This window comes from Sulfolobus sp. A20, assembly GCF_001719125.1.
Classification (GTDB): Archaea; Thermoproteota; Thermoprotei_A; order Sulfolobales; family Sulfolobaceae; genus Saccharolobus.
Genome location: NZ_CP017006.1, coordinates 802,906 through 860,576, shown reverse-complemented (window position 1 = coordinate 860,576; position 57,671 = coordinate 802,906). Strand labels below are relative to the sequence as shown.

At 34.5% G+C, this 57,671-nt stretch carries 58 protein-coding genes, 7 tRNA genes, 1 other RNA gene and 3 pseudogenes (2 of these 69 only partly in view); 46 read left to right on the top strand and 23 right to left on the bottom strand.

Translation table 11 applies throughout. From position 1 onward, the window contains the following. The 4 genes from BFU36_RS04745 to rnpB form a co-directional block, all read left to right on the top strand. Window positions 1-117: the 3' portion of a transcription elongation factor gene (locus BFU36_RS04745; protein WP_069282499.1), read on the top strand. 204 nt of this gene lie to the left of the window's left edge; only the last 117 of its 321 coding nucleotides appear in the window; the start codon falls outside the window, past its left edge; its stop codon occupies window positions 115-117. Further along, window positions 71-817, top strand: a complete 747-nt coding sequence (locus BFU36_RS04740; protein WP_069282498.1) for a geranylgeranylglyceryl/heptaprenylglyceryl phosphate synthase — start codon at window positions 71-73, stop codon at window positions 815-817. The genes BFU36_RS04745 and BFU36_RS04740 overlap by 47 nt, the downstream gene beginning before the upstream one ends. 15 nt (window positions 818-832) lie before the next feature. Next, window positions 833-1,000, top strand: coding sequence for a preprotein translocase subunit Sec61beta (locus tag BFU36_RS04735; RefSeq protein WP_069282497.1), 168 nt, complete (start codon window positions 833-835; stop codon window positions 998-1,000). Between the two features lie 26 nt (window positions 1,001-1,026). After that, an RNA gene (gene rnpB / locus BFU36_RS04730) (RNase P RNA component) lies at window positions 1,027-1,329 on the top strand. Here the strand turns inward: rnpB and BFU36_RS04725 are convergent. Next, window positions 1,321-1,815 carry a DUF367 family protein gene (locus BFU36_RS04725; RefSeq protein ID WP_231961237.1) on the bottom strand — a complete coding sequence of 165 codons (495 nt, stop codon included), beginning with the start codon at window positions 1,813-1,815 and terminating at the stop codon, window positions 1,321-1,323. The two genes, rnpB and BFU36_RS04725, sit on opposite strands and share 9 nt — an antisense overlap. A gap of 68 nt (window positions 1,816-1,883) precedes the next feature. Here BFU36_RS04725 and BFU36_RS04720 point away from each other — a divergent pair, with 68 nt between their 5' ends. The 3 genes and pseudogenes from BFU36_RS04720 to BFU36_RS14480 form a co-directional block, all read left to right on the top strand. After that, window positions 1,884-2,135: an Lrp/AsnC ligand binding domain-containing protein gene (locus BFU36_RS04720; protein ID WP_069282495.1), complete on the top strand. Its 252-nt coding sequence runs from the start codon at window positions 1,884-1,886 to the stop codon at window positions 2,133-2,135. Next, window positions 2,132-3,457 (top strand): tRNA(Ile)(2)-agmatinylcytidine synthase, encoded by a 1,326-nt coding sequence (locus BFU36_RS04715; RefSeq protein ID WP_069282494.1) that lies wholly within the window; start codon window positions 2,132-2,134, stop codon window positions 3,455-3,457. Before BFU36_RS04720 ends, BFU36_RS04715 begins: the two co-directional genes overlap by 4 nt. Before the next feature lie 213 nt (window positions 3,458-3,670). Continuing rightward, window positions 3,671-3,742, top strand: a pseudogene (locus tag BFU36_RS14480) (integrase); the annotation flags it as partial. Between the two features lie 28 nt (window positions 3,743-3,770). Here the strand turns inward: BFU36_RS14480 and BFU36_RS04710 are convergent. Next, window positions 3,771-3,844: transfer RNA gene (locus BFU36_RS04710), tRNA-Ala, on the bottom strand. 471 nt (window positions 3,845-4,315) lie between these two features. Between BFU36_RS04710 and BFU36_RS04705 the strand changes: the two genes are divergently transcribed. Together BFU36_RS04705 and BFU36_RS04700 are read left to right on the top strand one after the other, a co-directional pair. Continuing rightward, window positions 4,316-5,506 (top strand): Cdc6/Cdc18 family protein, encoded by a 1,191-nt coding sequence (locus BFU36_RS04705; RefSeq protein ID WP_069282493.1) that lies wholly within the window; start codon window positions 4,316-4,318, stop codon window positions 5,504-5,506. Beyond that, window positions 5,484-6,029 carry a DUF99 family protein gene (locus tag BFU36_RS04700; protein WP_069284593.1) on the top strand — a complete coding sequence of 182 codons (546 nt, stop codon included), beginning with the start codon at window positions 5,484-5,486 and terminating at the stop codon, window positions 6,027-6,029. Before BFU36_RS04705 ends, BFU36_RS04700 begins: the two co-directional genes overlap by 23 nt. Window positions 6,030-6,032: 3 nt before the next feature. On the opposite strand, the gene BFU36_RS04695 is transcribed toward BFU36_RS04700, so the two are convergent. The 3 genes from BFU36_RS04695 to cyaB are packed head-to-tail and all read right to left on the bottom strand — an operon-like array spanning window position 6,033 to window position 7,871. Further along, entirely contained in the window at window positions 6,033-6,554 is a 522-nt protein-coding gene (locus tag BFU36_RS04695) for a nicotinamide-nucleotide adenylyltransferase (RefSeq protein ID WP_069282492.1), read from the bottom strand. Then, complete coding sequence (locus BFU36_RS04690) at window positions 6,509-7,345, bottom strand: S-adenosyl-l-methionine hydroxide adenosyltransferase family protein (protein WP_069282491.1); 837 nt, start codon at window positions 7,343-7,345, stop codon at window positions 6,509-6,511. Before BFU36_RS04690 ends, BFU36_RS04695 begins: the two co-directional genes overlap by 46 nt. Beyond that, window positions 7,326-7,871, bottom strand: coding sequence for a class IV adenylate cyclase (gene cyaB / locus BFU36_RS04685; protein ID WP_069282490.1), 546 nt, complete (start codon window positions 7,869-7,871; stop codon window positions 7,326-7,328). The genes BFU36_RS04690 and cyaB overlap by 20 nt, the downstream gene beginning before the upstream one ends. Window positions 7,872-7,880: 9 nt before the next feature. Here cyaB and BFU36_RS04680 point away from each other — a divergent pair, with 9 nt between their 5' ends. Genes BFU36_RS04680 through BFU36_RS04655 form a run of 6 tightly spaced genes read left to right on the top strand, consistent with a single transcriptional unit; the run spans window position 7,881 to window position 13,098 of the window. Further along, window positions 7,881-8,897 carry an RsmB/NOP family class I SAM-dependent RNA methyltransferase gene (locus BFU36_RS04680; protein ID WP_069282489.1) on the top strand — a complete coding sequence of 339 codons (1,017 nt, stop codon included), beginning with the start codon at window positions 7,881-7,883 and terminating at the stop codon, window positions 8,895-8,897. Further along, window positions 8,876-9,418 carry a hypothetical protein gene (locus BFU36_RS04675; RefSeq protein WP_069282488.1) on the top strand — a complete coding sequence of 181 codons (543 nt, stop codon included), beginning with the start codon at window positions 8,876-8,878 and terminating at the stop codon, window positions 9,416-9,418. The genes BFU36_RS04680 and BFU36_RS04675 overlap by 22 nt, the downstream gene beginning before the upstream one ends. Before the next feature lie 59 nt (window positions 9,419-9,477). After that, on the top strand, window positions 9,478-10,452 hold the full coding sequence (gene radA / locus BFU36_RS04670) for a DNA repair and recombination protein RadA (RefSeq protein WP_069284592.1): 975 nt from the start codon (window positions 9,478-9,480) through the stop codon (window positions 10,450-10,452). A gap of 41 nt (window positions 10,453-10,493) precedes the next feature. Beyond that, a complete protein-coding gene (locus BFU36_RS04665) occupies window positions 10,494-11,012 on the top strand; it encodes an HIT domain-containing protein (protein ID WP_069282487.1) in 519 nt (172 codons plus the stop codon). 19 nt (window positions 11,013-11,031) lie between these two features. After that, the gene (ilvA, locus tag BFU36_RS04660; RefSeq protein ID WP_069282486.1) at window positions 11,032-12,249 is read left to right on the top strand and encodes a threonine ammonia-lyase; all 1,218 of its coding nucleotides are present in this window, start codon (window positions 11,032-11,034) and stop codon (window positions 12,247-12,249) included. A 27-nt stretch (window positions 12,250-12,276) separates the two neighbouring features. Next, window positions 12,277-13,098 (top strand): prephenate dehydratase, encoded by an 822-nt coding sequence (locus BFU36_RS04655; RefSeq protein ID WP_069282485.1) that lies wholly within the window; start codon window positions 12,277-12,279, stop codon window positions 13,096-13,098. Here BFU36_RS04655 and BFU36_RS04650 read toward each other — a convergent pair. From BFU36_RS04650 to BFU36_RS04630, 5 genes are all read right to left on the bottom strand, one after another. Next, window positions 13,075-14,049 carry an Lrp/AsnC family transcriptional regulator gene (locus BFU36_RS04650; protein ID WP_069282484.1) on the bottom strand — a complete coding sequence of 325 codons (975 nt, stop codon included), beginning with the start codon at window positions 14,047-14,049 and terminating at the stop codon, window positions 13,075-13,077. The genes BFU36_RS04655 and BFU36_RS04650 overlap by 24 nt on opposite strands. Window positions 14,050-14,082: 33 nt before the next feature. Further along, window positions 14,083-15,495, bottom strand: coding sequence for an NAD(P)/FAD-dependent oxidoreductase (locus tag BFU36_RS04645; protein ID WP_069282483.1), 1,413 nt, complete (start codon window positions 15,493-15,495; stop codon window positions 14,083-14,085). After that, a complete protein-coding gene (locus BFU36_RS04640) occupies window positions 15,492-16,499 on the bottom strand; it encodes an adenylosuccinate synthetase (protein WP_069282482.1) in 1,008 nt (335 codons plus the stop codon). The genes BFU36_RS04645 and BFU36_RS04640 overlap by 4 nt, the downstream gene beginning before the upstream one ends. 127 nt (window positions 16,500-16,626) lie before the next feature. After that, entirely contained in the window at window positions 16,627-17,670 is a 1,044-nt protein-coding gene (locus tag BFU36_RS04635) for a formate--phosphoribosylaminoimidazolecarboxamide ligase family protein (RefSeq protein ID WP_069282481.1), read from the bottom strand. Next, window positions 17,671-18,684, bottom strand: a complete 1,014-nt coding sequence (locus BFU36_RS04630) for a formate--phosphoribosylaminoimidazolecarboxamide ligase (protein ID WP_069282480.1) — start codon at window positions 18,682-18,684, stop codon at window positions 17,671-17,673. A 56-nt stretch (window positions 18,685-18,740) separates the two neighbouring features. Here BFU36_RS04630 and purB point away from each other — a divergent pair, with 56 nt between their 5' ends. From purB to tes, 4 genes are all read left to right on the top strand, one after another. Then, complete coding sequence (gene purB / locus BFU36_RS04625) at window positions 18,741-20,099, top strand: adenylosuccinate lyase (protein WP_069282479.1); 1,359 nt, start codon at window positions 18,741-18,743, stop codon at window positions 20,097-20,099. A 340-nt stretch (window positions 20,100-20,439) separates the two neighbouring features. After that, a tRNA-Thr gene (locus tag BFU36_RS04620) sits at window positions 20,440-20,525 on the top strand. 31 nt (window positions 20,526-20,556) lie between these two features. Continuing rightward, complete coding sequence (locus BFU36_RS04615) at window positions 20,557-21,498, top strand: AIR synthase related protein (protein ID WP_069282478.1); 942 nt, start codon at window positions 20,557-20,559, stop codon at window positions 21,496-21,498. A gap of 61 nt (window positions 21,499-21,559) precedes the next feature. Beyond that, complete coding sequence (tes, locus tag BFU36_RS04610) at window positions 21,560-23,305, top strand: tetraether lipid synthase Tes (RefSeq protein WP_069284591.1); 1,746 nt, start codon at window positions 21,560-21,562, stop codon at window positions 23,303-23,305. Window positions 23,306-23,538: 233 nt separating this feature from the next. Here tes and BFU36_RS04600 read toward each other — a convergent pair whose 3' ends face one another. The 5 genes from BFU36_RS04600 to BFU36_RS04580 are packed head-to-tail and all read right to left on the bottom strand — an operon-like array spanning window position 23,539 to window position 27,166. Continuing rightward, window positions 23,539-24,072 carry an MBL fold metallo-hydrolase gene (locus tag BFU36_RS04600; RefSeq protein ID WP_069282477.1) on the bottom strand — a complete coding sequence of 178 codons (534 nt, stop codon included), beginning with the start codon at window positions 24,070-24,072 and terminating at the stop codon, window positions 23,539-23,541. Then, window positions 24,069-24,800 (bottom strand): phosphoribosyltransferase family protein, encoded by a 732-nt coding sequence (locus BFU36_RS04595; RefSeq protein WP_069282476.1) that lies wholly within the window; start codon window positions 24,798-24,800, stop codon window positions 24,069-24,071. Before BFU36_RS04595 ends, BFU36_RS04600 begins: the two co-directional genes overlap by 4 nt. A gap of 18 nt (window positions 24,801-24,818) precedes the next feature. Further along, window positions 24,819-26,252 (bottom strand): Asp-tRNA(Asn)/Glu-tRNA(Gln) amidotransferase subunit GatB, encoded by a 1,434-nt coding sequence (gatB, locus tag BFU36_RS04590; RefSeq protein ID WP_409349237.1) that lies wholly within the window; start codon window positions 26,250-26,252, stop codon window positions 24,819-24,821. Window positions 26,253-26,254: 2 nt separating this feature from the next. After that, window positions 26,255-26,905 carry a uracil phosphoribosyltransferase gene (gene upp, locus BFU36_RS04585; protein WP_069282475.1) on the bottom strand — a complete coding sequence of 217 codons (651 nt, stop codon included), beginning with the start codon at window positions 26,903-26,905 and terminating at the stop codon, window positions 26,255-26,257. Window positions 26,906-26,914: 9 nt separating this feature from the next. Then, entirely contained in the window at window positions 26,915-27,166 is a 252-nt protein-coding gene (locus tag BFU36_RS04580) for a 30S ribosomal protein S28e (protein ID WP_069282474.1), read from the bottom strand. A gap of 71 nt (window positions 27,167-27,237) precedes the next feature. On the opposite strand from BFU36_RS04580, the gene BFU36_RS13530 reads away from it, so the two are divergent. Then, complete coding sequence (locus BFU36_RS13530) at window positions 27,238-27,423, top strand: 50S ribosomal protein L24e (protein WP_083216436.1); 186 nt, start codon at window positions 27,238-27,240, stop codon at window positions 27,421-27,423. A gap of 2 nt (window positions 27,424-27,425) precedes the next feature. Next, the gene (gene ndk / locus BFU36_RS04575) at window positions 27,426-27,842 is read left to right on the top strand and encodes a nucleoside-diphosphate kinase (protein WP_069284588.1); all 417 of its coding nucleotides are present in this window, start codon (window positions 27,426-27,428) and stop codon (window positions 27,840-27,842) included. On the opposite strand, the gene infB is transcribed toward ndk, so the two are convergent. Then, window positions 27,831-29,627, bottom strand: coding sequence for a translation initiation factor IF-2 (gene infB, locus BFU36_RS04570; RefSeq protein WP_069282473.1), 1,797 nt, complete (start codon window positions 29,625-29,627; stop codon window positions 27,831-27,833). The genes ndk and infB overlap by 12 nt on opposite strands. A gap of 219 nt (window positions 29,628-29,846) precedes the next feature. On the opposite strand from infB, the gene BFU36_RS04565 reads away from it, so the two are divergent. The 7 genes from BFU36_RS04565 to BFU36_RS04535 are packed head-to-tail and all read left to right on the top strand — an operon-like array spanning window position 29,847 to window position 38,535. Next, window positions 29,847-30,104, top strand: a complete 258-nt coding sequence (locus BFU36_RS04565; RefSeq protein ID WP_069282472.1) for a DNA-directed RNA polymerase subunit H — start codon at window positions 29,847-29,849, stop codon at window positions 30,102-30,104. Between the two features lie 19 nt (window positions 30,105-30,123). Continuing rightward, window positions 30,124-33,510: a DNA-directed RNA polymerase subunit B gene (locus tag BFU36_RS04560; protein ID WP_069284587.1), complete on the top strand. Its 3,387-nt coding sequence runs from the start codon at window positions 30,124-30,126 to the stop codon at window positions 33,508-33,510. Next, window positions 33,503-36,145 (top strand): DNA-directed RNA polymerase subunit A', encoded by a 2,643-nt coding sequence (gene rpoA1, locus BFU36_RS04555; protein ID WP_069282471.1) that lies wholly within the window; start codon window positions 33,503-33,505, stop codon window positions 36,143-36,145. The genes BFU36_RS04560 and rpoA1 overlap by 8 nt, the downstream gene beginning before the upstream one ends. Then, window positions 36,142-37,320, top strand: a complete 1,179-nt coding sequence (gene rpoA2 / locus BFU36_RS04550; RefSeq protein ID WP_069282470.1) for a DNA-directed RNA polymerase subunit A'' — start codon at window positions 36,142-36,144, stop codon at window positions 37,318-37,320. The genes rpoA1 and rpoA2 overlap by 4 nt, the downstream gene beginning before the upstream one ends. A gap of 6 nt (window positions 37,321-37,326) precedes the next feature. Continuing rightward, on the top strand, window positions 37,327-37,644 hold the full coding sequence (locus tag BFU36_RS04545; RefSeq protein WP_069282469.1) for a 50S ribosomal protein L30e: 318 nt from the start codon (window positions 37,327-37,329) through the stop codon (window positions 37,642-37,644). 4 nt (window positions 37,645-37,648) lie between these two features. Continuing rightward, window positions 37,649-38,080, top strand: coding sequence for a NusA-like transcription termination signal-binding factor (locus tag BFU36_RS04540; RefSeq protein ID WP_069282468.1), 432 nt, complete (start codon window positions 37,649-37,651; stop codon window positions 38,078-38,080). Window positions 38,081-38,091: 11 nt separating this feature from the next. Next, the gene (locus BFU36_RS04535) at window positions 38,092-38,535 is read left to right on the top strand and encodes a 30S ribosomal protein S12 (RefSeq protein WP_069282467.1); all 444 of its coding nucleotides are present in this window, start codon (window positions 38,092-38,094) and stop codon (window positions 38,533-38,535) included. Window position 38,536: 1 nt separating this feature from the next. On the opposite strand, the gene BFU36_RS04530 is transcribed toward BFU36_RS04535, so the two are convergent. Then, complete coding sequence (locus BFU36_RS04530) at window positions 38,537-39,010, bottom strand: bifunctional nuclease family protein (protein ID WP_069282466.1); 474 nt, start codon at window positions 39,008-39,010, stop codon at window positions 38,537-38,539. 78 nt (window positions 39,011-39,088) lie between these two features. Here BFU36_RS04530 and BFU36_RS04525 point away from each other — a divergent pair, with 78 nt between their 5' ends. From BFU36_RS04525 to BFU36_RS04510, 4 genes are all read left to right on the top strand, one after another. Next, window positions 39,089-39,670 (top strand): 30S ribosomal protein S7, encoded by a 582-nt coding sequence (locus BFU36_RS04525; protein ID WP_069282465.1) that lies wholly within the window; start codon window positions 39,089-39,091, stop codon window positions 39,668-39,670. Window positions 39,671-39,716: 46 nt separating this feature from the next. Next, complete coding sequence (gene tuf, locus BFU36_RS04520; RefSeq protein WP_069282464.1) at window positions 39,717-41,024, top strand: translation elongation factor EF-1 subunit alpha; 1,308 nt, start codon at window positions 39,717-39,719, stop codon at window positions 41,022-41,024. Between the two features lie 30 nt (window positions 41,025-41,054). Beyond that, a complete protein-coding gene (rpsJ, locus tag BFU36_RS04515) occupies window positions 41,055-41,363 on the top strand; it encodes a 30S ribosomal protein S10 (protein WP_069282463.1) in 309 nt (102 codons plus the stop codon). 38 nt (window positions 41,364-41,401) lie between these two features. Further along, a tRNA-Ser gene (locus tag BFU36_RS04510) sits at window positions 41,402-41,485 on the top strand. Here the strand turns inward: BFU36_RS04510 and BFU36_RS14195 are convergent. Beyond that, window positions 41,471-41,602 (bottom strand): annotated as a pseudogene (locus tag BFU36_RS14195) (putative integrase); the annotation flags it as partial. The gene BFU36_RS04510 and the pseudogene BFU36_RS14195 sit on opposite strands and share 15 nt — an antisense overlap. A 453-nt stretch (window positions 41,603-42,055) precedes the next feature. On the opposite strand from BFU36_RS14195, the gene BFU36_RS04505 reads away from it, so the two are divergent. Genes BFU36_RS04505 through BFU36_RS04490 form a run of 4 tightly spaced genes read left to right on the top strand, consistent with a single transcriptional unit; the run spans window position 42,056 to window position 45,116 of the window. Continuing rightward, window positions 42,056-42,952, top strand: coding sequence for a DUF1464 family protein (locus tag BFU36_RS04505; RefSeq protein ID WP_069282462.1), 897 nt, complete (start codon window positions 42,056-42,058; stop codon window positions 42,950-42,952). Continuing rightward, on the top strand, window positions 42,916-43,812 hold the full coding sequence (locus BFU36_RS04500; protein ID WP_069282461.1) for a nucleotidyltransferase domain-containing protein: 897 nt from the start codon (window positions 42,916-42,918) through the stop codon (window positions 43,810-43,812). Before BFU36_RS04505 ends, BFU36_RS04500 begins: the two co-directional genes overlap by 37 nt. Continuing rightward, the gene (locus tag BFU36_RS04495; protein WP_069282460.1) at window positions 43,781-44,671 is read left to right on the top strand and encodes a triphosphoribosyl-dephospho-CoA synthase; all 891 of its coding nucleotides are present in this window, start codon (window positions 43,781-43,783) and stop codon (window positions 44,669-44,671) included. The genes BFU36_RS04500 and BFU36_RS04495 overlap by 32 nt, the downstream gene beginning before the upstream one ends. Further along, a complete protein-coding gene (locus BFU36_RS04490; protein WP_069282459.1) occupies window positions 44,616-45,116 on the top strand; it encodes a hypothetical protein in 501 nt (166 codons plus the stop codon). The genes BFU36_RS04495 and BFU36_RS04490 overlap by 56 nt, the downstream gene beginning before the upstream one ends. On the opposite strand, the gene rimI is transcribed toward BFU36_RS04490, so the two are convergent. Beyond that, a complete protein-coding gene (rimI, locus tag BFU36_RS04485; protein WP_069282458.1) occupies window positions 45,103-45,606 on the bottom strand; it encodes a ribosomal protein S18-alanine N-acetyltransferase in 504 nt (167 codons plus the stop codon). The two genes, BFU36_RS04490 and rimI, sit on opposite strands and share 14 nt — an antisense overlap. 44 nt (window positions 45,607-45,650) lie before the next feature. Between rimI and coaBC the strand changes: the two genes are divergently transcribed. From coaBC to BFU36_RS14475, 5 genes and pseudogenes are all read left to right on the top strand, one after another. Continuing rightward, window positions 45,651-46,883 (top strand): bifunctional phosphopantothenoylcysteine decarboxylase/phosphopantothenate--cysteine ligase CoaBC, encoded by a 1,233-nt coding sequence (gene coaBC, locus BFU36_RS04480; protein ID WP_409349236.1) that lies wholly within the window; start codon window positions 45,651-45,653, stop codon window positions 46,881-46,883. Between the two features lie 317 nt (window positions 46,884-47,200). Continuing rightward, window positions 47,201-47,297: transfer RNA gene (locus tag BFU36_RS04475), tRNA-Met, on the top strand. Window positions 47,298-47,373: 76 nt separating this feature from the next. Further along, window positions 47,374-47,446 (top strand) — tRNA-Asp (locus BFU36_RS04470). A 1,374-nt stretch (window positions 47,447-48,820) separates the two neighbouring features. Beyond that, window positions 48,821-49,072: a hypothetical protein gene (locus BFU36_RS04465; RefSeq protein ID WP_069282456.1), complete on the top strand. Its 252-nt coding sequence runs from the start codon at window positions 48,821-48,823 to the stop codon at window positions 49,070-49,072. A gap of 269 nt (window positions 49,073-49,341) precedes the next feature. Further along, window positions 49,342-49,512, top strand: a pseudogene (locus BFU36_RS14475) (putative integrase); the annotation flags it as partial. 31 nt (window positions 49,513-49,543) lie between these two features. On the opposite strand, the gene BFU36_RS04455 reads toward BFU36_RS14475, so the two are convergent. Both BFU36_RS04455 and BFU36_RS14185 read right to left on the bottom strand, forming a co-directional pair. Next, window positions 49,544-49,640 (bottom strand) — tRNA-Glu (locus tag BFU36_RS04455). A gap of 145 nt (window positions 49,641-49,785) precedes the next feature. Beyond that, entirely contained in the window at window positions 49,786-50,061 is a 276-nt protein-coding gene (locus tag BFU36_RS14185; protein ID WP_069282455.1) for a hypothetical protein, read from the bottom strand. A 1,122-nt stretch (window positions 50,062-51,183) separates the two neighbouring features. Between BFU36_RS14185 and BFU36_RS04445 the strand changes: the two genes are divergently transcribed. From BFU36_RS04445 to BFU36_RS04425, 5 genes are all read left to right on the top strand, one after another. Then, window positions 51,184-51,257, top strand: a tRNA-His gene (locus BFU36_RS04445). A 120-nt stretch (window positions 51,258-51,377) separates the two neighbouring features. Then, a complete protein-coding gene (locus BFU36_RS04440) occupies window positions 51,378-52,142 on the top strand; it encodes a hypothetical protein (protein WP_231961236.1) in 765 nt (254 codons plus the stop codon). Between the two features lie 46 nt (window positions 52,143-52,188). Continuing rightward, on the top strand, window positions 52,189-53,436 hold the full coding sequence (locus tag BFU36_RS04435; protein ID WP_069282454.1) for a phosphoglycerate kinase: 1,248 nt from the start codon (window positions 52,189-52,191) through the stop codon (window positions 53,434-53,436). Beyond that, complete coding sequence (locus BFU36_RS04430) at window positions 53,417-54,442, top strand: phosphorylating glyceraldehyde-3-phosphate dehydrogenase (protein WP_069282453.1); 1,026 nt, start codon at window positions 53,417-53,419, stop codon at window positions 54,440-54,442. Before BFU36_RS04435 ends, BFU36_RS04430 begins: the two co-directional genes overlap by 20 nt. Beyond that, the gene (locus BFU36_RS04425; protein ID WP_069282452.1) at window positions 54,439-54,849 is read left to right on the top strand and encodes a universal stress protein; all 411 of its coding nucleotides are present in this window, start codon (window positions 54,439-54,441) and stop codon (window positions 54,847-54,849) included. The genes BFU36_RS04430 and BFU36_RS04425 overlap by 4 nt, the downstream gene beginning before the upstream one ends. Here BFU36_RS04425 and glyA read toward each other — a convergent pair. Further along, window positions 54,842-56,143 carry a serine hydroxymethyltransferase gene (glyA, locus tag BFU36_RS04420; protein ID WP_069282451.1) on the bottom strand — a complete coding sequence of 434 codons (1,302 nt, stop codon included), beginning with the start codon at window positions 56,141-56,143 and terminating at the stop codon, window positions 54,842-54,844. The genes BFU36_RS04425 and glyA overlap by 8 nt on opposite strands. 645 nt (window positions 56,144-56,788) lie before the next feature. Continuing rightward, a protein-coding gene (gene hmgA / locus BFU36_RS04415; RefSeq protein WP_069282450.1) for a hydroxymethylglutaryl-CoA reductase (NADPH) crosses the window boundary here: on the bottom strand, window positions 56,789-57,671 show its 3' portion. Its footprint extends 350 nt past the window's final position; only the last 883 of its 1,233 coding nucleotides appear in the window; its start codon lies off the right edge, out of view; the stop codon is at window positions 56,789-56,791.

The window sequence follows — 57,671 nt, the reverse complement described above, 5'->3', positions numbered from 1 at the left end:
TTCATAGATTTATATCTAGAAGGAAAGCTAGAAATAAAAGAGAGCGATAAAGAAAATACCGAAGAAGAAAATGAAATTGAAGGGGAAAGTGAAGAAATACATTTTGGAAAAAATTAACGATAAGAAAAAGCTACATTTTTCACTATTAGATCCCTATAAGATCGGATCTAAAAGTGAATTAGAGAAAATCGCAAAAAGTCTATATGACGCTGGGACTGATGCGTTTCTTGTAGGAGGAACTCTGGGAGTTTCTAAGGACAAATTAGATTTTGTACTATCAATCTTAGAGGACTACGAAATACCAAAAATTATATTTCCAAGTAATATAAATTTGATTTCAGAAAAGGCTGATGCAATTTTATTTCTCTCTCTTTTAAACTCAGACGATATATACTACGTTATAGGAGCACATATAGTAGCTGCACCTATCATAAAAATGCTCCAAATAGAGCCAATACCTACTGGATATATAATTGTTGGACATGGTGGAACCGCAGCCCATGTAGGAAGAGCAAGAATTATACCATATGATAATTACGAGTTAGCCCTAGCTTATACATTGGCTGCTGAATATCTCGGAATGAACCTAGTTTATCTTGAAGCTGGTTCGGGAGCTCCATCTCCAGTTAATCCGGAAATGATATCCTTCATAAAGAGATTTTCCGAGATTCCAATTATAGTTGGAGGTGGAATAAAAAATGCTGAGACAGCACAGAAAATGGCAAGAGAGGGTGCAGATATAATAGTTACTGGGAATATAATTGAGAGCAATCTTGATAAAGCAATAGAAATAATAAAGGGTTTAAAGAATATCTAATTTAGGGAATACAATATGCCGAGTAGCAAGAAGAAAAAAGAAACGGTCCCATTAATGTCGATGGCAGGATTAATAAGATATTATGAAGAAGAGAATGAAAAAATAAAGGTAGACCCCAAGGTAGTTATTATTGCAAGTATAGCAATCACGGTCGCTGTAATAGTGCTTTCGAAAATATTTTAAATCTAAATTTAGAATCTTATCATGGAGGCCCCTAGCGGGGGTCACGGATAGGATCTGAGGAAACTCCGGCCTCCAACCCCCGTAGGAACCCCTAGACGGGGTGAGGAGAGATTCCTCGGCTCCTACACAGAAACGTAAGCTTTAAATCTCGATTAATGTCCAGACCTGCTACTAGGCAACTAGTAGCAGTATGGGAAAAATGAGAGATTTAAAGCTTGAAACGGTAGACCTCCTAGGAGTAAGTTGGGAGGGGATGAGCTGGGGGTCAACTCTCCCTTGGACGCTAAGACAAATCCCCCTATTACAGAAGCCGGGTTATGCTAGGGGCCTCTCATAATATTATCAATTACAATTTTCTCAATTTCTATTATTTCGCTTTTACTCTTTTTAGAATATATATCTAATAAATGTTTGTTTAAATCATAAAACGTTTTACCCCATTTATATAGGGATAGTAGTTTCAAGCCTAAGTCAAACTCGCCTATAATAAATAAACTAGCCGCAATTGCCTCTAATGAAGAAAGCTTAAAAGGCTTGGCATAATTTATCGGATTTCCAGCTAGTAAAAATGGTAGTCTTCTACTCAACTTAGTATTAAATTTCATAAAAAACGATTTATTCGACTTGTTCCAAGAACTATCTATCACTGTTATTCCTTTCTCTTCAATAATTTTTTTGTCCTCAATTGATAACACAACGTCTGAAACTGGATTTAATATTATACCGATAGGACTTCTAGTTGGTTTAGCTATTCCTTTCTTTATCATCTTCTTAGCAGTACATTTCTTAGGATCATCTTGTTCAAATTCAATCACAAAAATTCGCATTAATTGTCGCAAAATTCTTATATCTTGTCAAAATAAAAACTTGTGGGTTAAAAGTATTGGCTAGTGCGATAGTCCTCATAAATACGGATGCAGGAGGAGAAGAGGAAGTTTTCGAAAAACTAAAAAGTATGGAAGAAGTAGTGGAGGCTTATGTAGTTTATGGTGTGTATGATATAGTTATAAAAGTAGAAACTGATAACATGGATAAATTAAAGAATTTTATAAGCAATTCTGTTAGGAAAATTCCGAAAGTTAGATCAACCTTAACAATGATCATAATGGAGGGAAAGAGTGTAGTAAAGAAATGAAGTTTTTAGTAGGAATAGATGATCACGACTCGTATAAATTAGGTTGTACAACACATTTTTCCACTATTTTAATTTCGCATTTATTTTATGATCATAACATAAAAATTCTTGAACTACCATATTTAGTGAGACTAAATCCTAACATACCTTGGAAGACTAGAGGAAATGCAGCCATAAGGTTAGAAGTTGAGTTCAACGGGAATAAAAAGGAACTGTTAGAACTTATTTCATATTATTCAGAGAAATATACTAAGCACATATCCTTAGCTAATCAATATGGAAGGAGACCTGGAATAGCCATAATCGAATATGATAACTATGAAAAACATAAGGGATTAATACATAATTTTTACGTTAAGGCTGTAACGGATGTAGTTCCATTAGAATATGCAATAATTTTTTCAAAAAAAATTAAAGCTGAAATACAAGGAAATAGAGGAATAATAGGTAGTATAGCTTCTATCGGCGTATATGGAAATTATACTTATGAACTAATAACCTACAGGAAGAAGGATAATTGGTTCACTAAAAGAAAAATTGATAAGGAAAGTATAAGGAAAGTAGATGAAGCCTTTTTCCCCAAGGTATTTGCTAACTATGACTATGTCAAGAGAAAACCCCTCATAATTTCACACGGATATGATCCAATCCTTTACGGCATAAGAGGAATAATGATAGAACCTCTATTTGAGGCGACTAACATGATTGGGGTTGATGAAGACATTGACTTTATGATGCTATTCAAAACTAACCAAGGCACTGATTTCCACTTTATAAGAACAGGAGATCATTACTATCAGGGGGTAAGAAAGCTAATCAAAATAGATAACATATCAGTTCTAGAAGGCGGAGATGTAGTGATTACGGGTAGTAATGGAGATGTGCTCATTGCATTTAAAGAAACCGGGGAGTTAAATGAAGCAACAAAACAATTGACCAAGGGAGATGTTATAATTGCTTATGGATCTATTAAGCCATCTGTAAAATTTGGAAAAGTAATAGAGTTAGAAAAAATTGAGATAATTCAATTAATTGATATAATATACGAAAATCCTAAATGTCCTAAATGTAACCACTCAATGGAATCTTTAGGTAAAAATAAGGGATATAGATGCAGGAAATGTAAATATGAACTCAATGATATTTCAAAGGTCATAAAAAGAATAGATAGAAACATAAGTTTAGGTATTTATCAGTCACGATATTATAGGCATTTAACTAGACCGATTTTCCTAGAGATCAAAAACGACAGTGAAAAAGTTGAAAAAATCTATCTTCCGCTTCTTCTAAATAATTTAAAGAATGCTAGGATACTCGACTAATAAAATTTTTTAAATTATAGACTTTCCAGGACATAACTATTTCGTCATTTTTTCATTAGCTAGAATATTATATACATATAATGCACGTCTATAAACCAATTATGAAGTTAAGAAATAAAGTATGATATACTTAAATAATATATGGGTTATAGGACTTTCTCAGCTGGGCAATACAAGATTCGTTAAAGAGGCAATAGGTATTATGTCTATAAAATAGAGAAAGACCAAGACGATAAGATAAAGAAACATTACATTGGTCCTTTAGATAAGATAGTAGAATTTTATATTAGCAGTGGGGGTGTGTTCCCCACAGTGGACCGGCCGGGATTTGAACCCGGGACCTCTCGGTTGCAAGCCGAGCACTCTTCCAGGCTGAGCTACCGGCCCACTATTACTCATTTTAGCAGAATTTTAAAAGAGTTATGGTTGTAAAGAGGTTTAAGATAAACGTATCTCATCCATTGAATTATGCCTTCATAACGCTACTATATTTCGTCATGATATTATTGAGGTAGAAACATTAGACCATATCAACAAATAAATCAAAGTTTAACAAACGGTGTTACTATGTACCTTTTTCCTAATCTCATATCGCCTTAATAGCACTTGGACCCCACCATTTCTTGTGGAGAAGAAGCTGACAAAAACTTAAAACATACAAATGATAAAAAATCTTAAATTATACAAACTACTCATTTTTTCGTTCGGTAAGACGAACTTAGTTTTTCCAACTGTATCCAGTTGAAATTATGGGGTGGATATTTTCATAGAGGACTCCAGTGGAAACAGAGGGGTTTTTTACTCCCCAGTAAAATGAGAGTTTCCTTAAAAGGTATTAGATAAGAATGATATAAGTTGATGAGTGATATAATCGATGAGGTCATTTCGACACTTAAAGTGTCTAACATCTTTAAGAATAGAGAGTACCTTACGCCAGATTACATTCCAGAGGAACTTCCACATAGGGAGGATCAAGTAAGAAAGATTGCTTCAATTTTAGCACCAGTGTATAGGGGTGAAAAACCAAATAATATTTTCATATATGGTTTGACTGGTACAGGTAAGACAGCTGTAACTAAATTTGTGTTGTCGAATTTTCATAAAAAAATTCCGGATAGATTTAAATATATATACATAAATGCCAGGCAGAGTGATACTCCATATAGAATCTTAGCTGATCTCTTAGAAGCTATGGGAGTTAGAGTCCCTTTTACCGGTCTCTCTATAGCCGAGTTATATAGAAGGTTAAATAGGATCTTAAGTGAGGAGAACATTCCTATTATTATTGTTCTTGATGAGATAGATGCTTTTGTGAAGAAGTATAATGATGATATATTATACAGATTAAGTCGTATAAATAGTGAAATTAAAAAGGGAAAGGTTTCCTTAATTGGTATTACCAACGACGTGAAGTTTATGGAATCGTTAGATCCAAGAGTTAAGAGTAGTCTAGGTGAAGAGGAATTAGTTTTTCCTCCATATAACGCAGAGGAATTAGAAGATATATTGCGAAGAAGGGCTAAACTAGCTTTTAAAGAAGGTTCAATTTCGGATAATGTAATAAAGTTATGTGCAGCATTGGCTGCAAGGGATCACGGAGATGCACGTAGAGCATTGGATCTTTTAAGAGTTGCTGGTGAAATAGCTGAAAGGAACAGAGATCATGAAGTCAAGGAGGATTATGTATACTTAGCTCAATCTGAAATAGAGAGAGACAGAGTTCATGATATAATTTTGACATTGCCATTTCACTCTAAATTAGTTTTGGCTTCAGTTGCACTTAAGGAATCTGAGCCTTTGTTAACTACTGGTTCAGTTTATGAGACTTATTTAGAATTGTCCAAAGAATTGGGTGTAGAAGCGATAACGCAAAGGAGAGTAAGCGATATCTTAAATGAGTTAGATATGGTAGGTATTCTTAACGTTAAGGTAGTTAATAGAGGTAGGTATGGGAAAACTAAGGAAATAAAATTAGCTGTAGATAAAAGTATAGTAATTAAGACATTAAGTGAGAGTGATAACAGATTTGCAGATCTCTGGCGTAGATGATGGCTATTTTCCTCTGAGGTATAAAGGGAAGAGAGGAAAAGCTCCTTTAGTAGTTGTTACTTATGATGGTAGTAACTTAATAGATCTCGATCTAGGTTTTATAACAGTTGATGGGGATGATGGGACTTCTGTTTTATCTAGACTTAGAAAAGGGCAAGTTATTATTTTAGACGGTATTATATTTGGTGGTTTTAATTACATAAGACCCAATCATTTTAATAATATTATTGTTTTTTATTCATCTAAACCTAATGTTAAGGAAATAGAAACAGCATTAATTAAGCATTTTGGTAATGATAAAGAAAGAATAGATACCATATTAGGTGTTTTAAATAACCTTAAAGAAATACCTACAAAAAGAGGCAGTGTTTTCATTTATACTTCACTTAATCTCAATGAAGCCAGATCAATAATAGAGAAATATCAAATATACTCAAAAAAACCTGAAGTATTGAAGAGTTCTCACATTATAGCTAGTAGTGTTGGAAAATTTTTAGAGAAAAATAATATCTTTCCCCCATAAAAACTATTTATCTGTACCTACAATTTCTCTTAATCTTTCGTCCCCTTTAATCTTCAGTATATAAGTATAAACTGACTTAGGTACTAATTCAGACCAACTATTCACGTTTTGTATTATAAGCCTTCTTATGTACGTTGAGTTATATTTTTCCCTATTAAATGAGGGAGGAATTTCAATTCGATAGCCTGCCTCTTTAAAGATTCTAACTACTAATGGATTTCTAGCGAATACTATCTCAAACTTAGGAGTATAAACACTAACATGATGGGCCCATACACTATTCATAAGAATATCAGGTACTGGTATTATAAATATTCTAGACAAGTCTACACCATATTCTCTTAAAGAATCTCGTATCATTTCTATCCTTTCTCCAGCAGTAAATGGATTAGCTAATGTGTGACTTTCTTGTGAGCTACCCACTAATATTATTAGTTCATCTACTTTTTCTAATCCCCATTTAACTACACTTAAGTGTCCTAAATGGAATGGCTGGAATCTACCTGGGTATAGGCCTCTAAGCAGATTTCATCACCTTCTTTCACTTGCATTTTATCTATGGCACTTCCTTTATTAATGCCTATCTCAGTGAAGAAGTACCCATTAGAATAAATTAATAATTCTCCTTCTTCTCCATAACCAAACGACTTGACTAACTTAGGAGTGTATTGTTTCCCTTTCACGTAAGTAAGTATTTTCTGGCCTTGATTAGCGTGTTGTAGTAGTAACTCACCGGGTATACTAGTTGCAATATTTCCAAAGTGATCTATATACAGTATAGTTCCGCAAATTTTGTTATCTCGTATTTGATAGCTAAAATCCATTCTTTGTATTTGATCAGATTTAATTTCGTTTCCAAATATTTCAATACTTATGTTTGTTGAAATGAATGCTGCAACGGGCGAGAAGATATCTCTGCCGTGAAATGTATTTGATATTTTAGAAGTCAGATAAAGTTTCTTGTTAGTAATATGAATGATTTTAGTTATTCCATCATTAATCGCAGCTGGATACATGACCCCGTTATCGGGTCCTACGAAAATATAGTTCTTTGTTTTAATAATAATAGGTTTTCTTTCAGTTCCAACTCCAGGATCTACTACTACTAAAAATATTGTATTTTTCGGAAAATAATTGTAAGAAGTGTATAGAAGATATGCTCCAGAAAAAATGCTGAAACTTTTTACGTTGCCAGATATATATATGATCTCGACTTCTGGATTTATCTTTTTTATTACTCCTTCCATTACTCCGTTATAATTATCTCCTACTCCGAAATCGGTTAAAATTGCTATTCTAGGTCTTATTACTTTCATGCTTATCAATTAACAATTCTAAGTAAGATTTTGTAGTTGGTTTTCCTTTTATGTTATATTTTCTGATAAATTCGGATATATAGTTCTGTATTTTGCTCTCATCTAAAGCCTCGTTTTTCGCCTCTATTTCCACAAATTCGCCTAATTCTTCTACATAATCTAAAGATACTATGAACGACCCATCCGAATAGTTATATCTAATTTTCTTTACAGTCATAACTGGATATAAGCCCAATTTGTTTAAGAATTCTACTATATTATTAATACTATCTAACCTAACTGTTATTTCTTCACGCGCTTTTATGCTCGAAGATATTTTAGGTCCCTTATAAGTTAACTCGATTTTATCATTAATTTTTCTTAGTCTGACTGCTTCATCAGTAATTTTAAAGTTTCTATATATAAAGTTAAAATAGATATCTTCTTGTGTTTCTATACCTAAGAAGCTATAATCTTTAGATAGATGCTTCATTAACTGATTAAGAGGAGGGAATTCAATCGCAATTTTAATTTCCTTCTCGATCATTATTATCTGATGAAGAATCGTGAAATGGAATATTTAAAGCAATATGAGAGAGTATTTATCATAAATCCTTCTGAGGAGGCTAGGAGACTAGCCGATAGATTTGATTTTCTCCCTTATATGGTCGAAAGATATTTGAAAATGTTTAGAGATAAGGTAGAAGTAGAAGATTATTTGTATAATTGCAATTTCCCATTAATTAAAAGTATAAGATGCAATACATTGAGAGTGGATTGTAATTATTTAGAGGAAAGAATGAAGAACAAAGGCTTTGTAATGGAAAAAATATCTTGGTTAAACCATGGCTATAAGTTACTAAAGGCACCATTAAAACCCTCTCTAGGATCTACTATGGAGTATCTATTAGGTTTTTATCATATTCAAGGTTTAGCATCAATGGTTCCGGCATATGTTTTAAATCCTAATGAGAGCGACATTGTTTTAGATATGGCAGCCGCACCAGGTGGTAAAACTACTCAACTGTCACAACTAATGAATAATAAGGGGTTAATAGTTGCTGTAGAAAAAAGAAGGGATAGAGTAAAATCATTGATAAGCAATATAAATAGACTTGGGGCAGAAAATGTATTAATAGTCAGGACGGATGTAAGGAATTTAGTAAAAATGAAGACAAGATTTAGCAAAATTTTATTAGACGCTCCTTGTAGCGGAGAGGGTTTAATACAAAAGGATCCAGTCAGGAAGTTTAAAACTAAAGTTGATGATCTGAAGGAGTTTGCCCTTCTACAGCTAGGCTTAATTAATACTGCTTATGATTTACTTGGTGAAAAGGGAAGACTGGTGTACTCTACTTGTAGTGTGGCCCCTGAAGAAGATGAATTAATAGTTAATTTCGCAGTTGATCAGTTAGGATTAAAGGTAGTTAAAATTACTAACTTTCCAGCTTCTAACGGCTACATAGAATATGGTAATGTTAAGTTCAATGAGAGCTTAAAACATTGTCTGAGGTTTTTCCCTCATATACATGGAACAGAGGGATTTTTTGTATGTCTGCTGGAAAAAGAGTAAAAACTAGTTTCGATATTTTAAATTACGAGGATATTAGACAGATATTATTTCAGATATTTGATAAGTATAATTGTTTGAATCATTTGGATGATTTTGTTGTTAATAAAACTTTTTTTGTATTAAAGGAAAAGTTTAATCAAGTATTTATGATTAGAGATGATATTAAAAAAGTATCGAATTTCATAAATGATTTATCAAATTTAGGTTTCTTCCCATATTCTATAGGTGTTCCTATAGTCATTTATCGTGATAAGTCTAAGGTAAGTCCAACGATAGCTTTTGGGAAATATCTAGTTAATATATGTTCAAATAAAATAATAATAAATGATGAACGAATATTATATAAGATAACTTATGGGAAAAGTGTGATAATTGACAGAAGATTTCCCTATAGATATGCTATAATTTCTGATAATTTAGACAATTTTATAGCATATTCTAAGGTAGTCAGACTAAGTAATGGAAAGAGTGAGGTAATACCAACAAAAGATATAGGATGGTATTTAAGGAAGGGTGGATAAATATAAAAAATAGAGTACAGATTTATTGTTTTAGCTCAAGAATATTATTAGGTGGTATAATGGCAAACGAAGTACAGCAGAAAAAACCAATAAAAAGTATAGAAGAGCTACCTGGAATAAGCCAAACTATAATTAATAAGCTTACGGAGGCAGGATACTCTTCACTCGAAGCCTTAGCTGTGGCATCACCTCAAGATCTAAGTGTTGCTGCTGGCATACCGTTATCCACTGCTCAGAGGATTATTAAGGAAGCAAGGGATGCTTTAGATATCAGATTTAAAACAGCCTTAGAGGTCAAGAAAGAAAGAATGACGGTAAGGAAGATTACAACTGGAAGTCAAGCTTTAGATAGTCTATTGGGTGGTGGCATTGAGACTAGAACTATGACGGAGTTCTTTGGTGAATTTGGCTCTGGAAAAACTCAGTTATGTCATCAATTAAGTGTTAATGTGCAACTTCCACCAGAGAAAGGTGGTCTTTCTGGTAAGGCAGTATATATAGATACTGAAGGAACATTTAGATGGGAGAGAATAGAAAATATGGCTAAGGCTTTAGGTTTAGATATAGATTCTGTTATGAACAATATATATTACATAAGGGCAATAAATACAGATCATCAAATCGCAATAGTTGATGATTTACAAGAGCTTGTAACCAAAGAGCCATCAATAAAGCTTATTATAGTTGATTCTGTTACATCTCATTTTAGGGCAGAATACCCTGGTAGAGAAAACTTAGCAGTAAGGCAGCAAAAGATGAACAAACATCTTCATCAGCTAGTTAGGCTGGCAGAAGTATATGATATTGCAGTAGTTATTACTAACCAAGTAATGGCTAGGCCAGATATGTTCTATGGTGATCCTACTGTAGCAGTCGGAGGCCATACGTTATATCATGTGCCAGGTATAAGAGTACAATTAAAGAAGAGTAGAGGAAACAGAAGAATAGCTAGAGTAGTTGATGCACCTCATTTACCAGAAGGAGAAGTTGTATTTGCATTAACTGAAGAAGGAATTAGGGATGCTGAAGAGTAAGAAGATAAGGTTTTATCCTTAAATAATATATACATATTCATATGGACGTCTTATGGGCACCTTGGAGGTCGAAATACGTATCCGAAGCCAGCAAGGGTAGCAAGGAAGATTGTTTGTTTTGTAGGGTTAATAAAGAGAATAAAGATGAAAGAAATTATGTAGTATATAGAGGAAAGTATGCATTCGTTATGCTAAATGCTTTTCCATATAACACTGCACATGTCATGATAGCACCGTACAGGCATATCTCTACAATAGAGCTAATGGTTTCAGAAGAAGCTTTAGATATGTTCGATTTGGCGAATATTGTGATTAAAGCCATAAGAAACGCCTATAATCCGGATGGTTTTAACATAGGTTTTAACATCGGTCGAGTGGCTGGTGCTGGAATAGAGTCACATTTACATATGCATATAGTCCCTAGATGGAATGGTGATTCTAATTTTATGCCAATAATTTCTAATACCAAGGTTATCCCAGAATCATTAGATGATACATTTAAAAAGATAAGTAGTAGTATTAAAGAGATTATGAAGAAGTCCTCGAGCACTGAATCGTGATGAGGGCAGGGTTTTTCAGATGAAGAGTTTAGAATATATTGATAAAATAAAAGGCGCTAAAGAGAAGATATCCGGTTATGTTCATGAGACACCACTTGATTATTCAACAACTTTCTCCAAGATTGTTAATGCTAAAGTTTATCTTAAGCTGGAAAATTTACAAAAAACGGGATCATTTAAGGTTAGAGGAGCATTTAATAAGTTATTATCTTTAAAAGATGAGGAAAGGAAGAGAGGGGTTATAGCGGTTTCAGCTGGCAATCATGCTCAAGGGGTTGCATATGCTGCATCTACTTTAGATATAAAGTCAGTTATCATCATGCCAGAAACTGCGCCAATATCTAAATACAGAGCTACTAAATCCTATGGATCAGAGGTTATCCTTTATGGTAAATATTTGCATGAATGTATGAAGAAAGCAGAAGAATTGATAAGCAGTTCTAAGATGGTTTTTATACATCCATACGATGATTTAGATATTATAGCAGGTCAAGGTACAATAGGTATAGAACTATATGAACTAAATCCTGATATTGTAGTAATTCCAATAGGTGGAGGAGGCTTAATTTCTGGGATAAGCATTGCATTAAAATCGAGATTTCCAAATATTAAAATAATAGGCGTTCAATCATCGTCATCACCATCGGCTAAAGTTTCTAAGGAGCTTGGTAGATTGTCTGAGATAGAGCCCAGTTATTCTATTGCGGATGGGATAGTCGTAAAGTCTCCTTCAGAGCTTACATTTGGGATAATTGATGAATTAGTTGATGATATAGTTTTAGTTGATGACGAAGAAATCGCTGAGGCTATAGTTTTTCTATTAGAGAGAAGTAAAACAGTAGCAGAAGGTGCTGGGGCAGCTTCATTAGCATCATTGATTTCTGGTAAGGTTAAGATAAATGGATTAGATAAAAAAGTGGTTTCATTAATAAGCGGTGGTAATATCGATTTATCATTGCTATCGACTATCACTGAAAAATTCTTATATAAAGAAAAAAGGGTGGTAAAAGTAAGAGTTATTGTACCAGATAAGCCGGGGTATCTGAATAAGGTATTATCACATGTGGTAAAAATTAGAGGAAATATTATAGATATAGTTCATGATAGGCATAGTAGCGACGTTATGCCAGGATATACCAAAATTTATATTACGTTTGAGCTTCAGTCATCGGAATCGCTTAGTATATTTATACATGATTTGATAAATGATGGTATTGATGTAAAAATAGTAGAATAATTTATTTAATGGTCGAGGAGAATAATATTGGTAGATCCAAATGGAATTTATTATTTAGGTCCATTAGGCAGTTTTTCACATGAGGCAGCGAGTGTAGTTGCCAATCTAATAAAAGCAGAGTTAATAAGTGAGCAATCAGTTTCATACATCTTTAAAAAAATTAGCCAAAGTAATGACAAAATAGGCGTAGTCCCAATAGAAAATAGTTTAGAAGGTCCAGTAAATGAAACATTAGATAACTTATTTAATTATGATAATATCTACGTGATAGGTGAATTAGAGAAAAAAATAAAATTAGTGTTAGCCTCTAAAGCGGAAAATTTAGATAAAATTAAAAAGATATACTCTCATCCTCATGCCTTTAATGAAGTCAAGGATAAGTTAGAAGCATTAGGATTTAAAGATTATATACCAGTTGAGAGTACTTCTAAAGCCGCTTTACTTGCATCTAATGACTCTAATTCTGCCTCAATTTGTTCACCTTTTGCTGCTAATTTATACAATTTAAACGTGCTTGCAGATTCACTAAGTTCTGATAATAACTATACTAGGTTTATAGTGATATCGAAGGAGATGAGAATAAGTGGTAATAAATCCATGATACTATTTACAGTTTCTCATAAGCCTGGAGCTCTTTATAGGGTTCTTCAAGTATTTTATGAGTATAATATAAATATAACGATGATATACTCTAGACCTCTAAAATCTATCCCATGGCAATATTACTTCTACTTAGAGTATGAAGGATCGCTTGGTGATAGTCAGTTTTTAAATAAGCTAAAAGAAGTAACTGAACTAATTAAAATAAAGGGGTCTTACAATAAGCTAAATAACTATACCAGGCTTTAAATTCTCTAAGCTAAACAATATCATATAACTCTTCGAATTAGTTTCCTTAACTATTTCTTTTGCTACATTTTTAATAATATTCTTGTTAGTAGCATGTATCATACTATAACACAGAAATCTCCAGTTCTCTTTATCTGATTCTCTTAGAACAACATGTGTAGCTTCCCTAACGTTTAAAGCAACTTTTTTGCAAGCATCTTCTGGATTGTCATTATCAAGTAAAACCATACCGTTTTCTATTATTCCTACCTTTTCCCCATTTAATGTAGCTCCATAATCTTTAATTACATTTTTCTCATATAATTCTTTAATTAAGTCAACTATCTCATCTTCTCCCATGTTATATTTTTCTCCTATTTCTTTGAAAGGTCTGTTAGTAAGCTTAAGGGGATATGAAAGATCCTTCAATAGCTCCTTATTTACTCCTAGTTCATCAGCTGTTGGCACGTTTTCAATTAAAGTTCTCATGCTATTCTCACTCCAAGAAACACCTCTTATTATATCGTATTTTACACTTAATTTTAATGTTTTTTTAGAATATAATATTACATAATCATCAGAATTAACTTTACTTAATAAATCTTTAATTTTCTCGTTAAGTGTAGATCTATTTTCAGCCTTTAACACAAACCATATATTATACCTAGGATGATTTCTCACAAAGTTATGCGTAAGTTCCCTAATACTTAACGCAATTTTTCTAAACTTCTCTACGTTTTCTAACGGTACATTAGCTCCAATTAATGCTCCATCCATCCCCTTAGCTCTAAAACTAACATACATTCCTACCCTTTTTATTATTCCATTTTCAACCATAATCTTGACTCTTTCCAGTAGCTCCTCTTCGCTGATCGAAAATTTATCAGCTATAGTCTTAAATGGCTGAGAGTCAAACGGAAAATTATATTGAAGTTCCATTAAAATTAGTTTATCAGTATGGCTGAGATTCATTTTAATCAATATATTTAGGGTAACTAAAATATATTAATCTAATCCTAGTTTTATTGATACCCCTCTAGCTGCTAATATTCCAGTAGCTGCTGCCACATTAATTCCCCTTGATAACCCTGCACCATCACCAGCTACGAATAAGTTATCTACGACAGTTTCCATGTTACTGTCGACAACAGCTTTTACACTATAGTACTTTATTTCAGGAGCATACAGAAGAGTATTTGAGGAGTAAATACCCGGGGCTATATTATCTAATCTCTCTAAGCCATCTATCAAATTATCTACAACTCTGTATGGCAATCCCATACTTATATCACCCGGTGTAACGTCCCTTAAAGTTGGTTTTACTGTAGACCTATTTATTCTATCCCAAGTACTTCTTCTTCCTTTCTCGAAATCTGATAATCTTTGCAATATAGGCCTTCCTCCGCCTAACCTCGTCATTAACCTAGCTATACTCTTCCCGTATTCTATAGTATCTTCTAATGGATCTGATAACTTAATTGTAGTTAGGAATGCAAAATTCGTATTACTACTCTTTTTATCGACGTAGGTCTCACCATTGACTCCTATAGTTCCATCATCATAAACCTCCTTCATTATATACCCTCTAGGATTTACGCAGAATGTTCTAACTTTATCATCATACTTCTTGGAGTAAAGTATAACCTTAGGATCCCAAACAGCCTCGGTTAGTTCGTCAAATACAAATGCTTCAACTTCTACTCTTACTCCTATATCCAATGGTCCGGGTACGGTATCTACTCCTAGCTTCTTTGCCTGCTCATAAAACCATCTTGCACCAGCTCTACCAGGGGCTAACAATACTATTTTACTAGTTATCTCTTCCTGTTTATTAGTTTTAAGAATAAACTGATTTCCAATTTTATCTATCTCGATGACCTCAGTAAGCTCTCCTATTTTTACTCCCTTTTTCTCTACATAATTGGTTATATTTTCTATTATCATCGGCGTTTTATCCGTCCCCATGTGCCTCTGTCTAATAGGCACAAATTCAGCTCCTACCTTGGCTGACCTTCTCTGAATCTCTCTTACTTTTTCCATATTTGGTTCAAAAATTCTATCTTTAGGTGCACCAAATTTTAAAAATATCTGATCTACATAATCTATCAATTGTTGAGCTCTATCCCAACTTCTTATTAATTCATGCAACTCTCCGCCTATATCTGGCCTTAAGTTAATTATACCACTACTATAAGTCCCTGCACCACCGAAACCATACATAATATGGCATGGGTTACAGAATGTGCATTTTTCCTTGGGCGATAGTAATGGACAATATCTTTTAGTAGCCCTTACCCCCTTGTCTAACAATAATATTTTATAGTTTGAAACCTTATCTCCAGCAAGGTTAGCAAGCTCATAAGCAGCAAATAATCCAGCAGGGCCACCTCCAATAATTACTACGTCATACGTACTCATATAGTCTCACCTCTTAAATCTATCGTATCCATTACGTCCTCTCCAGTGCCGATAAGCGTAATTGGAATTTTTAGTTGTTCTTGAATCTCATCTAGCCATCTTCTAGCTTCAAGTGGCAATTTCTCATATTCTTTAACTCTATGAGCTTCAGGATATAGCGCGTCAAGTTTAGTTATAGCTATTTGTGTAGCAGAATTTATTTTGATTGCCTCTTTAGCCATTTTTATATTGAATTTAGCTACTCTTCTCATCCTTCCTGTTACAGTTCCATACTCTACTAGACCCATTCGCTTAGCTTCTTCTTGACTAATTTCACCTTCTAATGGTCCTCCGCCAACTCTTGTCACATAACTTTTAAAAACTATTATTATTTCGTCTACATATTTAGGTCCAATACCCACTTCACTTAATATGCCTGATGCAGTAGTGTTTCTGCTAGTAACATAAGGATACTCTCCATGATATAAACTTAAGTAATGTCCCTGTGTGCCTTCTACTAAAATTTTTTCTCCTCTTTGTAAGTATTCAATAGTTCTATCTGGAACGTTACATAAGAATTTCTCAAGTTGAGTGTAATCTCTAGCTAATTTTAATTTTCTAAGAATTCTCTTACTTTCCCCGTACCCTACACCTTGTCCAGTACTTCCTATTACTTTCATTAGATATTCATCATTTCTCTCCTCTCGTATCTCATCCTCAGTTATAATTCCTACATGAGGATCTATATATAATCGGTTATATGTGTTGGTCTGTTGTATTTCATTTAAAAGTACCTCTAATGAGGTTAAAGCTCCAGGTGCTAGACCTAGTTCTGTTGTATCATTTATAAACGCAGATGGAATAATTCTTAATTTCCAATTTTTGTTCTGATAATTGACAGTATGTCCAGCATTTATTGATCCAGTCCTTATACTTAGTTTTGGCTTATCTTTAAGACCTAAGTATCCAGCTATTTTTCCTTTACCTTCGTCTCCAAAAAATCCTCCTACTATCAGAGTTAGCATTAAACACCGTTTTGTCTACCTCTATTCCGGCATATATAAAGATTATGACCTATAATTTATCATTACTAATTGTCCCTTTTACATCCTTCTTATAAGCTTTATTGTTATTAAAAAATAATGATAATAATTAACTCGTTACTCTGGCTAATTCATTATTTATGATAGCGTATTTAATTTCTATTGCTATTCTTCTTCCTAAACTTATAGGTTTTCCAAAATAGAACTTAGAGTATTGACTTCCTATACCCATGTATACGTTAGTCCCGCCCCCTATTCTTGGAGCTACATCGTATACTACTAAATCTAAATCTGGTGTAACCATTACTTGTAAGGTAAATGGTCCTATTATCCCTGGAGGTTGAAGCTTTGCACTAGCTTCTACGAAATTATAACCTATTTCAAAAACTTTTTCCAATAAGCTCTCCCTAATAGTTACCGGTTCATGTCCGACTTCTATAAGCCTGGGTATCTTATTTAACTTAAGCTGTATATCAGCAGGTAATCTATATAATCCATCCCAATCACTTTGTATTCTCCTATCTATGCTAATTAACTCTAATCTGTTAAAAATTGGGCTATAGAAATAATTTAAGTTAAAGTGTGCTCCAAATATGAACTCTTCAACTACCATACTCTTTAATGCTTCATCATCAATAATTCCGTTTTTAATAAGATTATTAATTTTATTATCAAAATCATCTTTACTTACAGCAAAGAAGAACCCTCTTTCAACTTTACGTTTAGCTTCAGGTAATTTAACTATTACTGGTCTATCAATTTCATTTGGCTTGAGCAATTTGGGGAAAGGTATTTTCGCAGCTTCCAACAACTTATAGTAATTCTTCTCTCCCGTTCTCTCCTCCCATCTAAGCATTAGCCTATTTCCGAAAAATCTTACTCTCATATTCTCCAGAGAATCATACCCTAAATATACCGCTAAACTTCGGTTTGGAACTAAGATCACATTATTTTTGGTTAACTCATCTTGAACAGAATCTGAGGTAATTTCCTTAAAATCATTCAAAAGAATATACCTATCAACTATTGCCTTAAATTCTACATAAGGCCTTTCTCTCCCCTTTTTGCATAATGCTATAGTTTCAAAACCTTCATCTTTAGCTCCGTCAAAAACATCCAAGGCAGAATGACTAGCTAAGGCTGCTATTTTCATTTATGTTGTCACCAACTCTAATTTATCCTTATCTATTGCTAGTTTTACCTCTCTAGCTATCCTTCTTCCCATGCTCATAGGTTCATCCCAGTAGAGCCAACTGTATGGACTTCCATGCACATATAAGTTAGTCCCAGCTACTATTCTGCCAGAGAACTCGAAAACTACTATATCCATACTGTCAGTTACTATTGATTCTAGGCAAAATGGTCCTATCATGCCCGGGGGAACTAACTCCTTAGTAGTGTTAACGAAATTATTGGCATAGTCTAAGGCGACAGGTAGCAAGCTTTCTCTAGCCACAGCTGGAATATTACCTACTACCACAAAAGTAGGCTCAAGATTATCGCCTAAGTAGTAATGCGGTAATCTTCTTAATCCATCGATATTGGTCTCATACCTTATGTCTATTCCAAATACCTCAGTTCTATTTAAAATTGGACTATAGAAGAATTGAAAATACATAGGAACTCCTACTACATATTCTTGAATTATTAAATCTTTCTCTTCATCGTTAATCATCTTCTTTTCCTTTAGTTTTCTTATCCCATCTTTAACTTCATTCTTATTTTTAGCTAAGAAGTAACCTTTACCACCTTTAGCACCATTGAGTTTTACAATAACTAACCTATCAACCTCCTCTGGATTATCGAAAATTTGAGGAATTTTTATATTTGATTTTTCTAATAATTTCATCTTCTTTTTTTGATTAGCTTCCCAATCAAATATATTTTTGTTTCCAAAAATTTTCACATCTATCTTACTTACCCTTTCCTTACCTAAATATTCTACCAAGCTACCGTGAGGGACTAATATACTGTCCCTACCTAGACTATTGATTTGTGTTATAGCTTTATCAAGATTTTCATAACCTAATATACTATCAATGAAGTAAAAATTTTCATAAAATTTCTTCCTTACATAGTCTGTAACAACAGCTGTCTTAAATCCTTCTTTTTTCGCTCCGTGAAGTATTTGTAAAGACGAGTGGCTACCAATTGTCTGTATGATCATTATTTGAAAATATTACCATAGATTAATAAGCATTAAAACTTTGTTCTAATATCAAGATGGAAGACATTGTATGTCCACTTGACTGGAGATATGGAAGCAAAGAGATGAGAAGCTTATTTTCAAAAGAAGGAGTATTGAGAAAGAGGGTCTTAGTAGAAATAGCCTTGTTGAAAGCTTTAAACAAAATTGGATTAGCTAAGGAAGATGATATAAAAAAGGTGGAAGAGGTTTCGTATACCATAAAACCAGAAGAAGTAGATGACCTAGAGAATAAAATAGGACACGATGTAATGGCTATGGTAACATTACTAGCTGAAAGAAGTAGTGATGCTGGTAGATTTGTACATTTTGGAGCAACAAGCTATGATATAGTTGACACAGCATACGCATTAATATTCAGAGATGCAATAGAAATTTTACAGAAAAAACTGATAAAGATCATAGAAATACTTATCGAACTATCGAAGAAGTATAAGGATACAGTAATGGTAGGCAGAACTCATGGACAACATGCTGTTCCTATAACATTAGGGTTTAAATTCGGGAACTATGTTTACGAATTCTCTAGATCCTTAGAGAGACTAATTGAAGTTAGAAAAAGAGTTATAAAAGGTAAAATGTCCGGCGCAGTAGGGACTATGGCAGCATGGGGAGAAAAGGGGTTGGAAGTAGAGAAGTATGTTATGGAATATCTGAAACTATCTCCCCATGAAATTTCCACTCAAATAGCTCCTAGAGATGGATTTGCCGAGTTAATAAGCGTCTTAGCCATACTAGCCTCTCAATCTGATAGATTTGCTCTAGAGGTTAGAGAATTAATGAGACCAGAAATAAATGAGTTAGCAGAAGGCGTAGAAGGAAGAGTAGGAAGTAGCACTATGCCACAGAAGGAAAATCCTGTTACATCAGAAAAGATAAGTGGATTGGCTAAGGTAGCTAGATCTTTCGTGATGGCCGAACTTGAAAATATACCACTATGGCACGAAAGAGATCTAACAAACAGTTCATCTGAAAGAATTATCATTTCTCATCAGTTCCTAATAGTTGATGAGATCTTAGATAGTATGTTAAGTCTTCTAAATTCATTAAAAATAAATATAGAAAATATTAGAAGAAATTTAGGTATAACTAATGGACAAATTATGGCAGAAAGTTTAATGATTAATCTAACGCTTAAGGGTATGAATAGACATGAAGCACATAGATATGTAAGTAAATTAACGGAAAAGGTAAAACAAACTGGAAAATCTTTATTAGAAGTTTGTTTAGAGGATCAGATAATTAGTAGTTACTTCTCTAATGATGAATTAAAGAACATTCTTGATGTTTATAAATATCTTGGTAGTTATGATAAATTAATAGACAGGGCAATAAATTATGCTAAAGGCGTAATTTCTACATTTGAAAGTAAATAGGTATTGAATTAATTTGTAAATTAAGCTTTAAATGATTATCTTTACTAATAATATATTTTGGATAGTAATTATTTTAGTGTTTTCATATAAACGATTTCTTAATAAATCTTATCATCTAAAGGAAGTAAAACGATAACTAAAAACTGTCTTATTATTTTGTAAATTATTTTTATAGAAATATACATAAACCTTTCAATATTGTCCTAAAATTACAAATCAATAAAACCTTAAAAGACCACTACTAGGAAAATTTAAGCATTTAACAGATCATAGCTAGGTGTAAAACTCTTATATCTGAAGAAAGTTAAATATTAATGCAGTTATTCTCTTAAAAATATATGCCGCCGTAGCTCAGCTGGTAGAGCGCCGGCCTCGTACCCAGTTAGGGATAGCCGGCGGTCGCGGGTTCAAATCCCGCCGGCGGCTTTTAAATTTTGGACCTATGTTCCATTTTATTATGAAGCTCAAGGATTTAGGTGAGCACACGTTTATCAGAAAATACCTAATAAATTACACTGATTTAAATAAGTTAGATGACGTTTATATAGATGGAGACGTAGGATACAAGTTAGATGGCTTTAGGATTTCTTATGCGTTTAACTTTATGTCTAGCTATGACTTAGGTTGGAAGTCAATTATAGCTGCTACGAGCGACATGATTAGTAAAGCTGTTAAGCCCACAAACTATTTAGTATCGATAGGATTAGATAAAAACTATGAAATAAATCAAGCTGAGGACATTATTAGAGGTATTTCGGACGCTATACATTATTATGAAGGAAGGTATGTAGGGGGGGATCTTAATGATTCTACGTGTGATGGTTGGATTGATGTTTTTGTAGAAGGAAAAGTTATGTGTAATATTAAGAACGAGATCGGTGAAGGAGATTACGTTTTACTATCTGATTATATTGGGTACACTACTAATATATTTCTTTCATATTTAAATAATTTTAAGATCCCTATTTTACCTAAATCTATAATTAAAGTAAAACATCCTATAGTTAATAAGGCGTTACTTTACTTTTTTAAGAAATATTGTAACTATATAAAGTATTCTACGGATATAAGTGATGGATTAATTATATCATTATATAATATTGTGGAAAACTTTAATTTTGGCATAAAAATTAATGACATTCCAATAGATGATAGTGTAATGAATGTCTTAAGAAACCATAACATCAGTGAGAGCGATATAATTAAGTATTCCGGAGAGGAATTTATACCTATTTTGATTTTGGATAAATACTCTCCTTTAGAACTTATTCTAAATGATTTAAAACTACTAGGATACAATCCTACGATTATGGGTAGGATAATTATTGGAGATAAATTAATTTATAGAGATAGTAATTTAAAAATTACTGGTTGGGATAATTTTCTAGGTTGGTATTAACTGAATGTATGTTAGTGGAAGAGAATATGTTTATATATTAACTTTAGTTATCATTCATTCAATGACACAAGCAGTACAGACAGAATCACGCTCGAGACTTTTACCAGCTCCATCTAGGTTTGATGAAGGAGCAGTAAAGTTTGGTGAAAAAGAGATAAAGATAGGAGGTCCATTACCACAATTAGCTGAAAATGAAAAACTAGTTAGAGTTACTCATTCTTTATGCCCAGCATGTTATAGACTTTTACCGGCAACAATATTTGAAAAAGAAGGTAAACTATTTATAAGGAAAATTTGCCCAGATCATGGTGAGTTTGAGGATTTATATTATGGGGATTCAAGCTTATACTACAAGTTTGATTATTGGGAATATGAAGGAAAAGGTCCTAAAGTACCATATGTTGATTTGAAATCACCATGTCCATATAACTGCGGATTGTGTCCAATGCATCATCAGCACTCCGCGCTAGTGAATCTAGTAATAACCAATAGATGTGATTTATCCTGCTGGTATTGTTTCTTCTATGCTGAAAAAGCAGGTTATGTGTACGAGCCAACTTTAGAACAAATAAAATTCATGGTAGATCAACTCAAAAAGCAAGACATTACATTAGTTATACAAGTAACTGGTGGAGAGCCAACATTAAGAGACGATATTATAGAAATCATTAAACTATTAAGAGAGAATGGGGTAAAACACGTACAGCTTAATACTTGGGGAGGTACTTTTGCAAAACTCTACTTAGAGGACCCCGATAAGGCTATAAGGTATGCTAGAGCGCTAAGAGAAGCTGGTGTTAACACTGTATATATGAGCTTTGACGGAACTACTAGAAAAACTAATCCAAAGAATCATTGGGAAATACCATATACGTTAGAAGTATTCAGGAGGGCTGGATTGACTAGTGTAGTTCTAGTTCCTACGGTAATTAAGACTGTAAATGACAGTGATTTAGGTAATATTGTGAAATTTGCAGCTAGAAATATGGATGTAGTAAGATCAGTAAACTTCCAACCGGTCAGTTTAACTGGTATGATGAAGAGAAATATGAGAGCGAAGTTTAGGATAACAATCCCAGAAGTTATTAAGAATATAGAAGAACAAACTAATGGGGAAATAACTAGAGATAGTTGGTATCCGATAGGCACTTCTGTAGTATTTTCAAGGCTAGTTGAAGCATTAACTGGAAAGGATCAATTCGAGATGGCTAATCATCCTGTTTGTGGAGCAGGAACTTATGTCTATGTAGAATGGAAAGATCACGAACCTCACTTTATACCTATATCTAAATTTATCGATCTAGAGGGATTATTAGAATATCTTAAGGAGAAGGAAGAAGAGCTAAGAGAAGGCGCAAATAAGATATGGGTTGCGAGTAAGTTATTATATAGTATAAGAAAGTTTATAGATAAGGAAAACGGACCAAAAGATTTCGATGTTTATAAAATGCTATATAATATAATAGTTCATCATAATTACGAGGCTTTAGGTGAATGGCACTACAGAACTCTATTCCTAGGAACGATGCACTTCATGGATTTATACAATTATGACGTACAAAGAGTGATGAGATGTGATATTCACTATGTCGTACCAGATGGTAGAGTGATACCATTCTGTACCTATAATGTGTTAAATGACCTATATAGAGACAAAGTTTTAAAAGAGTATCAAATACCGTTAGAAAAATGGACTAAAGAGCATGGAGAGAACTCGTTAGGAGATGCGATAAAGTACAAAAGAGTAGCTTCTACATTAGAGCAGTCTGAAATATATGCAAATACATATAGGAGTTTTGTGACATAAAATAATTTATTTTAAAAAACTATCTAATGTACTACCAGTTACCGTTTTTTTAGCTCCTTTTTTATCATAAGGGATAATGTTTTTAAACCATACCCTTAAGTTACACTCATTCCTTTTTTTACATAATGTACAACATTCGTAACATACGTCCATTTTCAGTATCTGACAATATTTAGTTTCTCTAAAAAATCCACAAGAATTACATTCAAGCTCAAATACCATATTTTTATACCTCATTTCCTACATTCGTTAATATCACAAATATACTTTATGTTTGGATCATATGTAGATAATCTTGTATTACTTCCTGTGAATAGAATGTTTTGATAAAGGACTATTATACTGCCTTTTGTAAGTGTTCTGGTCAGAAATATTCTGATATCATTTAGCTCAAAATATCTCTCTTTTATCTCTAACGATATAGGCGAACTTACAATTTTTTCCCTTTCGCATTCTCCCTGCCTTATCATTAACGAATCTGGAAAATGGGCTATTGTAATAGGATAAAATAAGTTATATAGGGTATTAAGTCCCCCAGCATTCTCTTTCTTACAACTTGTAAGTATTATGAATTTTAACTTTTTCTCTCCTTTCATGATCTCAAGTAGCGTCTCTATTATATATTCTATATTACTTCCAGTAGTCGTATCTATAAGTGTATAATAATCTTCTTTTTCATTATAAATTAAATAAGCATTAGTATCGTTTTTATCGATAAGTTTACCCCCGATTAAATATACATTTTTATATACTTTAGCTATGCTCATATTCTAAAAATAACAGTGATATTATTATCGCTATCTGAGAATTTTCTTTTCCACTCGTCTGTATTCGTAGCGATAATTAATGCTCCACTAACTTTAGCATTAACCTTTTTCGCAAGATTGTATAATGCTTGTAGTGTTTTTCCACTTCTGATTACATCATCTACTATTAGTATTTTATCCTTCTTGCTAATATAATCCTCTCTTATATAGATGCTCGAAACTATTCCATTACCTTCCTTTATGCTTTCATCAACATAAGGGATTGATACAGAATCTTTATATTTTTTAGAGATGACCAGTGGTTTTTCAACAATTGATGAAACCAGCGTAGCAAAGGGTATTCCATTAGACGCAATACCGACAACCTTAGTAACGTTATGAATAATACTACTCCTCATTAAATATATTTCTAATAGAAGTCTTAATAAATTAGGGTAGAATAGAAGTTGGGAAACATCTAGATAATCATCTTCATAAATCTTAATTTTATCAATAAAAAAATTGTACAAAAATTCCTTACTTTTTACTTTGTTGACTATATCCAATGCTTGTCTCTCGCTAGGTATTGTCCTACCATTAACATATCTGCATATTAGGCTTTCTTGAATGCTGAATAAGGTAGATAGTTCCTTATATGTATAGACGTTCTTCAATTCCTTCAGTACATCGACGCTAAATAATCTAAGTCTTAATTCTTTTTCTTTCATTTGCTGTAATTTTCCTATCATAATCTCCTGGCCCCTTTCTCATTTTATCCCTAATTTTCTCTTAATTAGCTCAAGTGTTAAGCTAGGATCAGCTCTCTTATTAGTTCTCTTCATTACACTTCCTACCAAATAGTTAACTACCTTAGGATCTCTCTTGGCTTTCTCTGCAGCCTCCTTTTCTTCAACTAGCACCTCTTCTATGACTTTTGATAGGTACTCCTCATCCTTTATTGATGTCATTCCTCTCTCTTTAATTAATTGTTCTGGATCTTTGCCATATAATACCATCTCTGGTAAAAACTCCTTAGCTATCTTTAGTGTTATTGTTCCAGAATCTATATACTCGAATAATTTAACAATGTGTTCAGCTTTAGCCTTACTTTGTGATGGGCGCATATTATTTTGGTTGAGCCATCTCATGTAATCATTTATTAAAAGGTTAGCAATTTTTGGATAATTCTTATATTTTGTAGCTATATTCTCAAAGAGGTCTGCTAGGGCTTTTTCACCGACTAATACTTGTGCTTGATATTCAGTAATCTTGTAATTATTTATCAATCTTTTTGCTCTATCATCTGGTAATTCAGGCATCTCAGACTTAATTTTTTGAATTAATTCTCTAGAGATCAAATAGGGAGGCAGATCTGGGTCAGGAAAATATCTATAATCTTCTTCCGTCTCTTTAGTTCTTAACGCGACGGTTACCTTTCTATCCGAATCCCAGTGTCTTGTCTCCCTCTTTACAACATTACCTTGTATTAATAATGCTCTTTGTCTAGCAATCTCATAATCTATAGCGTCTTCAACATCTTTAGGTGATCCAACGTTTTTCACTTCCACTCTCTCTCCACCTTTAATGGAAACGTTAACATCAGCTTTAATTGAACCTTCTATATTACCATCAGTAACTCCTAAGTGTTCAAGTACGGATCTTAATTTCTCCAAAAACATTCTTGCTTCTTTACTAGATCTTAAGTCCGGTTCTGTAACTATTTCTAGTAATGGTGTGCCAGATCTATTATAATCTAGAAGAGAGTAGCTACTAGTTAATATTGAGCCAGTAGGATAAACGATCTTTGCTGGGTCCTCTTCTATGTTTATTCTCCTTATTCTAATAGTTTTATTTGGTCCTAACTTTAAAAATCCGTTCTTAGCTATTGCCATACTACCTGGTCCATCATACTGAGAAATTTGGTAGTTTTTTGCCATATCTGGATAGAAATAATGCTTTCTGCTGAATACTAGCTTATCAGCAATTTCACAGTTTAGTGCTAAGGCGGTCATAATTCCATACCTTAATGCCTCTTCATTGACTACAGGTATAGCTCCGGGTAATCCTAGACAAACTGGGCAAGTAACGGTATTCGGATCCCTATCTGTGTAGTCTAAGGGACATGAGCAAAATAATTTGGTTTTAAGTGAGGTAATATGAACGTGAACCTCTAAACCTATTATTGCCTCAGTTTCCAAAATTATCACCCAAATGCTCTGTCTCCTGCATCACCTAACCCGGGCAAGATAAATGCTTTGTTATTAAGTTCTGGGTCGACGCTAACAGTGAAAATGTTAACAAATGGATATTTACTAAGAATTCTTGATACACCATATTCTGAAACTATTACAGAGGCAATATATATCTTTTTAGGCGATTCATTTACTATTTCGCTAAGAACCTTTAACATAGTACTTGCCGTAGCTATCATAGGGTCAGCTATTATCACATTATCCTTTTGTGATTTAATCTTTGGAATTTTCTTATAATAAATTGTTATACTCATTTCCTTCGGTATACTATCATATTCTACCTCAGCTCTACTAGCTCCTACTACTCCCTGTCTTGCAGCCGGAAATGCCTTCAACAAACCTTCTACGAATGGTACTGCAGCCCTTAGTATATTAATAATTACTATGTTATTTAAGTCAGTAATGTTTATACCTTTTGTTCTTATACCTAAAGGAGTTTCGACTTCAACTATGTCATAATCTAAAGTATTAGCTATTTCATAACCTATAATTCTACCTAATCTTACAAGATTTTTCCTAAAGTTAATTTGATCTGTATTTTTATCTCTTAATTGTGTTAAAATGTGAAGTGTTATTGGCTTATCTATAACGTAAATAGGCATTAGTTTAAGTTACCTCTTAGTTGTTATCTTTCTAGCTTCTCTTTCGGTCTCCCTTAATATTAAAATATCACCTACTCTTACTGGTCCTTTCACATTTCTAGTTAATATTCTACCTTTATCTCTCCCTTCCAATACTCTTACTCTAACTTGTGTAACTTCTCCAGTAACTCCAGTTCTATCCAAAATTTGTATTACTTCTGCTGGAAATCCAAACTCTTCTATTATGGATGAACTCTGTACTTGCTGAGGTTTTTCACTCATTTTACCACCACATTATAATAAAAGCAATTCACTTATATACTTCACCCATATTCTTTATTTTGTGGTTTAAGATGCCAACAGTTAGGCAGTGTAGTTTCTGTGGACACGAGATACCACCTGGCACTGGATTAATGTTTGTAAAAAATGACGGAACAATTTTATGGTTTTGTTCAAGTAAATGTAGAAAATCTATGTTAAAATATCACAGAGATCCCAAAAAATTCAAATGGACTACAAAATATCTCAAGGTGAAGTGAAAGTGGTAGTTGAGAGAACGTTTGTCATGATAAAGCCAGATGGAGTCAAAAGGGGATTAATAGGAGAGATAATTAGTAGATTCGAAAAGAGAGGATTAAAAATAGTTGCACTAAAGATGGTAAAAATGGATGTGAAAACAGCAGAGGTATTGTATGAGGAACACAAAGGAAAAGGATTCTTTAACGATCTTATAAACTATATTACATCTGGACCGGTTGTATGTATGGTTATAGAAGGTGAAGATGTAGTACAAGTGATAAGAAGAATGATTGGAAACACTGATCCTAAAGAAGCCCCACCAGGAACGATAAGAGGTGATTTGGCGTTATCAAAGTCGGAAAACGTTATTCACGCATCAGATTCTCCGGAGAAGGCTAAAAGAGAGATTTCAATATTCTTTGACTCATCAAATTTGTAAACCTAACCCATATAGGGGATCCTCTGCTCTTTTTATTCTTATCAAATCTTTGATAACTTCTTTCATATCATCAGTTATAGTACTGGAATAACGTGTGACTAGGATCTCTAAGTCCTCTTTCGGGACATCAGTATATAACATGTCCCCTTCATTTACTTGCCTTCCTATCATCGCATTACTCTTAATCGATATGGCTACTTCCATGCCTTTCGATGCTCTATCTACACTCTTCTTGTTATCCTGAATTTGTAAAATTTCGCCTATTCTTTTTCCATCTTCTTTAATTAAAGGATATTTAGGTTTAATTATCCCACCTAAAACTTCAACTCCCACAATGATTGGATCACTACGTCTAAACACGTAACCGGGAAGTATTTTTATCTTACCGGGTAAAATTAAGTTCTCGAGTGTTTTTCTTTTTTCAGATTCCTTAACATCAGTTATATATTTCTTTACATCTTCTATCAGCTGATATATTATATCACTATAGATAATTTTAACGTTACCAGTTTCTATATTGGGTAAAGTCTTAACTCTGAAGGCAGCAATTATTCCGTATTCTCTAGCCTGATTCATTACTATGTTAGCTTCTATGAGATCTTTTTTCGTTATAGGACCTATATCTGCTAATCTAATTGGTATACCTTCTCGTTTCAGTGCACTTATTATAGCTTCTAACGTACCTAAACTATCAGCTTTTACAACTATGCCTGCAGTATCACTGCTGTAAAACCTTATCTCTTTTATTTCTTCCTCGATCTGTTTCTTATATTCCTCGATTTGATTCTGGTTTTCTACCACATATAATGATGATCCAGCTAATGCGTTATCAAGTTCTGGTGCTGATATTTTTACCCCTGCTGCAGCGTACACTTCGTCTATAGGATAAAGATCATATTTAGAGAGCTTCATATCTTGTAGCGGTTTAGGTACAAAAATACCTCTTACTTTTGTGATTATAGGACCGTTTATCCCACCTAAAACTATTATATCATTTCTCTTGAGTACACCATCGTATATTATAACATCGATCGTATGTCCTAATCCCGGATCTTCTTTCACCTCTAGAATAACGCCCTTAGCTGGTCCCTCAGCAAATCTTAACTTAGTCTCTAAATACCTTTGTGTTAATCCAGCTAATAACGCTAATAAGTCAGCTACTCCTTCACCTGTCTTTGCAGATAACGGTACTATGGCAATATTTTTAGTAAAATCTCTTATTCTGTCATATCTGTCTGCATTAAAGCCTAATTCTCCTAGTTTTGAAACTAAGTTGTAAACTAAATTATCTAAATAAGCCTTTACATCAGCTCTCTGCAGCTCAATAGTTTCAAGAAAAGGTAAGTCGTAGTTTGCTTTCCAACCCGGTATTCTATCTATCTTATTTGCAGCTACTAAAAATGGAACTTTTCTGTCTCTAAGTATCTGTATAGACTCTATTGTTTGCTTCTGTATACCTTCTACTATATCAACTACTAATATCGCTATATCCGCAACGCTTCCGCCTCTTCTTCTTAAATTAGAGAAGTACTCGTGTCCTGGCGTATCTATAAATAATAAGCCGGGTATTTGCAACTTAATGGGTATTTTTTTCTTAAGTGGCTCAGCAAGTTTCTCTATTATATAACTAGGGACGAAACTAGCACCTACCTCTTGTGTCATCTCGCCTGGCTCTTTTTTTACTACTGCTGTTCCTCTAATTTTGTCAAGCAAAGTTGTTTTGCCATGGTCTACGTGCCCTAATACTACTACTATTGGCTGCCTAAGTTTTTTAGTATTACTAATAAAGCATCACCTATACTCAGCTTAGACTTCTAAGTAAATTAGTTTATTGGATTTGAATAGTGTAGTGAGTAAAGGTAAAACAGTATATTGCGTCATAAAGAATAAAATACTTAATCTATAAAAATGACGTCTTTTCGGTGATTATACGAGGTCTTAAGGTTTTTAATATATAGAGTAAAACTCTTAATAGCTATAACAGTATGTGATTATAGGTTAATAATGAGAGGTTCATCTACTAGTAAGAAGATAGATCCCAGAATCCATTATCTAGTGCCTAAGCATGAAATACTTAGCGTTGAAGAAGCTTATAAGATATTAAAGGAATTAGGTGTAAAGCCCGAGCAATTAAGTTGGATAAGAGCCTCTGATCCAGTCGTTAAAGCAATTGGTGCTAGACCAGGGGATATTATTAGGATAGTTAAGAAAAGTCCGATTTACGGAGAAGTCATCTCTTATAGGTATGTAATTAGTGGATAAGCTGAGAGGAGGAGTAATAATGTCAGATTATCTAGAGATTAATGATAAATGGTCTATTATCGAAGCCTATTTCAAAAGTAAGGGTCTAGTTAGGCAACATTTAGATTCTTATAATGATTTCGTTAGAAATAAACTTCAAGAAATAATTGATGAGCAGGGAGAAATACCCACAGAAATACCCGGTTTAAAAGTAAAGCTCGGTAAAATTAGAATAGGTAGGCCTAGAGTTAGGGAGGCAGATAGAGGAGAAAGGGAAATTACGCCAATGGAAGCCAGGCTAAGAAACTTGACATACGCTGCGCCTCTATGGCTTACCATGATACCTATTGAGAACAACATAGAAGCAGAACCAGAGGAAGTTTACATTGGAGATTTACCAATTATGCTTAAGTCTTCAATTGATCCAATTTCACAATATACATTAGACAAGTTAATTGAAATAGGGGAAGATCCAAAAGATCCAGGAGGTTACTTTATAGTTAATGGTTCCGAACGTGTGATTGTAACGCAAGAGGATCTAGCCCCAAATAGAGTTCTCGTTGATGTAGGAAAGACTGGCTCAAATATAACACATACAGCAAAAATAATATCGAGTACGGCGGGCTATAGGGTTCCTGTAACCATTGAAAGACTTAAAGATGGAACTTTTCATGTTTCGTTCCCTGCTGTGCCTGGCAGGATACCGTTTGTAATAATGATGAGAGCGTTGGGATTAATAACAGATAGAGACATTGTCTACGCCGTGTCTTTAGATCCAGAAATTCAAAACGAGTTGTTTCCGTCTATTGATCAAGCTAGTTCAATAGCTACAACAGACGATGCTCTAGACTTTATAGGCAATAGAATTGCTATAGGTCAGAAGAGGGAAAACAGAATTGAAAAAGCACAGCAAATTATTGATAAATATTTCCTTCCACATTTAGGTACTTCTCCAGATGATAGAAAAAAGAAAGCCTACTATCTGGCTTACGCAGTCTCTAAAGTTATTGAATTGTATCTTGGAAGGAGAGATGCTGATGATAAAGATCATTATGCAAATAAAAGATTGAGGCTAGCAGGAGATCTATTCGCAAGCTTGTTTAGGGTAGCGTTTAAAGCCTTCGTTAAAGATCTAACATATCAGCTCGAAAAATCTAAGGTTAGAGGAAGGAAGCTTAGTCTAAAAGCCTTAGTTAGACCAGATATTATAAGTGAGAGAATTAGGCATGCGTTGGCTACTGGGAATTGGGTAGGCGGAAGAACTGGAGTAAGTCAGTTATTAGATAGAACTAATTGGCTTTCAATGTTAAGCCATTTAAGAAGAGTAATATCCTCATTAGCTAGGGGACAGCCAAACTTTGAAGCTAGAGATTTGCATGGTACACAATGGGGAAGAATGTGTCCATTTGAAACCCCTGAAGGTCCTAATAGTGGTTTAGTTAAAAACTTAGCCTTAATGGCTCAGATATCTGTTGGAGTTAATGAGAGGGTAGTAGAGAAGATGTTATATGAACTTGGGGTAATTCAGTTAGAAGAGGTTATAAGGAGGGTGACTGAAGGTGGAGAAGATCAGAATAAGTATTTGAATTGGAGTAAGGTTATATTGAATGGAAGACTAATAGGCTATTATCCAGATGGTAGTGAAATAGCAAATAAAATTAGAGAAATAAGGAGAAAAGGAGAGATCAGTGACGAAGTAAATGTTGCCCATATGTCAACAGAGTTTATAAATGAGGTATATGTTAATTGTGACTCCGGCAGAGTTAGAAGACCACTTATAATATTATCTAATGGGAAACCCTTAGTACAAAAGGAGGATATTGAGAGATTAAGAAAAGGTGAAATTCAATTTGATGATTTAGTTAAGCAAGGTAAAATAGAATATCTAGATGCACAAGAAGAGGAAAATGCGTACGTAGCGTTAGAACCCAAAGATATCACTGCAGAACATACTCATCTTGAAATATGGCCTCCTGCCATATTAGGTATAACAGCTTCTATAATACCTTATCCAGAGCATAACCAGTCACCGAGAAATACCTATCAATCAGCTATGGCTAAACAAGCTTTAGGGCTATACGCAGCTAACTATCAATTGCGTACTGATACTAGGGCACATTTATTACATTATCCTCAGAAACCACTAGTACAAACTAGAGCCTTAGAGCCTATAGGATATACTAGTAGACCTGCTGGAAATAATGCGATATTGGCAATAATGTCATATACTGGTTATAATATGGAGGATGCAATAATAATGAATAAGTCTTCTATAGATAGAGGAATGTATAGGTCAACATTCTTTAGACTTTATTCTACTGAAGAAGTAAAATATCCAGGTGGGCAGGAGGACAAAATAATAATGCCAGAAGCTGGAGTAAGGGGTTATAAAGGGAAAGAATATTATAGACTCCTTGAAGATAACGGGATTGTATCTCCTGAGGTTGAGGTAAAAGGAGGAGATGTATTAATAGGTAAAGTAAGCCCGCCTAGGTTTCTGCAGGAATTTAAAGAGTTGTCACCAGAACAAGCAAAGCGTGACACTTCAATAGTTACTAGACACGGAGAGATGGGAGTAGTTGATTTAGTTTTAGTGACTGAAACAGCTGAGGGTAATAAATTGGTTAAAGTAAGAGTTAGAGATCTTAGAATACCTAATATTGGTGATAAGTTTGCTAGCAGGCATGGGCAAAAAGGAGTCATAGGGATGTTAATACCTCAAGCTGATATGCCGTATACTACTAAAGGTGTTGTTCCAGATGTAATTCTTAATCCACATGCATTGCCTTCCAGAATGACGTTAGGACAAATCATGGAAGGTATAGCTGGGAAATATGCTTCCTTATCTGGCAAAGTAGTTGATGCAACGCCATTCTACAAGACTCCAATAGAATCATTGCAAAAAGAGCTCATAAAATATGGATATTTGCCAGATTCAACAGAAGTTGTATATGATGGGAGAACTGGGCAGAAATTGTTATCTAGGATATATTTTGGTGTAGTTTACTACCAAAAACTGCATCATATGGTAGCTGATAAAATACATGCTAGAGCTAGAGGTCCAGTGCAAATACTAACTAGACAACCAACTGAGGGAAGAGCTAGAGAAGGCGGCCTTAGGTTTGGTGAGATGGAGAGGGATTGCTTAATAGGTTTTGGGACAGCTATGTTAATTAGGGACAGGTTACTTGATAACTCAGATAAGACGACAATTTACGTATGTGAGCAATGCGGATATATTGGATGGTATGATAGGAATAAGAATAAGTATGTGTGTCCTATACATGGAGACAGATCTAACTTATATGCCGTAACAGTCTCCTATGCATTTAAACTTTTAATTCAAGAATTAATGAGTATGATAATCTCACCAAGATTAGTTTTGGAGGATAAGGTCATCATAAATAAGGGTGATCATAATGAGTGAAAAAGCTATAAAAGGAGTAAAATTTGGAATATTGTCACCAGACGAAATAAGGAAGATGTCAGTAACGGCTATTATAACACCAGACGTGTATGATGAAGACGGAACTCCAATAGAAGGTAGCGTAATGGATCCTAGATTAGGTGTAATAGAACCAGCTCAAAAGTGCCCCACTTGTGGGAATACATTAGGTAATTGTCCAGGACATTTTGGACATATAGAGTTAGTTAGACCTGTAATACACGTTGGTTTTGTAAAACACGTCTATGATTTCTTAAGAGCTACTTGTAAGAGATGTGGACGGCTCAAAATATCGCAAGAGGAAATTGATAAATATTCAAGAATATATAATGCTATACGTAGAAGATGGCCTTCGGCAGCTAGAAGATTAACAGAGTATATAAAGAAAACAGCCATTAAGTCCCAAGAATGTCCACACTGTGGTGAGAAGCAATATAAAATAAAATTGGAAAAGCCATATAATTTCTATGAAGAGAGAAAAGAAGGTGTAATGAAGCTATCCCCGTCAGATATTAGAGAGAGATTAGAGAAAATTCCTGATACTGACGTAGAAATTATGGGATATGATCCTAAGACTAGTAGACCAGAATGGATGATTTTAACTGTATTACCAGTACCTCCTATCACAATAAGACCTTCTATAATGATTGAGAGTGGTATAAGAGCTGAGGATGACTTAACTCATAAATTGGTGGATATTGTAAGGATAAATGAGAGGTTAAAGGAAAGTATTGATGCTGGTGCACCTCAATTAATAATAGAAGATTTATGGGATTTACTACAGTATCATGTATCAACGTATTTTGATAACGAAATACCCGGCTTACCTCCATCTAAACATAGATCCGGTAGACCTTTAAGGACATTAGCACAGAGATTAAAAGGTAAGGAAGGTAGATTTAGAGGAAACCTATCTGGTAAAAGAGTCGATTTCTCTTCAAGAACTGTTATTTCGCCAGATCCTAATATTAGTATTGATGAAGTAGGAGTGCCAGAGTTAGTAGCTAGAACGTTAACAGTTCCAGAAAGAGTTACACCTTGGAATATAGAAAAACTAAGACAAATTATTATAAATGGACCTGATAAGTGGCCTGGAGCAAACTATGTGATAAGGCCAGATGGAAGACGAATAGATCTTAGATATGTTAAAGATAGGAAAGAGTTATCTTCTACCATATCTGTTGGCTATATAGTAGAGAGACATTTGATTGATGGAGACGTTGTGCTTTTTAATAGGCAGCCGTCTCTACATAGAATATCTATGATGGCTCATAGAGTTAAAGTACTAAAAGGTCTTACTTTCAGGCTTAATTTGCTAGTATGTCCACCCTATAACGCTGATTTTGATGGAGATGAAATGAACTTACATGTTCCCCAGTCAGAGGAGGCAATAGCTGAAGCTAGGGAAATAATGTTAGTTCATAAGAACATTATTACCCCTAGATACGGTGGTCCAATAATTGGTGCAGCTCAAGATTACATAAGTGGAGCTTACTTATTAACAGTTAAGACAACACTATTAACTAAGGAAGAAGCTCAAGAAATTTTAGGCGTAGCTGATGTTAAAGTAGATTTAGGAGAACCAGCTATTCTAGCACCAAAAGAATATTACACTGGGAAACAAGTCGTCAGTATTTTCTTGCCTAAAGACTTCAATTTTCATGGACAGGCTAATGTAAGTAGTGGTCCAAGGCTCTGTAAGAATGAGGATTGCCCACACGACTCATTTGTTGTAATTAAGAAAGGTATCCTATTAGAAGGAGTATTTGATAAGAAAGCTATTGGAAATCAACAGCCAGAAAGTATACTTCATTGGCTTATTAAGGAATATTCTCCAGAGTATGGAAAATGGTTAATGGACAACTTATTTAGAGTATTCATAAGATTTATTGAATTGCACGGCTTTACTATGACTCTTGAAGATGTATCCTTAGAAGATAGTATAAAGAAGGAGATATATAGTGAGATAGATAAAGCCAAGGTTGAGGTTAATAACTACATAGAAAAGTATAAGAAAGGAGAGTTAGAACCTATTCCGGGTAGAACTTTGGAAGAGAGCCTTGAGAATTACATTTTGGATACTTTAGATAAATTAAGGAGTACTGCAGGTGATATTGCAAGCAAATATTTAGATCCATTTAATTTTGCTTACGTTATGGCTAGAACTGGAGCTAGGGGTAGCGTGTTAAACATTACCCAGATGGCTGCCATGTTAGGGCAACAATCTGTAAGGGGAGAGAGGATTAGAAGAGGTTATACGACTAGGACACTTCCACACTTTAAACCCTACGATATTTCTCCAGAAGCAAAGGGGTTCATTTACTCCTCATTTAGAAGCGGGCTGAATCCAATAGAGTTATTCTTCCATGCAGCAGGAGGTAGGGAAGGGCTAGTTGATACTGCAGTGAGAACTTCACAGAGTGGATACATGCAGAGAAGGTTAATTAATGCCTTATCTGATCTAAGAGTGGAATATGATGGTACTGTGAGAAGTCTTTATGGCGAAGTAATTCAAACCGCTTATGGTGATGATGGAGTATTCCCAATGTATTCAGCTCATGGTAAGTCTATTGATGCAAATAGAATTTTAGAAAGAGTAGTGGGGTGGAAGACATGATAGACGAGAGAGATAAACAATATCTGGAAGAGAAAGCAGAGAAAGCTTCCTCAATTCTTCCACAAAAAGTAGTAAATGACTTGAAAAATTTAATTGTAAGTAAAGATGTTTTGATAAGCAGGGACGAAATAGACAAGATATTTGAGTTAGCCATAAATGAATATAGTAATGGTTTAGTGGAACCTGGTGAACCAATAGGTATTGTAGCTGCTCAGTCGATAGGAGAACCTGGTACACAGATGACGTTAAGGACATTCCACTTCGCTGGCATAAGGGAACTTAACGTAACTCTAGGTCTTCCAAGATTAATAGAAATAGTCGACGCAAAGAAGGTACCGTCTACACCTATGATGACGATTTACCTTACAGATGAATATAAGTATGATAGAGATAAGGCGTTAGAGATAGCTAGAAAAATAGAATTTACTAAAGTTGAGAGTGTTGTAGCTTCTACCAGTATAGATATAGCGTCAATGTCAATAGTTATTCAATTAGATAAGGAGATGTTAAGAGATAAGGGAATTAGTATTGAGGAAGTTAAGAAGGCAATAAGTAAGCTAAAGTTAGGAGAGTTTAACGTTGAGGAACAAGAAGATGGCGTTTTAATAATAAGTTTTAGCAGTGTAGACAGTGTTTCTGCCTTATTTAGAATAAGAGACAAGATCCTTAATACAAAAATTAAAGGTGTTAAAGGTATTAGAAGAGCGATTGTCCAAAAGAAAGGAAACGAATACGTAATTATAACAGATGGATCTAATTTAAGTGGAGTCTTAGGTGTTAAGGGAGTAGATAGTTCTAAAATAGAGACTAACAACATTCGTGAAGTGGAAGAAGTGTTTGGAATAGAGGCAGCTAGAGAAATGATAATAAGAGAGATTAGTAAGGTACTATCTGAACAAGGTTTAGATGTTGACTATAGACATATACTGCTAGTTGCAGACGTGATGACCAGAACTGGTGTTGTAAGACAGATAGGTAGGCATGGAGTTACCGGAGAAAAAGGAAGTGTTTTAGCTAGGGCAGCGTTTGAAGTAACAGTAAAACATCTCCTTGATGCAGCTGCTAGAGGAGACTTAGAAGAATTTAAAGGTGTAGTAGAAAACATTATAATTGGTCATCCAATTAAACTAGGTACTGGGATAGTTGAATTAACGATGAAACCGGTATTAAGGTGATAAAAAGTGTCAGAGCAACAAGTTACCCTTGAAGGAGAAATTAAAAATTTAATAAAAACAGGAAAAATAGTCTTTGGGTCTAGAAAAGTTTTAAAATATACTAAAATAGGCAAATTAAAGATGATTATAATAGCTTCTACATTGAGAGGAGATTTAAAAGAAGACATAAAGCATTATGCGAAAATTTCAAATATTCCATTATATGAGTATAACGGAAGTGGATGGGATCTGGGCACTGTGTGTGGAAAACCATTTATGATTTCGGCTATAGGTATAATTGAAGAGGGGGACTCTAGAATTTTAGAGCTTTCAAAGAAGGGGTGATTTTTTGCCTGAAATAAAGTTAACACCTGAAGAAATAAGATATATATCTTTATTTCAAGATGTTACGAAAGCTGTAGTTAGGGATTGCATTATAGATAATGAAAATAATAGGATCATTTTTCTTGTAGAAGGTAAAGATATGGGAATGGCAATAGGAAAGGGAGGAGTAAATGTTAAAAAGTTAAGGAAAATTATAGGAAAAGATATAGAAATCGTGGCTTATAGTGATAATCTGGAGGAATTAGTTAAAAATCTGATGAGTCCAGCTAGGGTTAAAAGTATAAAAATAATTAATTCTAACTCAAGAAAATCTGTATATATAACAGTGGATCCTCAAGATAAGGGGTTAGCCATAGGCAAAAATGGTAGAAACGTTGTTAGAGCAAAGCTAATTTTAAAGAGGTATATGGATATTGATAATGTAGTTATAGTTTAGGTGATTGGAAGTTGAGTAAGAGTAAGTCTCCAAAGGGTATATATTCAGCAAGGAAGCTGAGATTAAAGAGATTAAGGTTTAAGAAAAGTCAAAGAAAGTATAGAAGTAAAATACTGAATTTAAAGGAAAAATACAATCCACTTGAAGGAGCTCCCATGGCTAGAGGGATAGTATTAGAAAAAGTGGGTATAGAATCAAGACAGCCTAATTCAGCAGTAAGAAAATGTGTAAGAGTACAGTTAGTGAAGAATGGTAGGGTTGTTACGGCATTCGTTCCAGGAGACGGTGGAGTTAACTTCATTGATGAGCATGATGAAGTAATGATAGCTGGTATAGGCGGTACTTTAGGTAGGTCTATGGGTGACTTACCTGGCGTTAGGTATAAGGTTATAATGGTTAATGGAGTTTCGTTGGATGCATTATACAAGGGCAAGAAGCAGAAGCCAGTAAGATAATTTACAATTTTTGTTGTCCTTCTCTACTTTCCTTTTCTTGCTCATCTACTAGGCCTTTCTTCACGAAAATCGGTTTATTAGTTATTGTGGCTAAAAATATTGCGTGGCTTGGTATCATTCTCTTTTGAATGACTACTCCATCAAACTTTAGCTCTACAGTAGCTACATAGACTCCGGTTTCTCTTATCATATCATCTATTGTTACTTTTTCTACGTGTTTTGATAAGTCTTCAATTATATCTGGTATAAATGATATAATATCATAAATATTCTCTCTCTTGTCAGCAAATTCCTCTTCTTTATTTCCCTTATTCTTATTTATTGCAATTACTATCTCTGGAGGAACACTGAAGAGATAAAACTGTCTACCATCCTCCAAATAGCATACAATGGTCGGAATGCCGTGCAGCGGCATGAAGAATGCGTCAATAGAACTAACCTTTATGTAATCCTCATCTCTAGCTGATAAACTCATGGTCACACACTATAAAATATAGATACACTCATAAATTTAAATATCCAGATCATAGATACCAATAAGAGGGTATAACAAATGTCATTGGATAACTTACGATTAGATATTAAGATATTTGGAAAGTGGGATACTAAAGTCGAAATAAGGGACCCTAGTTTAAAGAAATATATATCATTAGTGCCAGTTTATTTACCTCATACTGGCGGCAGGCATGAACATAGAAGGTTTGGTAAAGCGAGAGTTCCTATCGTAGAAAGGTTAATAAATCAAATTATGAGACCTGGCAGAAATAAGGGTAAGAAACATCTAGCGTATAATATTGTAAAATTAGCATTTGACATTATTTATCTAAAGACTAAGCAAAATCCAATACAAGTGCTTGTAAAAGCGATAGAGAATAGTGCCCCAAGGGAAGAAGTTACACGAATAATGTACGGTGGTATAGTTTATTACGTTGCGGTAGACGTAGCTCCGCAAAGAAGAATAGATTTAGCACTAAGACACATAGCATTAGGCGCTAAAGAAGCATCGTTTAACAATCCTAAGCCTATTGAAGAAGCTTTAGCTGAGGAAATAATTGCGGCAGCAAATAATGATCCTAAGAGTTTCGCTATTAGAAGGAAAGAAGAAATTGAGAGAATTGCCTTAAGTTCAAGGTAAACTTTTATTAACTCTATTACTATATCGATAAGGAGAGTGTTAGTAGATGTCTCAAAAGCCACACCTTAACTTAATAGTAATAGGTCACGTAGATCACGGAAAGAGCACATTAGTAGGAAGACTCTTAATGGATAGAGGATTCATAGACGAGAAAACTGTTAAAGAAGCTGAGGAAGCAGCTAAAAAATTAGGCAAGGAAACAGAAAAGTACGCGTTCTTATTAGATAGACTAAAGGAAGAGAGAGAAAGAGGTGTAACGATAAACTTAACTTTCATGAGGTTCGAGACTAAGAAATTCTTCTTTACGATTATCGATGCTCCTGGACACAGAGACTTCGTAAAGAACATGATAACTGGAGCTAGTCAAGCAGATGCTGCGATATTAGTAGTATCAGCAAAGAAAGGTGAATATGAAGCAGGTATGAGTGTAGAAGGACAGACAAGGGAACACATAATTTTAGCTAAAACCATGGGTCTAGATCAGATTATAGTTGCAGTAAATAAGATGGATTTGACAGAACCGCCTTATGACGAAAAACGTTACAAAGAGATTGTAGATCAAGTAACCAAATTTATGAGAAGCTATGGATTCAATATGAATAAAGTAAAATTTGTTCCAGTTGTTGCACCTAGTGGTGATAACATTACTCACAGATCGGAAAATATGAAGTGGTATAACGGTCCAATTCTAGAAGATTATTTAGATCAGCTAGAAATACCGCCAAAGCCAGTTGACAAGCCGTTAAGAATACCAATACAAGACGTTTATTCGATATCTGGGGTAGGTACAGTACCAGTAGGAAGGATAGAGAGTGGTGTATTAAAAGTAGGTGATAAAGTAGTATTCATGCCAGCTGGGAAGGTTGGTGAAGTTAGATCGATAGAGACTCATCATACTAAGCTAGAAAAAGCTGAACCAGGTGATAACATAGGATTTAACGTTAGAGGTGTAGAGAAGAAAGATATTAAGAGAGGAGATGTAGTAGGTCATGCAAATAACCCACCAACAGTTGTGGACGAGTTCACAGCTAGAGTAATAGTAGTCTGGCATCCAACAGCTATAGCTAACGGTTATACCCCAGTAATTCACATTCACACAGCCAGTATAGCATGCAGAGTCACCGAACTAGTCTCAAAATTAGATCCTAGAACTGGTCAAGAAACAGAGAAGAACCCACAGTTCTTGAAGCAAGGAGACGTAGCTATAATTAAGTTCAAACCAATAAAGCCTCTATGTGCTGAGAAATACAATGAATTCCCACCATTAGGAAGGTTTGCAATAAGAGACATGGGCAAAACAGTTGGTGTAGGAGTAATTACAGAGGTAAAGCCTGCGAAAGTGGAAATAAAGTGAAAAAATACTTTTTTATTATAGGTGAATTTTATGCCAACTAAAGCAAGAATAAGGCTTTGGAGCACGAATGTTGATGACTTAAACTTTGTGGTAAATCAAATAAAAAGTATAGTCGAGAAGACAGGTATTGAGATGAGAGGACCAATTCCATTGCCAGTAAGTAAAATGGCGGTCCCAGTAATGAGACTACCACATGGTGAAGGTAAGAAAAAGTGGGAAAAGTGGGAAATGAGAGTTCATAAAAGATTGATAGATATAGCAGCTGACGAAAGAGTAATGAGACAGATAATGAGAGTAAGAGTACCAGAAGATGTATACATAGAGATCCAATTAATATAAAAATAATCTTTTTATACGCTTTTGCTTTATTCTATTATGCCGGGGTGCCCGAGCGGACTAAGGGGCTGGCCTGGAGAGCCAGTGGGGGTTTCCCCGCACGGGTTCAAATCCCGTCCCCGGCGCTGTGAGGTTTTCACACAATTCCATTTCCCGTTTTTCAATTTGATATAAGTTTCAATCACGTCAACTAAAGGTCCAACGTAAGTTTCCTTTAAATCATAGTTTATCGTTTCCAGTTTATAGACGTAATATCACCCTTTAATCTCACGTATAATACAATTACCATATTTATAACGTGTCTATTTTTCGCCGCAGGTAGTAATTGACAAAAAGTGTTTATAATCATTTAATAACGCGTTAAGTCTAATCATGAAAACGTGTCTATCGATAGAGAAGATTGGTTAATGCCTGGAAAACAAGTTTAACTTCAATACTAATTTAAATTGCAGATAATCTAATATCGTTTTCTTCAAATACTACTAATATTCGTAAACGCTAATATGGTCAGAATCATTATACAGAAGAGGGCAAAGCTCACTATAAGCCTCATTTAAGATACTTGAAGGCAAGTTAGTCTTATATTTCGAGACTCATTAAAAATATTAATCTTGGATAAGAAGATGTTTTTAGCCTTAAATTATTGATGATGAGGAAAAGCCGTATTGAAAAATGATATAGCGAGGCAGCCACTGATGATCTTTGTGGGAATTGATCCGGGGAGTATAACATACGCAATAGCTGTAGTAAATGAGTTAGGAGAGCTTATCAATTATTTTGAGATACCTACTGATTTAATAGAAAAAGATGCATTCAGAATATCTAAATTGATAGCGAATTATAAACCCTCAGCTATAGCTTTACCCTCTGGTCATGGATTACCCTTTCTAAGAATAAGAGATATTGGTGACAAACAAATTTTCTTACTTACGCTAAAAGACCCTTTTACACGTGGACCCTTAAGGGAATTCTTAGTGTCCTCGAAACAATTCTTGTCTACGTTTAATGCATTTACTATACCTTCAGCAATAGAACTTAATAGTATTCCTTTAGAGAAGAAGATAAACGCTATAGATAAAGGGACTGCTGATAAGGTGGCTTCAGCATTCTTCTATAGGATATACTTAAGAATTAAGGACTTCGTCCTAGTAGAATTAGGCAGGAAATTTAGTGCAGTTCTCGTAGTACTTAATGGTAAAATAATTGATGGATATGGTGGCACATATTTGAATAGCTTAGACGGAGAAATAGCTTATCTTTTACACAAATATTCCAGCATAACTAAATCAACAGTATATAATATAGGCAATAATTTGACCTTAGTAAAGATGATAGCCGAGTGGTATTCAAATAAATATAATATACCAATTATTGTTTCGGGTTCCTCAAAAGACGTAATGGATATTGGTAATAAGTATGACTTTAAATTTAAGGAATCTGCTATTGGTTCAGCATATATAGCTAATGCTTATTTTGGTGGTAGCCTATATAAATACCTTGAAGAGGGAATGCTAGAAAGCTCTGGAACTCCAATATCTTATGTGAGGTTAGATGAATGGAAAGAAGTTACTTCTTGGATAGAGACATTGTAATCGATAAGCAAAATAACGTGTATACAGTATTAACTAATTATAACCCTCCAGGATACATTTTCGCTTATCTGAAATACGTTTACACCGGAAAAGGTTTGTGGAAGGGTTATGAAAGGGTATTAAAGGAATATGGAGTACATAACTTAATTAAATTAAAACAGAAGTTCATCTTTGAAAGTTGTTATGATGCTTATTTTCCCGTAATATTTAAATCAGAAGTTGATAAGCATCTAAAACCCGAAGAGGAGCTAAGGCGCTTGATAAAAAGAAGTATAAATGATGATTTAGTATACACCTTATTAGATTTCATAGAAAGATATGTAAGGCTCGCTAACGTGGGAATAACCGGGTCACTACTTTTAGGAAGTTATCATGAGAACTCTGACATTGATATAATAATTTATGGCTGTAAAAGATCTTTAGATTTTATTGAAAATTTTAATGGTTTTGAAAGAGATCAAGACTGGATAATCAGTGCTAATAACAATTACAATATAGATTTCGCTGATTTACTCTACAGTAATAAAAGGAGAGGTATTTATAGAGGAAAAAGGATTTCAGTACTTTTTGCTGATGACAAACCTTGGAGGTATTGTGAAAAAGTATGTGAGAAATTAGGCAAGGTTACATTTAGTGCAATAATTTCGGGGGGGTGTGAAGCATTATTTTATCCCTCTGTAGCTACTGTCGAAAGTGGTCTAGCTTCTAAAATAGTAAGTTATGAGGGAGTGTTTTCTAATGTGTTATATGGAAATAGAAGAAGAGTATTAGTAGAAGGCATGTTAATGAAGTGTGAGGATGAAAAAATAGTAATAATAGGTGATAGAGATGTCAGAGGATTTGTCAAGCCTTTGCAATGATATAGCCTTCATCTTAAGCCAATCCACTCTAATGGAGGCTTATGTATTTAAGCCGGGTAATGCAAATAGATTTCAAGATATTAAGAATGTAAAATTTTTAGATATAATTAAAAGTTCAATCTTATCTGAAAATTACTATAGAGAATTATGTATTAGAAAAAAAGAAGGGAAAAGAAGTGAAATCTATGATACTTTACCAAGAATAATTGACGATGCTAGAAAACTAGGATTTGAATACCAAATTTTTGGCACTTATTTACTTTTAGCCCCAATAGCATATATAGCTCTTAGCGTTAGTAATGTGAAAGAGTTAAGAGAGCAACTAATGATTATGATAAAGGAGTTAGGAGAGAACGAGTCTAAATATTTTCTTCAAGTACTAACTAAGTTAAACCTAACCTACCTAGGTAAAATGATTGAAATAGATTATAGAAAAATCAACAATATAAAATTTTACAAATTATTAGAAATCTCAAAGGATTATGATATTGTAGCTTATAACATGTTTAATGGTTATTCAATAACTTACCAAGCATATAATATAATAAAAGAAAACTTATGTGGTTTAGAGAAAGACATTCAAAGGGCATTTATTAAGCTATTGTCGTATTACCCTGATACTCTAATCTTCAAGAAATATGGTGCATTAATAGCACTAAAAGTTTCTAAGTATGCCAGAACTATCTCTGAATGTCCAACAGATGATGAGTTGAAAAGATTCAATCAATTCTTAACCTCTAATAACCTAAATCCAGGGGCAACAGCAGATCTTATAGCATCAGCCTTAGCTATATATTATCTAGATGAGTGGTACAATAAGAAAAATAGCATTAATAGCAGGCTTTCCGTGTGCGATTGATCTTATAAACTACGTTAATAATCTAGACGCTGATCTAATTATAGGACTAGGAGATGTAGAATGTCCGCAGTACATTAAGAGTGAATTCTACGGAATATTAGGAGAAATGGAGGATGTATCAGTATTGAAATATTTAAGAAAAAATAATAAATATTTCACCAAATTATCAAACATTTCATCAGATTTCTCCAGTGAAGTAGTAGTTACACACTATCCACCTAAAGGCTCTATCACTGGAAAAATATTTGGCGTAACGATTGGTTCTGAAGATATAATGAATAAAGTCAAAAAACATCAACCCTTATTGCTATTCCACGCACATTCAAGTATACGAGGTGAATTCGAATTAGGAAAAACTAAAATTGTTTCTATAGGTAACCTGATTAACGGACATTACGTAGAGTATTACGTTAATGAAATGAGATATGAATTTAAAGAGGTCTAGCCATCAGATAGGCATCTTCCCCATCTGCGTAATAAGCTTTTAAAACTTTCACCTTACTAAATCCTAGTTTTTCATATAGCGCTATCGCTGGATCATTACTCACTCTAACCTCTAAATAAACTTCCTCAGCCTTATAATCATTTTTCATACTCTGCATTGAAGCATTTAACAAAGCTGTTGCAATTCCCCTTCTTCTATACTCTTCTAATACTGCAATTGATACAACATGCCCCTTTCTCACCAAAACTGGCAACTGTCTCAAATTACTAAAGCCCCATTCGATCCTAGGCATAATATATCCAACAACTTTGCCATCTGCAACTGCCACAAAAAATGCTAAATTATACTCCTTTAAGTGCTCTACAAAGAAGTAATAAGGATAATTTTCTGGCAAAGTTAATCTATTTATCTTTATAATTTCATCAATATCATCCATTCTAGCATTCCTTGTAGAAAAATCCTTACCCTTTTCTTTCTCAGTGATCTCCATGAAAATAGATTTATATTAAGAAGTTAATATATATGCCCATAAATATGACACATCCTTCTAAGAAAATTATAGGAAGCGTCAGTCAAGAGCTAATGGGAAAAAAAGTACTTCTTGGCGTTACCGGAAGTGTATCGATTTATAAATCATTAGATTTAGCTAGAAACCTAATGAGGATAGGTGCTGAAGTAAATGTAATTATGAGCAGAGATGCAATCAAATTAGTGTCTCCAGAAATGTTTAGGTGGGCTACTGGTAATGAAGTTTACACGAGACTAACTGGAGATATTGAGCACGTTAGTTTAGCTGAGGACAATGACGCGTTTATCATAGCACCTGCTACAGCTAATACAATAGCTAAAATAGCTAATGGAATTGCGGACACGCCTATAACTTCAACTGTATTAAATTTCATCGGAATGAAAAAACCAGTAATTATAGTCCCAGCAATGCACCTACAAATGTACATTTCTCCTCAGATAACCAATTCTATTAACAAGTTAAGAGAAGTCGGAATTGAAATAGTAGAGCCAGAGATAGTGAATGATTTAGCTCATTATCCTGATGTAGAATATCTAACTGATAAAATATCCTCTTATTTGCTGAGAGGACGTGATCTATCTAAGCTAAAAATACTAGTTACTGCTGGACCTACTAGAGAGTATTTAGACGGAGTTAGGTTTATCTCTAATCCTAGCAGTGGAACTATGGGAATAGCTATAGCTAATGAAGCCTTCTTCAGAGGAGCTGATGTTAAGTTAATTCACGGTCCAGTTAGCTCAAAACTTTCACCTTATGTTAAAAATAAAGTATCAGTAGAGTCAACAGAGGAAATGTTAAACGAAGTTATAAACAGTTTAGAAAAAGAGAAGTATAACGTAGTAATACTAGCTGGAGCCCCAGCTGACTATAAGTTTAAAAATAAATTTGACAGCAAAATTGATAGTCACGTCGAAATTCCTAAAGTAGAATTAGAGAAAACTCCAAAAATCTCATCTTATGCGAGGAAATATGACACGTTTCTAGTTGGCTTTTCAGCTGAAACCGTGAACTCCGATGAGGAATTAATAGAGAAAGCTAAGTTAAAGATGCAAAGGCACAACTTTGATTTAATTGTAGCTAACAACGTTAAAAGAAAGGATATAGGGTTCTCCTCTGAATATAATGAAGTAATAATGGTAGACAAAGGTCAAAACATAATAAAAGTAGAGAAAGCTTACAAGACTATCGTAGCGAGAAGAATATTGGACGTGATAAGAGATAAGGTAAAAACAAATTAAGCAACTAACTAAAATTCTTTGTAGTGCAGTTATGCATGAAAAAATTCAGAACTGATATACAGTTTACTAACATTTTAATAAGTATAACTTACTATATACCTAAATAACTTCACTTATTGTTATGATATTTCATTACAAAACAAGGTTGAAATGCTAAGAATTTATTTAGCAGTTAATTATTATCATCCTATAAAAATAAGTTTTAATTTAAAATCAAAAGTCAGTTTAGCCATAATTACATATCATCAACGAGGTTTAAGATTAGGAAATAACTTTAAAGGCTATTAGTTTCAATATATTATGTGGCGGGGTAGCATAGCGGGGTGGGCTAGCCTGGTAAGGCCGCGGGGCTCATAACCCATTCACACGTGAGACACCCCGAGGTCCCTGGTTCAAATCCAGGCCCCGCTACCATAAAATTACATGCTTGATAAAAATTCGAGATCCCCTAACTTTATATACCGCTTCTCTCACTTATTATGTTGAAGATGCCGCGGTAGTCTAGCGGTCTAGGATGGGGGCCTGTCGAGCCCCTGACCCGGGTTCAAATCCCGGCCGCGGCGCATTTATTTTTGCGGTGTTGAAACTTTCTCTTAAGGAGCTTCCAGTCAACTCTTACCAATATCTATGTTTTGTTAGCAACAGTATATCTTCATGCTTTAATAAAGCAGTCTGTTACTAAATCGAAATATGAGAGAAAAAGATTGACTTTACTGTTAAGCATTATAATAGCGTCATAAAGCTATAAATTCTATTATAATCCCATTTCAAATGTGTATAGTGCATACTTGAGTGTTTTACTGCTTTTGTTTCTCTCTTAACTAGCTTTTCCCTCATTGATTAGTGTGTCCTCTAGTTTACTAGGTGTATGGTTTCTCAAAGTAGCATGTTGTAATCGTCTCTTATCCAACCTCTGAGCAGTGTATTTTGGCTTCCTTGAATGTTTTTCCATCTTTTCTGAGAATGCTAGGTATATTCCCTTGTCTGATTATTATTGTGAATATCTACTTGTATAGTCCTTTTTTGAAGTATGTCCAAGTCTATGAATTTTGATATTGCCTTGAGGTCTTACAGTTCAACTAATACTTGCCATATCCAAGTGGAGACATTACCCTTATTTAAAACCCTTGCCATTAACACATTAAAGCTATCTTAGCCCCCTTAGGATACCTATCCTTTGTAACCTCAAGGAACTTCCTATTATGCTCCTGCTTACTAACCTTAACTACATGATGGCTATTACAAAGTTGGTATATCCTTATAAACCCTCTTCCTACACTTTTTGTTCATAAGTAATACTAAATGGGTCAATAAATTTTACCTTCACAACAGCCTATGTTTACACTATTGAAAGAGGATAAAAATGGTTTTATACTTTGAAATGGATTGATTTGATCTGACCTCCGCCCTAAAGGACGAGGCTTTCCTCACTTGTAACTTTCACAGTTTACCGAAGAAAATTGGATTTTAACGAAATTAAGGGATGGTATCACTAACGAGGAATCTTTATCGTTAACTTTCAATTCTATTATAGATCCCATAGTCAGAATAGCTTAGAAGCTTGTGCGGAAAATAGCGTAATGCAACATCTAACTTTTACGTTAGTTCTAAATTCTATGCCCTACAAACTCACTCTCCAAAAATACTGGGGAGTATTATCACTAATCTCACTCTTCCATCTTTTGTTTTGTAATAATAACGCACATTACATTTAGGTACCTTATAAATAACCTTCTCCGCCACACCATCACCAAGATAATAAAAAGTATGATGATTTTACTATAAACATTAGGGCAATAATTTATGAGTGTGGAACTGCGTAAAAGTTACTCATACGGGGTCTGTTTTTGCATAAGCAAAATAAACAAAGAAAACTACACAGTTCCAAACGTGTAAATTAGTCTTGATACGGGGTTATCTATAGCAGAGCCACAGAAATGTTGAGAAACATCTTGAAGGTATATGCTATAACCTTGGGAAAAGATACTGTTAATATTGAAGTCTTCAATGTAGTGATGAATGGGTCCCGTTACGATATATTGTTTGACCCCCTAGGTCTAACAGAGAGAGATGTGGAGTTTCTGCAATACATAAAAGAGGCAGAGAGGAAGTTGGTAATGAAGAGTCAAGAAGAGAAAATAGAGACTACGTTATCAACAATAGAAGATATTATGTATCTATCAAATTAAGAGTAAGTCATACGTTTCCGATATTGAAAGAGTTAGTGGGAAAAGGGTTTTAGTGTATAGTGAAAAGTTTAACGGAAAAAACTCACATGGGGCTTAACAAAGTTGGACAATAAGATACTAGAGTTAGCTAATGGCAATCCCCCAGTCAGACTGACAGAAACAATTTCGTTTTTTCAATCTTTGAGGTTCTTTACCTCCAACTTCAATCTCTCGTGGGATCTCGTAACTTTTTGTTGGTTACCAATGCTTATAAACGCGTTTTGGTAGCCATGATACATGGCGTAAAAATGGCTAAAGAGAAGATGTGTTATAAATATGGCGATTATATTATGCGCGAGATTAAAGGGCGGTATTACGTCTATGAATTGGAAACGGTAAACGCTGAGATAAAGGAAACTTATGTTGGTCCTTTAGTTGACGTAGTAGAGGCTTATATAAAATTGAAAGAGGGGTGGGGAGATTCCCCCACAGTGCCGCGGCCGGGATTTGAACCCGGGTCACGGGCTCGAAAGGCCCGCATACTCTCGGTATGCATAACCTGCACTTGACCGGGCTATACTACCGCGGCAGTTACCATATATAAGCTAAGATCTAATTTAAAGTTTTTCTCCTTACCAAAACGAGGCTTCCGACCTCCTCCCCGCCCTAAAGGGCTAGGATTCCGCTGAGGTCTAAAGCATTACTCCCCTTTGTGGGAGTTACTCCATTTGACGTTATGAGGAAGGAAAGAGGTTTTTCAGTATCTTAACAATTTTCTTTATTGTTCTCTTCATAATGTTTAAAGCACCATTAACGTGGCTGTGAAGTCTACGACCTAAAGGGCAGTTAATGGCTCCCCTAAGCTTCCTACTCACTTCAACGTTAGGGAAAGCCCAAAGCTTAGACATATTATACTCCATAACTAGAAACACCTTTTGTCTTTCCTCATCAACTTCATAGCGGTCTTGCCTAACTACTAGGATTAACTTCCTCTTCTCGTTCTCTTTCAAATATCCCGGTGGTGAGATATACTTGACGAATTGCGGTAAGCTGTTTTTATTCTTCCGTAATGAGAAAAAGGAAGACCACGCTTCATTATTCTTCTGTAATATAGCTTATCCATTAACCCCAGGCACCTCTTTGTACTTCTCATAGAATTTATTCCAAATGCCCTTGAAGTCTACTTTCTTTTGTTGGAAGAACTGTTGTCTTCTCTCATAGTTTACCTCGTTCCATAGTTTAGCTGACGTGTCTGCTAATTTCCTCAGCTTTTATGCTGTGCCTCACTAGGTAACACTCTAACAACGATTGTACGGACGCCCTGGTATTGCGGGAGTAATGATCGGCTCCCGCTCCTCATGGTATTGAAGTCAGTCAGAATGGAGTGTCATAGGAAGAGGTGGGAAAAAGGAGTTTAAAACATTTCCCCGCCTTAAAAGGCTAGATTTTCTTTTTCATTTATAACTTCTATTTCTATATTTAAAGAATTATATAATTTATATTAAATATTTGGAAAACATAGCGTATAATAGTTATTGAGGCATGGATTAAGAGGCTAAGAAATTATAAGAGCATATTTCTTAGTTACTGGATATATTGCGGTATATTTTCCGTAAGTTATAGCCTTCACTTCTTTATCTTTTTCCTTTTTTGGTTTTCAATCTTCTTGGACGTATTTTCATTCTTGTTATTAACTGAGATCCCCTTATGTTTTTGATTGCAATGAGTGTTACGAATGCTTTAGAGTTTTTCCATGAATTTTTAACGCTTAACGAATCTTCATCATTCATGGACTTGTTCAGTCATAAGGATAAGATGAGAAGTAAGTTAAGGACATCTCTTATCTGAAATCATCACGTTAGTTAGGGATAAAGTAAGAATTGTAGAGATCTATTGAGAAAATCTAGTGCTCTAAGCAGTTTAGAGATTTAGCCTTGAATCTACTAATAGTATGAGCGTAAAGACTATAACAATGGTTTGAGTGTTCCAAGGAGTAGTGGATTCACCAAGGGAATGGAAAAACTTACAAATTAGACTTGCAATCCAAACCAACAAAAGTAGTTTAATTTTAATAGTGAAAGGAAGAAAGAGTTTAAAATGCCCTAAATTAAAATTAATAAACGGCTCCCATGGCTCGGGTAGCTCAGCCTGGGAGAGCGCCGGGCTGTGGACCCGGAGGTCCCGGGTTCAATTCCCGGCCCGAGCCCTTTCATTTTATTCAAATAGTTAATCAAATCTTTGCTTTTGCCATTCTTGTGTTTTCTCAATCTTTATTATATTTAAGGATTTAAACCTCAATAGCATCATATTTATAGAGGCTTAGAGTTTGATTTTTGATATATTTAAGAGGGATAAGGACAGTGAAGTGAAAGACCCGTTTTATACTGATGAATTTGGAGAATGGATAATAATATCTCATAACAAATTATTATTATTTGTATATAATTTGCTTGTAAAGTCAATAAAAAAGATTGGACTAAAAAATTTTGAATTGTACATAATTCAATATTCTGAGGATGAAAAGATAAAGAATCTCATAAACGTGAAAGGAATGATAGTTACAAATGGTAACTTTAAGGAATTGGAATTAGCTAATGCTATTAAGAATAACGTTGATAATCATGGGTTTATAGGTGAGATTAAGATTTTTAAGTTTAGACTTTGTGGCTCTCTCTTCATATTCTTCTATATAGATTTAATTGTAAAGAACATAACAGAAGCTAAAGGTCATGTTAAAGTGCTTTTTCCTCCCTATGGAGTTAACTTATATAGTGTCCCTTACACGTTCCAGTCTCTTCTAAAGGATGTTATAGAGAAAAATTTAGGGTTAAACTGTAATTTAAGAGATATTGAAGTGGGGGATGGAACTAGGCTAAAGCTTCTTGCTGAATGTAAGGTTAATCAAGGTTTAGAATCTGTTGAACCTTTAAAGAAGGCATTAGAATATTTTAGTCTATCTGAACCTAAAATATCGACAAACAGGGTTAGCGCAAAACAGATTGAATTACAAATTTTTGTGAATCAGCTTAAGACTAAGGCTCTTATCCCTCTTATTTGGGACCATTTTATTATCGACTCGTTGCGCTGTTGAAAAAGTTATTATCCAAATTTTCCTAAGTTTAACTCGGGGATTTAATCTGATTAAGATAGGAGATCTTAATGTCCCCACAATAGATGATATAGATTTACACTCGAAAAAAATTTTACTAAGGATAGATATTAATTCTCCGGTAGGGGAGAATGGTGAGATTTTAGACGACTCTAGAATAAGAGCCCATGTAGTTACAATTAAAGAGTTAATGGATAAGTCAAATAGTATAGTTTTAATTTCTCATCAAGGAAGACCGGGTGATAAAGATTTCATTAGTTTAGAACAGCACGCTAAATTACTTTCGAAACACTTAGGGGAAGAAGTAGCTTTTGTGGAAGATGTAATTGGTCCACATGCTAGAGAGGAGATAAAGAAACTGGATAAAGGTAAAGTTCTACTGCTAGATAACGTTAGACTCATGTCAGAGGAATTAATTGAAGCCCCTCCGCAACAGCACATCAGAAGTTTTATCGTTAAAAGGTTAGCTCCATTGTTTGATGCTTATGTTAATGACGCTTTTGCTACAGCTCACAGAAGTCAGCCTAGTATCGTAGGCTTTCCTTTAGCTTTACCATCAGCAGCTGGAAGAGTGATGGAGAAGGAAGTATCTGCGTTAGCTAAGATTTTTAATCCAGAGGATTCTCCAAAAGTTTTTGTATTAGGTGGAGGTAAGGTTCATGATACTATCAGGATAATTGAAAATTTGGTTAAGAAGAGAATAGCTGATAGGATATTGACTGGTGGATTAGTTGCTGAACTTTTCGCCATAGCCAAGGGTATGAGTATAGGTCAAAAGAATGCTGAGGTTTTAGAAAAATTAGGAATATTAAGTTTAGTTCCAAGAGCAAGGAAAATATTACTAAGCGGAGCTCCGATAGAGATACCGGTTGATTATAAGGTAGAAAACAATGGTAACGTGATGGAAGAACCTGCGAATAAGGTTACTGGAGTTATTAAGGATATAGGATCTACCACGAGTGAAGTATATTCCTCGTTTATAAAAGACGCTAAAGTAGTAGTATTAAGAGGTCCAATGGGAGTAATTGAAGATGAAAGATTTAAGGGAGGAAGTAAATCTGTTTTGAAATCAGCTTTGGAAGGGCAGGGATACGTTATTATAGGGGGTGGACATATGATTAGCGTTATAGATAAAGACGTTAATATTGATTCCGGCAAGGTGCATATTTCCACTGGAGGAGGAGCTTTACTTTTATTCTTGTCTGGAGAAAAGTTACCCGCATTAGAGGCTTTATCTATGTCCGTGGGGATGAGACATGATAAAAGTGGGAGTTAATGGTTATGGTACTATTGGTAAGAGGGTAGCCGATGCTATAATCAGACAGCCAGATATGAAGCTAATAGGCGTGGCAAAGACTAACCCAAATTATGAAGCCTTAATAGCTTACCGTAGAGGTATACAGATTTATGTGCCAGAGCAAAGTTTAGGTAAGTTTAAAGAAGTTGGTATAACTCCAGCTGGCACTATATCTGAACTAATTAAGGAGGCTGACGTTATCGTTGATGCCACTCCTAATGGTGTTGGGGCTCAATATAAGCAAGAGTACCAGAAATTTGAGAGAAATGCAATATTTCAAGGCGGAGAGAAGGCTGATGTAGCTGATATTTCCTTTTCTGCTTTATGTAATTATGATGAGGCTGTAAGTAAGAAATATGTTAGGGTAGTCTCATGTAATACTACTGCTCTTCTTAGAGTTATATGTACTATCAGTAATAAATTATCTAAAGTAGATAGGGTAAGGGCTACTATAGTTAGGAGAGCTGCTGATCCTAAGGAAGTTAAAAGAGGTCCAATCAACTCTTTAACCCCTGATCCAGCAAAGATTCCAAGTCATCACGCGAAAGATGTCAATACTGTAATTAAGAATTTGGATATTATAACTATGGCCGTTGTTGCTCCTACAACGCTTATGCATATGCACTTCCTGGATATAAAGGTTAAGGATAAGGTTAAAAGAGAAGATGTTTTAGAAACTTTTGCTAATACACCTAGGATAGTTCTAATCCCCTCTAAATACGAGATTAGCTCTACTGCTGAAATAGTGGAAATAGCGAGAGATATGAGGCTTGAGAGGAATGACATACCAGAGGTTATGGTGTTTGAGGATTCAGTTTACACTAAGGATGATGAGGTAATGTTAATGTATGCGGTGCATCAAGAATCTATTGTAGTTCCCGAGAATATAGATGCTATTAGGGCATCTCTTAATTTAGTAACTAAAGAGGAATCAATCAAAATGACAAATACTACGTTAGGGATAAGAGGAGGGTATATATTATGAGTGAGCCTTCATACTTCGTTAGTTTCTGGATGAGAAAGATTCTAGTTCCTATTGATGGCTCAGAGAATAGTTTAAGGGCATTGGATTTAGCTATAGATTTTGGGATGAGGTACGGCTCTAAAATAACTGTAGTTCACGTATGTCATGACTGCAACGATCTAGAGATAATGAAATCGGTTATTCAAAGGAGGATTAATAATAGAGTGGATTATGAGCTCAAATTTGTAAAGACTAACTTAAAAGAGACGAGTGTGTCTAATGAATTATTAAAAATAATAGGTGAGGAATCGTTTGATGCAGTAATAATGGGGGCTAGAGGTACTTCAGTAAACAGTGAAATAAACATAGGATCTACAGCGTTAGCATTATCAATTAATGCTCCAGTTACTGTAATTCTAGTTAGATGATTAATCTCAACACTTTGGAGGAATATTTTGATAGTTCCTCTATGTTATCAAATGTATACTTAACCTCAAGGAAGTTTTTCCTAAACTCTATTACTTTTCTTTTAACTTCATTAACATCTTTTCTATCAATTATCAAGCTCTTAAATAAGTCCGCAATCTCTTCCATTTCATTTTCCTTCATTCCATATCTGGTCATTTCTTGCACGCCTATTCTGAGTCCGCTCGGATCTGAAACAGCCTCTGGCTTATCGTAAGGTAGGAGATTCTTATTTACTATTATATTAGCGTCCTCTAACAATTTGGCTATTTTCTCTCCCCCTCCAAATCGTCTAACATCAACTGCTACTTGATGGCTTTTAGTGTATCCTAAATGTTCACCTATTACCTTAAAGCCTCTTTCTGCTAACGCTTCAGCCAACTTTTTAGAATTTTTAACTATTTGACTGGCATAATTCTTACCATATTCTCTCATTTCAACTGCAGTAACTCCAGTTGCTGGTAAACGATGTAAGTGATGATTACTGACAAACCAAGGAAATATTGTTTTAGAAATTTGTTTGAATGGTTCGTCATTAATTGCAAATATTGCTCCCCCTTGAGGACCTGGAAAGGTCTTATGTGTAGAAGCTGTCATGATATCTGCTCCTTCTTGTAAGGGATTATGCCACACTTCACCTACAATTAAGCCATAAACGTGGGCTGCATCATAAACTAATTTTGCATTGACAGCGTGAACATGTGGAGCTAACTCTTTAGCTGGATGAGGAAATAGATATAAGCTTCCTCCTAATACGACGAATTTTGGTTTTATTTCCTCTATCATTTTTATCGATTTATCTATATCTACATTTATATTTTCCATATCGAAAGGTAACTCTATATGCTGAATTCCCAAAGCTCCTAGCGTACCAAATTTCGTATGACTAACGTGAGCACCAGCTTGTACGGGGGCTATTAATGCTTTTTCCCCTGGCTCAGCTAAGACTCTGAATACTGCAGCATTTGCTATAGTTCCACTTACTGCTCTTAAGTCACAATGTTTTGACTTAGTTATTTCATTCATAAGTTCCATAGTAAGAGTTTCTATCTCGTCTATGTACTTAGTTCCTTGATAGTACCTTTTATATGGTTTTCCTTCAGCATATCTAGACATAAAATCGCTCATGTATACGCTTTCTGCTAATGGGCTCATCACGTTTTCTGATGCAATTAGGTTTAGTGCTTGTGTTCTTCTCCAAACGTTTTGTTCTTTTGTAAGTTCAAGGATTCTTTCTACCTCTTTAGGGAATGGCATAATAGTTATATGCTTAATAACGTTTATAAACTTTTAATGAGTAGTGGAAGCAAGTCCTATTCACGTAAATAGTTTCAACTATTATTAATGATAATTAAGTCTAATCGTTTGTCACTACGTGATAATTTCTCTCATTTGATTGCAAATCAAGGTCATATGTGGGAGGTTAGTCCATAAGCACCTTATTGTAAGTGAGTCATGGGACTCATTCAAATCTAATTGAAGTGTGCTCGCATGACCGGCAAATATGCGGTCTAACTTTGGGGCTTGAGCTCTTATCGGGAGGTAATTATTTGTAAAACTATTTAGTGTGTGGACAACAATTTGGTTGATATGAATTGAATTTTCTTTACTGTGGAAAAGTATTTTTAGGGTGAGGGCGAGAATGTGTTTGATTTCCTAGCACTCACCTAACTCAACGAGAAACACAATAGCAAAATAGCTGAAAATATTCTTCCGCAATAGACTCTTGCATAAAAAATTTTACAGTTGGACGAAATTGTTGTCCACACACACTATTTACGTAAAAAGAGTGTTAAAATGTTGTTGTAGTAATGGAAAAAGGATATAGATCATAAATTAAGATCATAATTTATTTCATATAGTAGTTTCTTAAGGAAAAAGAGGAAGCAGATAAAAATGTAGTTATTTCAAGACCATTCCTCTACCCAATTTCTTATGGGCTTTTCCTAACTCTTTATTTGCTAATGCGGTTAAGAGGTTTAGTTCACCAGCAAGAACTGTAGCAGCAATAATTTCGGCGAATTTCTTGGCATTATATCCAGGTGGATTTCCGCTTCCATAGACTCCCATAATACTTAATGCCTCTCTTTGGGTAGGTAATCTAGTTCCACCACCTACTGTTCCTACTTCTAATGACGGTAAGGTAATTGATATGTAGAGATCTTCTCCTCTTACTTCAGTCCATGTATAACCAGAACTACTCTCAACTATTTGAGCTAAGTCTTGACCAGTTGCAATAAACATTGCAGCAATTATGTTGGCAAAATGCGCGTTATATTGTGCTAACGATCCAGCTCTCGCAGTGCCCAACCAATTCTTCCTCAGATTTATCTCGTTTATTAAGTTAACATCAGAACGTAATATGTTATTTATAACATCTTTTTTCACTATAGCTTCAGCAACTACTGTTTTCCCACGACCAAATAGGCTGTTTACGTTAGTTTGCTTCTTATCACTACACATATTTCCGCTTACCGCTAAACATTTAGCTTTAGGGAAGTTATCTTCTATATATCTACAAATCTCCTCTGAGGCTAGAGTTGCCATGTTCATTCCCATGGCGTCCCCAGTCTCAAATGAAAACCTAAGCCAAACGTTATTACCTAAAACAAATGGTGTTATTGATTTCAGTTTTCCATGAGAAGTTACTTTGCTAGTTATTTCCTTCATATTGTCAAAGTTTTTTTCTACAAATTCAATAAATTCAGGAATATCTTCGATCGAATCAAATTTAAATAAGGGAGCTCTAGTCATCTCATCTTTTAATATTTTAGTTTTAACGCCT

Excerpts from the sequence above, each read along its gene's own strand:
- BFU36_RS04740 (WP_069282498.1), top strand. The coding sequence starts at position 71 with ATGAAATTGAAGGGGAAAGTGAAGAAATACATTTTGGAAAAAATTAAC.
- BFU36_RS04735 (WP_069282497.1), top strand. The coding sequence starts at position 833 with ATGCCGAGTAGCAAGAAGAAAAAAGAAACGGTCCCATTAATGTCGATG.
- BFU36_RS04715 (WP_069282494.1), top strand. The coding sequence starts at position 2,132 with ATGAAGTTTTTAGTAGGAATAGATGATCACGACTCGTATAAATTAGGT.
- BFU36_RS04705 (WP_069282493.1), top strand. The coding sequence starts at position 4,316 with ATGAGTGATATAATCGATGAGGTCATTTCGACACTTAAAGTGTCTAAC.
- BFU36_RS04690 (WP_069282491.1), bottom strand. The coding sequence starts at position 7,345 with ATGAAAGTAATAAGACCTAGAATAGCAATTTTAACCGATTTCGGAGTA.
- cyaB (WP_069282490.1), bottom strand. The coding sequence starts at position 7,871 with ATGATCGAGAAGGAAATTAAAATTGCGATTGAATTCCCTCCTCTTAAT.
- BFU36_RS04680 (WP_069282489.1), top strand. The coding sequence starts at position 7,881 with ATGAAGAATCGTGAAATGGAATATTTAAAGCAATATGAGAGAGTATTT.
- BFU36_RS04675 (WP_069282488.1), top strand. The coding sequence starts at position 8,876 with ATGTCTGCTGGAAAAAGAGTAAAAACTAGTTTCGATATTTTAAATTAC.
- radA (WP_069284592.1), top strand. The coding sequence starts at position 9,478 with ATGGCAAACGAAGTACAGCAGAAAAAACCAATAAAAAGTATAGAAGAG.
- BFU36_RS04665 (WP_069282487.1), top strand. The coding sequence starts at position 10,494 with ATGGACGTCTTATGGGCACCTTGGAGGTCGAAATACGTATCCGAAGCC.
- ilvA (WP_069282486.1), top strand. The coding sequence starts at position 11,032 with ATGAAGAGTTTAGAATATATTGATAAAATAAAAGGCGCTAAAGAGAAG.
- BFU36_RS04650 (WP_069282484.1), bottom strand. The coding sequence starts at position 14,049 with ATGAATCTCAGCCATACTGATAAACTAATTTTAATGGAACTTCAATAT.
- BFU36_RS04645 (WP_069282483.1), bottom strand. The coding sequence starts at position 15,495 with ATGAGTACGTATGACGTAGTAATTATTGGAGGTGGCCCTGCTGGATTA.
- BFU36_RS04640 (WP_069282482.1), bottom strand. The coding sequence starts at position 16,499 with ATGCTAACTCTGATAGTAGGAGGATTTTTTGGAGACGAAGGTAAAGGA.
- BFU36_RS04635 (WP_069282481.1), bottom strand. The coding sequence starts at position 17,670 with ATGAAAATAGCAGCCTTAGCTAGTCATTCTGCCTTGGATGTTTTTGAC.
- BFU36_RS04630 (WP_069282480.1), bottom strand. The coding sequence starts at position 18,684 with ATGATCATACAGACAATTGGTAGCCACTCGTCTTTACAAATACTTCAC.
- purB (WP_069282479.1), top strand. The coding sequence starts at position 18,741 with ATGGAAGACATTGTATGTCCACTTGACTGGAGATATGGAAGCAAAGAG.
- BFU36_RS04615 (WP_069282478.1), top strand. The coding sequence starts at position 20,557 with ATGAAGCTCAAGGATTTAGGTGAGCACACGTTTATCAGAAAATACCTA.
- tes (WP_069284591.1), top strand. The coding sequence starts at position 21,560 with ATGACACAAGCAGTACAGACAGAATCACGCTCGAGACTTTTACCAGCT.
- BFU36_RS04600 (WP_069282477.1), bottom strand. The coding sequence starts at position 24,072 with ATGAGCATAGCTAAAGTATATAAAAATGTATATTTAATCGGGGGTAAA.
- BFU36_RS04595 (WP_069282476.1), bottom strand. The coding sequence starts at position 24,800 with ATGATAGGAAAATTACAGCAAATGAAAGAAAAAGAATTAAGACTTAGA.
- upp (WP_069282475.1), bottom strand. The coding sequence starts at position 26,905 with ATGCCTATTTACGTTATAGATAAGCCAATAACACTTCACATTTTAACA.
- BFU36_RS04580 (WP_069282474.1), bottom strand. The coding sequence starts at position 27,166 with ATGAGTGAAAAACCTCAGCAAGTACAGAGTTCATCCATAATAGAAGAG.
- BFU36_RS13530 (WP_083216436.1), top strand. The coding sequence starts at position 27,238 with ATGCCAACAGTTAGGCAGTGTAGTTTCTGTGGACACGAGATACCACCT.
- BFU36_RS04565 (WP_069282472.1), top strand. The coding sequence starts at position 29,847 with ATGAGAGGTTCATCTACTAGTAAGAAGATAGATCCCAGAATCCATTAT.
- BFU36_RS04560 (WP_069284587.1), top strand. The coding sequence starts at position 30,124 with ATGTCAGATTATCTAGAGATTAATGATAAATGGTCTATTATCGAAGCC.
- rpoA1 (WP_069282471.1), top strand. The coding sequence starts at position 33,503 with ATGAGTGAAAAAGCTATAAAAGGAGTAAAATTTGGAATATTGTCACCA.
- rpoA2 (WP_069282470.1), top strand. The coding sequence starts at position 36,142 with ATGATAGACGAGAGAGATAAACAATATCTGGAAGAGAAAGCAGAGAAA.
- BFU36_RS04530 (WP_069282466.1), bottom strand. The coding sequence starts at position 39,010 with ATGAGTTTATCAGCTAGAGATGAGGATTACATAAAGGTTAGTTCTATT.
- BFU36_RS04525 (WP_069282465.1), top strand. The coding sequence starts at position 39,089 with ATGTCATTGGATAACTTACGATTAGATATTAAGATATTTGGAAAGTGG.
- tuf (WP_069282464.1), top strand. The coding sequence starts at position 39,717 with ATGTCTCAAAAGCCACACCTTAACTTAATAGTAATAGGTCACGTAGAT.
- rpsJ (WP_069282463.1), top strand. The coding sequence starts at position 41,055 with ATGCCAACTAAAGCAAGAATAAGGCTTTGGAGCACGAATGTTGATGAC.
- BFU36_RS04505 (WP_069282462.1), top strand. The coding sequence starts at position 42,056 with ATGATCTTTGTGGGAATTGATCCGGGGAGTATAACATACGCAATAGCT.
- BFU36_RS04500 (WP_069282461.1), top strand. The coding sequence starts at position 42,916 with ATGGAAAGAAGTTACTTCTTGGATAGAGACATTGTAATCGATAAGCAA.
- BFU36_RS04495 (WP_069282460.1), top strand. The coding sequence starts at position 43,781 with ATGTCAGAGGATTTGTCAAGCCTTTGCAATGATATAGCCTTCATCTTA.
- BFU36_RS04490 (WP_069282459.1), top strand. The coding sequence starts at position 44,616 with ATGAGTGGTACAATAAGAAAAATAGCATTAATAGCAGGCTTTCCGTGT.
- rimI (WP_069282458.1), bottom strand. The coding sequence starts at position 45,606 with ATGGAGATCACTGAGAAAGAAAAGGGTAAGGATTTTTCTACAAGGAAT.
- coaBC (WP_409349236.1), top strand. The coding sequence starts at position 45,651 with ATGACACATCCTTCTAAGAAAATTATAGGAAGCGTCAGTCAAGAGCTA.
- BFU36_RS04465 (WP_069282456.1), top strand. The coding sequence starts at position 48,821 with ATGTTGAGAAACATCTTGAAGGTATATGCTATAACCTTGGGAAAAGAT.
- BFU36_RS04430 (WP_069282453.1), top strand. The coding sequence starts at position 53,417 with ATGATAAAAGTGGGAGTTAATGGTTATGGTACTATTGGTAAGAGGGTA.
- BFU36_RS04425 (WP_069282452.1), top strand. The coding sequence starts at position 54,439 with ATGAGTGAGCCTTCATACTTCGTTAGTTTCTGGATGAGAAAGATTCTA.
- glyA (WP_069282451.1), bottom strand. The coding sequence starts at position 56,143 with ATGCCATTCCCTAAAGAGGTAGAAAGAATCCTTGAACTTACAAAAGAA.